Below are 57,350 nucleotides of genomic sequence, written 5' to 3'. Positions count from 1 at the left end.
GCTAGATTCGACGGCGGACCTCGACCCACGGGAGTTGGAATGCTGGCCTGGGTGGCGATCACCGTCGGCGCGATCCTCGCGCTGCTCGGCCTCATCGGCGCGCTCGCGGGCGTCCCGACGCCGGGGGTCGGCGCACGGGTCGAGCCCCGCCTGGACGGGCTGGGTCACCTGCTCCTCGCCGGGTGCCTGCTGGTGAACGGCGGTCGCGACGCCGCGGACTCCGAGAGCGTCGCGATCGGTCTCGTCGGCTCCGCGCTCGGCGTCGCGGGGATCGTCGTCCTCATCCTCACCCGCCGCCGCGCCCCCGCCGCGATCGCCCGCAGCTCCCGCACCCTCTACGGCCGCCGCGACGACACCACCCCGTAGGCCGCTGTGAAAAAAGTGTGACACCCCTTACTGCGGAGTAAGGGGTGTCACCCTTTTTTGACGCCGTGGGGCGGATCAGGCGAGCTGGTCCCGGAGGACGCGCTTGAGGAGCTTGCCCGAGGCGTTGCGGGGGAGGTCGTCGACGAAGTGGACCGACTTCGGGACCTTGTACTTCGCGAGGTTCGCCTTCGCGTGGGCGATCAGGTCGTCCGCGGTGACGGTGGCGTCGGGCTTGCGGACGACGACGGCCGTGACGGCCTCGATCCACTTCTCGTCGGGGGTGCCGATCACGGCGACCTGGGCGACGTCGGGGTGGGTGTAGAGGCAGTCCTCGACCTCGCGGGAGGCGACGAGCACGCCGCCGGTGTTGATGACGTCCTTGATGCGGTCGACGACGGTGATGTACCCCTCCTCGTCGATGCGGACGAGGTCGCCGGAGTGGAACCAGCCGCCCTCGAAGGCCTCGGCGGTCTCCTCGGGCTTGTCCCAGTACCCGAGGCACAGCTGCGGGGAGCGGTAGACGACCTCGCCGACGCCCCCGGGCTCGACGTCGTTGCCGTTGGCGTCGATGACGCGCATGTCGACGAACAGCACCGGACGCCCGCAGGAGTCGGGCCGGTCGGCGTGCTCCTCGGGACGGAGCACCGTGGCGAGCGGGCCGATCTCGGTCTGGCCGAAGCAGTTGTACCAACCGAGGTCGGGCAGCTGCTGCGCGATGCGCTCGCGCACCGGGCCGGGCATGATCGAGGCCCCGTAGTAGGCCTTCTGAAGACTCGTCAGATCACGCTGGGGGAAGTCCGGGTGCTGCGAGAGCGGCACCCACACGGTGGGTGCGAGGAAGAGCGAGGTCACTTTCTTCGACTCGACCAGCTCGAGGATCTTCGGGATGTCCGGCGTCTCCAGCAGGTACGAGCGCGTCCCCATCGCGAGCGCCGGCAGCATGAACACGTGCATCTGGGCCGTGTGGTACAGCGGCATCGCCTGGACGAGGACGTCGCCGGGCTGAATGTCCAGCGCGGTGATCACCGACGCGTAGTGGTGGACGTAGGCGCGGTGGGTCATCATCGCGCCCTTGGGGCGTGAGGTCGTCCCCGACGTGTAGAGCAGCTGCGCGAGGTCGGTGTCGGCGACCTCGACGTCGATGTCCGGCACGGCCCCGTCGCGGACGAGCTCGAGCAGGCAGCCGTCGGAGTCGCGGAGCAGCAGGTGGTCGGGTGCGCCGTCGAGCTTGCCGAGGTTCGGTGCGAGCTTCGGGTCGGTCAGGACGAACGAGGCGCCGGACTGCTGAAGCAGGTAGCCGAGCTCGTCGCCGGTCAGTGCGTAGTTGATCGGGACGTGCACCAGGCCCGCGCGGCAGCAGGCGAGGAAGGCGATCAGGTAGGAGTCGGAGTTCTGCCCGTACGCGGCAATCCGGTCACCCTTGGCGAAACCTCGCTTGAGCAGCAGGTCCGCGGCGCGGCTGACGGCGTCGTCGAGGTCGCGGTAGGTCCACGTCCGGTCCTCGAACACCAGGGCGACCGCGCCCGGCGAACGCAGCGCACTGCGCCGCAGGATGTCGTCGATGGTGCTGGAGCGGGGGTCGCGCATGAGGGCCTCCTTCTCGGCCCTTCGAGCTTATTTCGCTTCGCCGTTCCGGGCGCGGGGACGGCAGGCGAGGACCGCGGCGGCGCCGAGGAAGGTCAGCGCCGTCGTCACGAGCACGACGACGTTCCAGCCGTCCATGATCGCGTCGGCGCCGTCGCCCTGGGCCGCGACGATCGTGGCGACGATCGAGACCCCGACCGACGACCCGACGTAGCGCGCGGTGTTGTTCGCGCCGCTCCCGAGCGACCCCCGGCCGTGGGGGACGGCGGTGACGGCCTCCCGGCCGAGGGCGGAGTTCGCGATGCCGGACCCGATGCCCGCGAGCGCGAGCCCGGCGACCATCAGCCACGGGTTCGTGCCGGCGTCGACGCCGTAGAGCGAGATCATCCCGACGCCGGTCACGACCAGGCCACCGGCCAGGTGCGCGCGGCCGGAGTACGCCGCGAAGTGCCGCGGCACCAGCAGGGCCGTCGCGATGCTCGCGGCCGCCCACACCGCGATCAGCGCTGCCCCGACGATCGGCTCGTCGCCCATGCCCCGCTGGGACATCGTGCACAGGTACGACAGCAGGGAGATGACGCCGAGACCGGTCGTCACCGCGGCCGTAGTCACCGCCTGGAAGCGCGGGTTGCGGAACAACCCCATCGGCAGCATCGGGGCCCGCTGCCGGATCTCGACGAGGACGAACAGGGCCAGCAGCACCAGGCCGCCGCCGATCAGCAGCAGCGTCGGGGGGTCGCCCCAGCCGCTGCGGCCGCGGACCAGTCCGCCGATCAGCGCACCCACGCCGAGGCCGAGCAGCGCCATCCCGGGCAGGTCGATCGGCTTGTGCTCCTCGGCCTTGGACTCGACGAGCAGCGGCCCGGCCGCCACCGCGAGCACCAGCGCCAGGACGCCGCTGAACGCGAACGCCGCGTGCCAGCCGATGGTGGAGTCGAAGGTCGCGCCGAGCAGCGGCCCGGACCCGATCCCGGCGCCGAGCGCCGCGCCCCAGATGCCGCTGGCGCGGGCCCGCTGCGGGCCCTCGGGGAAGGCGTGCGCGATCAGTCCGAGGCTGCAGGCCATGATCGCGGACCCCCCGGCGCCCTGGGCCAGGGCACCCGCGAGGTAGACCCCCGGGTTCGGGGCGAACGCGCACACCGCGCTCGCGACGGCCAGCACGTACGCGCCGCCGATCAGGACCCGCTTGCGCCCGTAGTCGTCGCCGAGGGCGCCGGCCGAGATCAGCGTGGTCGCCATGCCGAGGCTGACGGCGGCGAGCAGCCACGTCTGCGTCCCCGTGCCCGCGTCCAGGCCGGCGGCGATCGAGGGCATGATCCCGAGCGGGACGGTGTAGACGACGAGCGCGAGGAACGTCCCCGCCACCGCGACCGCGAGCGTGCGGCGTTGCTCGACCTCCCGCGGCACCGCCACCGGTGCCGCGAGCACGCGCTCCACCGCCGTCGTCACGTTCGCGCTCCCCATCGCCCGCACCATGCCCGACCGTGCGGTCGGTCATTCCCGGAAAGCATGACTCGAGTTGTGGGGGGCGCTGCAGGTCAGTTGCAGTCGGTGCGGTCGTCCCCGGTCGGGAGCGCAAGCTTGGAGACGAGCGTGTAGGTGCCCGGTGAGGTGACGTCGACGCTGGTCCAGGGCCCGCGCTCGCGGACGCAGCCGGTCTCGCCGCCGGCCCCGGTCAGCGCCAGCAGCGGTGACCAGCGGATCTGCAGGTGGACCGGCCCGGCCTGCGGGGCGACGAAGGTGATCTCGGAGGCGTCCAGCTCGACGAGCTGCGCCCCGCGGACCAGCGGCGCGGCGTCGGTGACCTGGAACAGCTGCCAGGAGGCGTTGCTCCAGACCGGAGTCAGGTACGGCAGACCGGAACGGACGAGATCCGCCTCGGCCTGCGCGGCGTAGTCGAGCGAGCCCTCGCTCGGCAGCGCGACCCAGCGGACCGCGAGCTCGTGCAGCCATGTGCGATACGAGTCGGCGGTCAGCGTGCCGTCGTAGAAGAGCGGGTTGGCGGCGCGGTCGGCCTGGCGGTCCCAGCCGCGCGCGATCGGCACCGTCGGCGCGACGTACGCCGCCGACCAGTGCGACGCCGGGTCGATGATCTCGAGCCGCTGTCCGAGCGCGGCGGGCCCGGCGGCGCGGGCCTGGCGGCCGAGCTCCTCCACGAGCGGCGCGTAGTACGCGGGGCTCGCGGCCGGGCTGCTGGCCTTGGCGAGTTCGAGGGAGAGGTCGACGGTCGGCCAGAGCAGGGCCCCGACGGTCAGCAGCGCGACCCCGGTGCGGCGCAGCGCCACACGACCCACGGCGATCGTCCCGGTCGCGACGACGACCGGACCCGCCGTCAGCCAGACCAGGCGCATCATGTTCGTCCCGACCGCGGTCGGGACCACCGCGAACGCGACGACGGCGAGGCCGAACAGCAGCGCGCCCACGCGAACGGCGCGGTCCTGACAGGCGACGAGCACGCCGGCGATCGCGCACAGTGCCATCGCCACGTGCCACCACGGGAAGGCCATCGGTCCGCTGTTGCGGAAGACCAGGGCGAGGGTCAGGGCGACGCCGACCAGTGCGGCCGAGACGCCGACGGCGGCACGGCGCCGTGAGGTGTCGACGATCGCGACCGTGACCGCGATCAGCCCGAGCCACAGGCCCGCGAGCGGGCTGAGCAGGCAGGCCGCGACGCCGGCGGCGCCGGCCCACCAGGCGCGGCGACGGCGCAGCAGCGCGGCCGCGATGACCGCCGCGGCGAAGCCGAGCGCGAACGTGACGCGCCCGCCGAGCACGTTGAGCAGGACGCCGACCCCGAAGACGGCCGACGCGGCGCGGGGCCGCCGGGTGCCCTCGAAGAGGACCGGTGCAGCGGCGCAGGCGGCGACGCCGGCGAGTGCGGCGGAGAGCCCGACGCCGATCTTCGCCATGACGAACGGGCTGAAGACCGAGTAGCTCGGCTGGACGACGCCACCGAACCAGCCGGTCCACCAGAGATAGGCCCCGTCCTTCGCGGCCTCGGCCCGCGCGGTCTGCGCGGCGAGGTCGGGGACGTTGGGCGGGTCGAGCAGGTACAGCCCGAACAGACCGGCCGCGAGCAGCACGAAGCCGGCTCGCCAGGCGGTCTCGTCCCGGCCGGGGGCGCTGGGGGAGACGCCGGCGAGCTGGACGGGCGTCCGAGCAGCTGTCACCTGTGTCCCGTCCTCGCACCGGGCGCCGGTCGCGGGACCGGCGCATCTCCTGTCGGCCAGCTACCCTGCGCCCGGCAAATCTATCGACTGCGGACGCGTGCGCGGCCGTCCCGGGGGAAGGTCACATGGCTCGCGAGCGAGTTCCCGCCCACAGCCGGGGATCAGGTGACCTGCAGTGACCGCTGGGACGCAAGCGGCCGATGAGGCCGCGGCCCGAGCCGGGGCCGAGCGTCTGCTGGTGGCGCACTGGGACGAGCAGCGCGGGCACACCTACCCCCACCGCAAGACCTATCCGCACCAGTGGCTCTGGGACTCGTGCTTCGCCGCCGTGGCCTGGGTCGCGATCGACCGGCCCGACCGCGGTCTCCGCGAGCTGACCAACGCCCTGTCCGGCCAGCTCGGTGACGGCTTCGTCCCGCACATGCGTTACGCGGGCCCGAGCAAGGGCCGGGGCCCGCGCACCGACGTCTCCTCCTTCACGCAGCCGCCGATCTTCGCCCACACCGCGCGGGTGCTGACCGCGCACGTCGAGGTGCCGGCGGAGGTGCTGGCGCGGGTGGAGCGAGGTCTGGCGTGGCTGTGGGAGAAGCGTCGTACCCCGGACGGGCTGATCCTCCTCACCCACCCGTGGGAGTCCGGCGCCGACGACTCACCGCGCTGGGACAGCTGGGCCGCCGCGTTCCTCCACGCCTCCGACTGGAGCCGCCTGAAGTGGCGGCGCTGGCGCTGGTCGGCGCTCGACCGGCACCTCGTCGAACAGGCTGAGTTCGACGCGGAGGGTGTTTCGATCGGCTCCAAGTCGTTCCTCTGCGCCCCGGCCGCGTTCAACGCGATCTGCGCCCACGCCGCCGCGGAGTACGCCGCCGTCAGCGGCGACGCCGCCTGGGCGGCGCGATCGGCGGAGCTCGCTGAACTGATGGATGATCAGATGTGGAACGAGGAGACGGGTCTCTGGTCGGACGTCGCCGTCGTGGGAGGCGGTCCGAGCGTGCACGTCCCGACCCTCGACGGCGTCCTCGGAGCGCTGGTGACGGCCGACGAGGCGAAAGCCCGGCGCGCGCTGGACCAGCTGGCGGACGACCGTCGTTTCGCCGCCCCCTACGGGCTGAACTTCGTCGCCCGCGAGGCCCGCAGCTACCACCCCGACCAGTACTGGCGCGGCAGCGCCTGGATGCAGATGAACTACCTCGCTCGCCTCGCCGCCCTCCGGTGGGACCGCACCGACCTCGTCACCTCGATCCGGGAGATGTCGATCCGCGGCGCCCTCCGCAGCGGCTACGCCGAGCACTGGAACCCCCAGACCGGCAAGGGCCGCGGCGCGATCCCCCTCACCTGGTCCGCCCTCGTCGCCGCGATGTAGCCACGGCGATGTGGCGGAGACTGTGGTGCGCGAGGAGGTGCGCGAGATGGTGGGTGACCCCGTCGAGGTGAACACCGTGCTCGGTCCGGTGCCGGTGGACGAGCTCGGCATGACGCTCATGCACGAGCACCTGATCTGCGACTGGACCGGCCCGCTCGCGACGCCGGAGGATCCGGCCGAGCGGGCGTTCTTCGGCCGACGGGTCGACGCCTCGATCCACTGGCTGCTGACCGAGAACCCGGGCTGCTGTCTCGACAACGCCCGCCTGGACGACCCGAGCGCCGTCGTGGACGAGTTACGTCTGTTCGCGGAAGCGGGCGGTCGAACCGTCGTGGACTGCACGAACGCCGACATCGGCCGGGACCCGCTCGCGCTGCAGGAGATCGCGAGGGCCGCCGGCCTGAACATCGTGATGGGCTCAGGGTGGTACGTGCACCGGTACCACGACCCGGGAACCGCCTCCGCTGCACCGGACGAGCTCTGCGAGCGCCTGCTGGCCGAGTTCGTCGACGGTGTCGACGGCACCGGGGTCCGGCCCGGAATCATCGGCGAGATCGGCGTTTCTCCCGAGTTCACCGACGCTGAGAAGACCCGCCTGCGTGCCGCCGCGCGTGCGCAGCGGGAGGTGGGCGTCCCGCTGCTGATCCATCTGCCGGGGTGGCAGCGGCGAGCTTTCGAGGTGCTCGACGTCGTGCTCGGTGAGGAGGGTCTCGACCCCCGGGCCGTCGTCCTGTGCCACATGGATCCCTCCGGCGAGGACACCGCTTATCAACGGGACGTGGCCGCCCTGGGGGTGTGGCTCGAGTTCGACATGATCGGGATGCCGAACTACTTCCCCGGGGAGGGGCAGTCGCCGGGGCCCGGTCAGACCGCGGCGGCCATCGCGCGGTTGGTCGACGCGGGCCACGCCTCGCAACTCCTGCTCAGTCACGACGTCGCGCTCAAGAGCCTGTGGACTCGCAACGGAGGGAACGGTATGGGCTACGTGCCCCGACTGTTCCTTCCCCGACTCGAACGGCACGGGGTGCCGGCTGCGGTCACCGCCGAGCTGTTGACCGTGAATCCCCGCCGCCTGTTCGGCGACGCAGGTCAGTCCGCCCGCAGTTCCTCCAGCATCGCGCCGTCGTAGAACCGGCCGGCCTGGTAGACCATCGGTGCGAGTTCGGAGACCTCGGCGTACGTCACGCGTGCGATGAAGACGGTGTGCGTCTTCGCCTGGAAGCGCTCCTTGATCTCCGTCTCGATCGCGCCGGCGGATCCGTCGATGAGCGGGCTGCCGGCCGGCGCCCCGTGCCAGGCGACGCCGGCGAACTTGTCCTGGACCTTGGACGAGAACCGCTCGACGACATGGCGCTGCGTGTTGGCCAGGATGTTGATGCCCAGGTGCCGTGACTCGAACAGCGCCGGGTGGGTCCAGGACGACTTCTGCACGCACACCAGGACCAACGGGGGATCCAGGGACACTGAGGTGTAGGCGTTGGCGGCCAGGCCGCGGGGCCGGCCGTCGGCGGCCCTGGTCGTCACCACGGTCACCCCGGTCACGAACTTCCGGTTGAACTCCTTCAGTGACTCCGCGTCAGGAACGCTCAACCGCTCCGGTGCGCCGGTCCCGGCCGGTCCGATCTCGAAGGCGGAGTGGAGCGTCGGTACTCCGACGTCGGTCAGCAGATCACGGAGATCCCAGGAGACCCGTTCGCGGGCCACGCGGCCGTCACGAAGCAGTCCCTGCACCGAACCACGGGTCTGCACCCTGGTGCCCGTGGCGGGCACGTCGCGCAGGGGGTTGGTGAAGGTCCCGGTCGAGGACCAGAAGACGGCGAAGTCGTCCCCCTCGACGAAGATCTTGTCGACCGTGGTGCGCAGATCGGGAAATGCGGCCCGCACCTCGAGCACTTCCGACTTGAGTTCAGTCACGCCGTTCAGGCCGGGGGATCCGGCCTTTTCCTGGAGATAGTCGGCGTGCACGATCTCGTCGAGAGCGGCGACCTCACCGCGGTTCCACGCGGCGTCCCAGGCTGCACACACGAGCTGTTTGAAGTCGGTCATCGCGTTCCGGCTCCCATCGACGTCGTGACCAAGGAGCTGCTCCGGCGGGGTGGGGGAGCCGGTCGTCGCACCGTACGGCGGCCAGGGGCTCCCGAACAAGCGTTTTTATCGTTTCGACCCCGGGTCGCGCCGTGATTTCCGCTGAACGAGGGGGTTCGGGGGCAAATCCGATCGAATCGTCTCGAGACTGCGCTCAGCTCGGCGCTTACGCGGCGCAGCGCGCGGTCGGCTTTCGGTAGCGAAGTAGAAACGTTCCATCATGACGAATTTCTTGTTGCGCTTCCGTTTCTCGCTCGACGGCTCGTGACCTGGATATGTCTCTGACCTGCAGAAACAGGCGCGGCCTTGCCGTTGAGGCACGGAGGCGCGCCGGGTGCGGCCTGGACAAATCTTCGCGCAACTCTTGACCCGATACGAGCCAGTACAGAAACCTTCCTACTCGTCGCTGGCCAACAGGCCACGGACCGGCTTCGACACCACCGCGTGCAGCCGGGTGGTAAGCCGTCCGGACCTCTGTGGAGGCCCCGGCGAGAAGGCAAAGGAGGAGCGGCGATGAGCCTCGTGTTGTCACAAGTGCTGACCGTCGATAGCCCGCCCCCGGCCACTGGGGGGCCCCCTTATTCGAGCCAGGTATCGCTCTTTTTCTTCAACCTGAACGTGTTCTACGCCTTGGCCACCGTCTGCCTGCTTTTCGTCGTGGGCGCGGTGGGCTTGATCGACGCCGGTCTCGTTCGGCGCAAGAACCTGATGGACACGTGGATCCAGAAACTCGTGGCGTCAATGCTGGCCGCGATCGGTATCACGATCGTCGGCTATGCCATCTGGATTTGGCAGTACTACTCGGCCTTCGGCGTCCCCGACCCGCTGAAGACCGCCCTGGACGACTGGACGCCGTTCGGCCCGGCGCTGACGGAGTACTCGCAGAACCTCGACCCCGCCCACTACATCGAGGCGGACGTCTTCCAGGTCTTCGTGGCGTTCTTCATGGCGTACGTCGCCGTGGGTGGCGCACTGCTCCACTCGGCCGGTCTGGAGCGGGTGAAGGCCGTCCCGATGTACGTCATCGCGTTCGTCTTCGGTGCCCTGGTCTGCCCGTTCGTGCTCTACCTGACCTGGGGTTCGGTGGGTCCGCTCTCGAACAAGGGCGCACACGACTACATCGGTCAGTTCGCGCTCTACATCGTGGTCGGTGTCTGGGCGTTGATCCTCGCCTGGCGTGCCGGCCCGCGTATCGGCGCCTTCGACAAGGACCCCCGCACCGTGGGGCCGGTTCCGCACAACGTGGGTTGGACCGCAGTCGGCGTCGCGATCCTGATGTTCGCGGCTCCGTTCGCGTTCCTCGGATGCGGGTTCTTCGTTCCCGACGTCGGTTACTTCGGCATCTCGCTGAGCAACAGCGGTTTCGGCATCGTGGTCATCAACGTCTTCGCCGCGTACGTCGGTGGAGTCCTGGCCGGCGCCCTGATCTCGTACCGGACGCGTAACCCGATCTTCGTGCTGATCGGTATCCCGGCCGGGTACATCTCCACCGGTACGGCTCTGGACATCGGCCGGCCGTGGGAGATTCTGGTCCTCGCGTTCATCGGTATGTTCGTCGTCTACGGCACGTACCAACTGCTGTACAAGCTGAAGATCGACGACAAGAAGATCGTTCCGCTGGCCCTGGGTGGCGGCTCGTTCGGCGCTCTCGCAGGAGGAATTGTCGGCTCCGGCGACAAGACCGGCGGCTTCTTCGGCATCACGGAGGGCAAGTACGCCTTCCAGCACGCCGAGATCAGCATCGGTATGCAGGCGCTCGCGCTCGTCGTCACGATCGCCATCGCGGGGATCAGCGGCCTGATCCTCATCGTCGGTCTGGAGAAGACGATCGGTCTGCGCGTGAGCGAGGAGGACGAGCTCCGTGGCCTCGACGAGGCCTACTGGGGCACGCCGCCGCCGCCGTACGTCGACGAGATCCTGCTCGAATCCGACGTGGCTCCGACGTCCGGATCGCACCGCGCGGGACGTCGAGCACCGGAGACGGTCTCGTAAGGAACCTCCTGAAGGAGTGTCACCTTCCCACTGTGGCGGTCAGCGCCTGCTGGCCGCCACAGCTGTGTGACGGAAGGTCACAGAACCGTCCTGGCTCCGGACTGCGGTGGACCCTCCGTCCGGAGCCAGGACTCAGAGCTTGGACAGGCGGCTGAGAACCACGTCGCGGAAGCGGTCCCGGTCCAGGTGGGTGGCGACGGCGCGCTCGGGCAGAGCGCCGGCGTTGTCGACCGGCCGGCTGCTGCCGGAGCGGAAGGTGCAGCGGGTGTGGCCCCGGCGTTCGCCGCGAGCGGTGTCGACCTCCACGGTGGCGGGCTGAGTTTTGATCACGGCGTCGTCCAGAAGGGCGGCGACCACCACCACGTCGTGCAGTGGCCAGCCGTCGTCCCGGATGTCCCCGTAGCCGTGGACCATCTGGGTGAGAGCGAGTCCGATCGGAGTGGTGAGGTGGTCGAGGTCGGCGGGCGAGACCGCGGCGAGCAGCGTGATGTCCAGGCCGATCATGGAAATCTCGACGCGGGGTTCGGACAGCACCCGCTGGGCGGCTTCGGGATCGGCCCACACGTTGAACTCGGCCACGGGGGTCACGTTGCCGACGCCGTTGCCGCTTCCTCCCATCATGTAGACGCGGTCGATCGCGTCCAGGTGCTCCGGGTAGCGGTCGAAGAGCAGGGCCAGGTTGGTCAGCGGGGCCAGCGCGACGACCGTGATGCTGTGTGGTGCGGCCTCGGCGAGGATGCCGGCCATGGCCTCGACGGCGTGCGGCCCGTCGTTCGGGGGCGTGAAGTCGGGGACGGGCAGGCCGCCCAACCCGCTGGCGCCGTGAATCTGGCGGACGAACTCGCGGTTCGCGATCAACTCGGGCAGCAGACCGCCCAAGGGTTCCTCGGCGCCGACCGCCACCGGGATGGCCGACCGCTCCAGCATGGAGAGCAGGGTGTGCGCGTTGCGAGTGGAGGTGTCCAGGTCGGCGTTGCCGACCACGGTCGTCAGGGCGAGCACCTCGAGCTCGGGGCTGGCCACGGCGAGGGCGATCGCCCACGCGTCGTCCACCCCTGGGTCGGTGTCGATGATGATGCGGCGAGGCGGGGGTGGCACGATTCCTCCGTATCCGCGTCCAAGAGCGATGAGCCACTTGAAGCGATTCGACTTCTGCGCGTAATACTAGAGGACGGTTTTCCGGCTCCCCCGGGCGCTGGAACCCAAACTAAGCATAATTCGGGGAGTTTTCACCGGAACCGCCGGCGGGCCGTGGCCAAATCGAATCGGTTCTAGTATAGTCCGGCCATGGCTCGCGAGACGGTACCGGTCGTCGGGTGATCCCCGGCGGGCCAGGACGTCGGCGTACCCCGGGCACGGGTCGGGTCCACATTCTTTCGACTGCCGTGACAACGGCTGATGACCTCGGATCAGAAGGCGCGTGATGACTACTAACAAGAGCGGGTTGCGGGCGCTGGTAGTCGGCGAGTCCTGGATCAAGCACACGATCCACATGAAGGGCTTCGACCACTTTCAGAACACCGAGTACGAGGAAGGTGCGGGAGTCTTTCTCCACTGCCTGGAGCGCTCCGGCATCGATGTCACCTACATCCGGGGCCACGAGGTGTCCGGTCGGTTCCCGACGGCTGCCGCCGAACTGGCCCAGTTCGACGTGGTGGTCATCAGCGACATTGGTGCGAACTCGTTCCTGCTGTGTGACGAGACCTTCCTCCATTCCCAGCTCACGGTGAACCGCCTCGAACTGCTGGCCGACTACGTCGAGCAGGGCGGGGGCCTGGTCATGGTCGGGGGGTACCTGAGCTTCTCGGGCATCGAGGGGCGCGCCCGATACGGCCGGTCCCCGTTGGCCCGCGTCCTGCCGGTCGAGATGTTCGACCGCGACGACCGCGTCGAACTGCCCGAGGGGTTTCAGGCCCAGGTCGATCTCCCGGAGCACCCGGCTCTCGGGGGAACGCCGCCGCAGTGGCCGACACTGCTCGGCTACAACCAGTTCGTGGCGAAGCCCGAGGCCACCGTGGTTGCGAGCCGGGGCGACGACCCCATCCTCGTCACCGGGTCCTACGGCGCCGGCAACACGGTCGCGTTCGCGTCGGACCTGGCACCGCACTGGGCCCCTCCGCAGTTCATGAACTGGGAGCACTACCCGCGACTGTGGGAAGCGATCCTCACCTGGGCCGCCGCGGGGCGTTCCGGGCGCGGGTCGACCACCTCGTAAGCGGACTGAACTGTGGCGCCGGCGCCGGGAGGTGACGTGGCAGAGGTCAGCGAGTCTGGCGGTCGGGTCGTCGTCGTGGGGGCGATCAACACCGACATCGTCATCAACGCGCCGCGACTACCGGGTCGTGGTGAGACGGTTGTCGGCGACTCGGTGCAGCGCTTCGGAGGGGGCAAGGGCGCCAACGCGGCGGTTGCTGCAGCGCGGGCCGGTGCTGACGTCCGGTTGATCGGTGCGGTCGGGAAGGACGCCGACGGGGCTCACGCGCTACAAGATCTGACGAGTGATCAGGTCAACGTTGAGGCGGTCAGCCAGTTGGACGGTGTCGCCACGGGTGCGGCGCTGATCGTCGTGGACGCCGACGGCGACAACCAGATCGCCGTGGGTGCCGGCGCCAACGGGCACGTCTGTGCCGAGACCGTGGCGGGTGTACTCGAATCCCTGTTGCCGGTCGCCGGTTGTGTGCTGGTCTCCACGGAGATCCACGGGCCGGCGGCGGCTGCTGCCGTTCGCCGGAGCGTCGACGCGGGGGTCGGCTGTATCCTCAACCCCGCCCCGGTCATCCCAGAGATTCTCGATCTCCGTGGTCCGCACCTGATTCTCACGCCCAACCGGTACGAAGCCATCGACTTCGCAGCCCGGATCACCGGCGAGGCGCAGTCCGATGTGTCCGAGGCCGCGGTCGCGCGGGCGGGTGCGGCGCTGACCGCGCACACCGGCGGCGCGGTCGTGATCACGTTGGGCGGCGACGGGGTTCTGGTGTGCCGCGGCGCGGAGCAGACGAAGGTGCCGGCGCTGCCCGCCACGGTCCGCGACACCACGGGTGCCGGCGACACGTTCAACGGCGTTCTGGCTGCGCGCCTGGCGGCGGGCGACGACCTCCGCACCGCCGTCGTCGCAGCTGTCACTGCTGCCTCGATCTCGGTCGCCTCGGCGGGGGCACGAACCGGGATGCCCACGTGGCGGCAGATCCAGGAGGTCGCCCGGGATCGGGCGGCCGAACTTCTTTCGAGCGGAGTGAATCCATGAGCGCTGTGTCGCAGACGTACGAAGAGGCGAAGGCTGCCCGCAGCCGACTGATCGACCAGTTCCGCAGCGCCTGGGAAGCCGCTGACCTCGACGGGCTGATGGCGCTCATGACGGAGGACGCCGTGTTCCGCGCAGCGATCGGGCCGGAGCCGGGCCAGACCTTCCAGGGGGCGGCCGAGGTCGAACGAGGGTTCCGCTTCTACCTGGCGAAGGCGCCGGGGGGAAACTCCACCACCGAGACGGCGGTGGACCTCATCTCCCCGGACTTCGCCGTGACGAGGTGGCGCACGCGAACCGTCGGCGCCGACGGAACCGTGATCGAGACGGCCTCGTGCGACATCTTCGAGTTCGAAGGGCCGCTGATCCGGTTCAAGGACACCTACCGCAAGGTGAACGCGACGCCCTGACCTGCTGCTGCGGTGCGGTGGATCGGACGCGATGGCCGGTCCACCGCCGGCTCGCCGTGGGCGCAGTCTGCCTCGTCACTGCGTTACGAGGCAGAAATATAGAAAGCATTCGAAGATGCCGTCTGCGGGGCGTTTCCTGCGCCTTTGTAGCTCAGGAGTTTCCTGGAAGCGCAACTATTGACGGCCAACTAGAATCGATACTACCGTCCGGAGAACCCGCAAGGGGGCGTTCAACGCCACCAGGCGTCTCACGAGTTGCGCGCTCGGCTCCGTGAGCCATCGGGGGGCGGCATCACCCGGTGCCAGGCCGCTCGGTCCCCGGCAGTCCCGTACGCACGATCCGGAAATTCTGTTCGAGGAGTCAGGTATGGCGCTCAAGTTCTGGGTGACGACCCCGTTCTTCTACCCCGACATGTCCCGCCCGTGGGCGGAAGTCCTGGACGGCATGATCAAGATCGTCGATGCCGCCGAGGAGCTCGGCTTCGAGGGCATCACGATCAACGAGAACCAGTTCCAGAACTACACGTGCAACCCCTCGGCGATGATGTTCGCGACCGTGGCCGCGCAGCGCACCAAGCGGCTGCGGATCAAGCCGGGCGTCGTCGTCCTGCCGGCCTACAACCCGCTGCTCGTCGCCTCGCAGATGGCGCTGCTGGATCACCTGGCGCCGGGGCGGACGGGCATCGGCGTCGCGCGTGGCGGCAGCCGCTACCAACTGGACCGGCTCGGCGTGAAGCCCGAGGACCAGCGGCCGATGTACGAGGAGTCGCTGGAGATCATCCGGCGGCTGTTGACCGAGGACGAGGTCGAGCACCAGGGGAAGTACTACTCGTTCCCCCGGACGACGTTGGTCCCGAAGCCGATTACGAAGCCGCACCCCGAGCTGTGGATCGCGTCGCAGAGCGCGGCCGGCGTCCGCAAGGTCGCTCAGACCGGCCTGAACCTCGTCACCGCGCCGAACTTCGGAAGTTTCGAGCCGCACGGCGACCTGGAAGTACTGCTCGCTGCCTACGACGACGAGCTCAAGAAGACGGGGCAGCCCCGTGGACAGGTGATGGTGCTCCGCCACACCTCCGTCGGGCGCACCGAGGAAGAGGCACTGGAGTACTTCGACGACCTCGTCAACGAGTACAACCACTACATGGCGCTCGTGAAGGGTGAGGGCACCACCGAGACCCGCGAGGCACGGCTCACCACTCGCGGTGCGGGCTCGAGCCGTGACTACGTGACCAAGGGCTGCATGCGGCCGGAGGAGTACAGCTTCTCCACCGAGGGCCTGTGGGAGAAGTACGACGACCCGGTCTTCACCACGCCTGACCGCATGATCGAGCGGTTCAAGACCTACGAGGAGATGGGCGTCGACCACATCGCCTGCCTCATCGCCGTGGGGCAGCCAATCGAGGCCGTCATCAAGAACATGGAGCTGATGGCCGAAGCGGTACTGCCGGCCTTCCGCTGACGACACCAGCACTGCACCGGTGTGCGTTCGGAGCACACCTTCGACGGCACGGGAGGCGACAGCATTGATTTCCGAGATTCGCGAGTACGTGGCCATGCCAGGGCGGCTGCCGGACGTCATCGCCTTCTTCCACGAGGACGTCATTCCGCTCTTCCACAAGCACGGCATGGAGTTCACGCAGATGGGCGTCACCACGATCGGTGACAACTCCTTCGGCGAGTTCGTCTACACGATGCGGTTCGCCGACCTGGCCGAGATGGAGCAGAAGTGGGGTGCTTTCGTCGCCGACCCCGGCTTCGGCTCGGCGCTGGCGGCGCGTGAGGCGAAAGGCCCGCTGTACCGGGCCATTCGCCGCCGGGTCATCGACAGCGGCCAGTTCGACCACCTCCTCGGTGACCTCACATCAGATTGATTAGTTGAGAGCGTGCCGGCACCTCTGTCGAACCTGAAAGGGAACGGGTAATGCGGTTCAGTCACAACCTGATCGGTAACCAGGACAACTACAAGCACTGCCATTACCCGCTGTACCCGCCGGGAACGGAGTACATCTCCAGCTACATCGAGTCGCGCGGCGGCCCGTTCCCGGCCACCCAGTTCTTCGGGCTGCAGGCGTTCATCCGCGAGTACCTGATGAACCCGATCACGCTCGAGGACATCGACGAGGCCGAGTTCGTGCTGCGGGAGCAGGGCATGCACTTCAACCGGGCGAACTGGCTCGGGATCCTCGAGGACCACGGGGGGTTCCTGCCCGTCGAGATCGAGGCGGTTCCGGAGGGGCTCGTCATCCCGGCGCGGAACGTGCTGGTGCAGATCATCAACACCGACCCGAAGTACTACTGGGCGACCTCGTTCTTCGAGACCGCGCTCCTCCGGTCGGTGTGGTACCCGTCCACGATCGGCACCGTCAGCTGGATGTGCAAGCAGATCCTCAACGAGGCGCTGGCGCGAACCTCGGACGCACCCGAGGGCTACGTGCGCGGCATGTTCGCCGACTACGGAGCGCGTGGTGTCTCCTCGCTGGAGTCGGCCGCCCTCGGTGGCATGGCGCACCTGGTGAACTTCCACCAGGGTGGGACCGTCACCGCGCAGCTGGCGGCCAAGCACTTCTACAACGCGATCGACACGGTCCTCATGTCGGGCCCGAACTCCGAGCACGCCGGCTTCATGGCCTGGGGCAAGGAGAACGAGGCCGCGGCCATCAAGAACATGCTGGACGTCTTCGAGTCGGCGGGCTTCGCCCTGGTTCTCACGGACACGTACGACCACGAGAACTGCGTCAAGAACATCATCGGTCGAGAGCTGAAGAGCCAGATCGAGAGCTTCCCGGGCCTGGTCGGCATCCGGCCGGACTCCGGCGACCTCGTTCAGGTCACCTCTGACACCACGGAGTGGTTGCTCGACATCTTCGGCGGTGAGACCAACTCGAAGGGCTACCGGATCCTGCCCCCGTTCATCCGCGTGGTCCAGGGTGACGGCATGACGTTGGAGACCCTGCCGCAGGCACTGGCCGAGTTGGAGCGTCGCGGTCTGGCCGCCGACAACGTGGTGTTCGCGATGGGTGGCGGTCTCCTGCAGCGCTGGAACCGCGACACGATGAACTTCGGTCAGAAGGCCAGCGCGGTCTGCGTCGACGGGACCTGGCGTGACATCGCGAAGTCGCCGGTGGGCTCGCCCTTCAAGAAGTCCAAGGGTGGCCGGCTCGCCCTGCAGCGTCGCGACGGCGAGTACGTCACCGTCCCGAAGGGCTCGATCCCCGAGTCGGAGAATGTTCTCGAGCCGGTGTACCGCAACGGCAAGCTCCTGCGGATGCACCACTTCGAGGAGGTCCGGGCCAACGCCGAGGTTCCGGTCCCGCGGTCCTACTACGAGGAGTTCGCGGTCAAGGTGCACGCCGAGAAGGCGGGGTAGGAGAGCGTATGAGGGTCCCGCTGGCGCACCCGGACAAGTTCTTCATCGACGGGGCATGGGTCGATCCGTCCACCTCGGACACCATTCAGGTGATCGAGGCGGCGACGGAACAGCCCTTCTACACCGTTGCCGAGGCGCGGGAGACCGATGTCTCCCGCGCCGTCGGGGCGGCCCGTGCCGCGTTCGACGAGGGTCCGTGGCCGCAGATGTCCCACGCGGAGCGTGCGGAGTATCTGCGGGCCATCGCCGCCGCCGTCGACGAGCGTGTCGACGACATGGTGGAGATCTGGCCGCGCGAGTCGGGCATCATCTCGGCCGTCGTGAAGCCGGTGATGACGGAGATTCCGGCGGCCTTCACCTACTACGCCGACCTCGCCGACCGGTTCGCCTTCGAGGAGGCGGTCACCCCGACGGGTTCGGTCGGAACCACCGGGGCGATCGTCGCCGAACCGGTCGGCGTCGTCGGGGCGATCATTCCGTGGAACGCCCCGATGACGTTGATCGCCTTCAAGCTCGCGCCGGCGCTGCTGGCCGGGTGCACGGTGGTCCTCAAGGGGTCGCCGGAGGCGCCGGGGGCTCCGTACGTGATCGCGGAGATCGCCGAGCAGGTCGGCCTCCCGAAGGGCGTGGTCAACGTGATCACCGCCGACCGGGAGGCCTCCGAGGCGCTGGTGCGCGATCACCGGGTCGACAAGATCGCCTTCACGGGCTCGACGGCTGTCGGGCGGCGGATTGCCGCGCTGATGGCCGACCGGATCGGGCGCTACACGCTCGAGCTGGGGGGCAAGTCCCCGGCGATCGTCCTCGACGACATCGATCTCGCCGAGGCGGCGGACGCCCTCGTCGGGGGCACCTGTTTCCTGTCCGGCCAGATCTGTGCGTCGTTGACCCGGGTGATCGTCTCCTCCGGCCGGCACGACGAGATGGTCGAGCTGCTCGCCGAGCGGTTCTCCCGGGTGAAGGTCGGTGACCCCTTCGACCCGAGCGTTCAGATGGGGCCGCTGGCCACCGCGACGCATCGGGACCGGGTCGAGAGCTACATCGCTCTCGGGCGGAGCGAGGGCGCGACGCTGGCGGCCGGCGGCGGCCGGCCGAACGGGCTCGACCGAGGCTGGTTCGTCGAGCCGACGTTGTTCGGCAACGTCGACAACTCCTGGCGGATCGCCCAGGAGGAGATCTTCGGGCCGGTGCTGTGCGTGATCCCCGCCCGGGACGAGCAGGACGCGGTGCGGATCGCCAACGACTCCATTTACGGGCTGAACGCGTCGGTGTTCACTCACGACACCGACCGCGCCCGAGCGATCGGCCGCAAGCTGCGCGCGGGAACGGTCGGGCAGAACGGGAACCGGGCCGATTTCGGCGTCGGGTTCGGCGGTTTCAAGCAGTCCGGATTCGGCCGCGAGGGTGGTGTCGCGGGACTGTACCCGTACCTGGAGAACAAGACGATGATCCTCAACCAGTCACCGAACACGTCCCCTGACCTGCGTTAGGATTCGAGCTCATGCCAAGGGGCCTCCCATGACGGAAGATTCGGCTCGGGGACTCCACGTCTTCGATCTGGACGGGACGTTGCTCCGCAGCGCCGCCACGTTGGAGATCGCCCGCCACCTGGGGCGGGACGAGGTCGGACGGGACATCGAGGAGCGCTGGCTCGCCGGGAAGATCACCGCCACCGCGTTCTGGGAGACCCTGCTCGAGATCTGCAACGCGGCGAGCGAGGCCGACCTCGAGGCGGCGTTCCTCTCCGGTCCGTGGATGGCGGGCATCGCGGAGACCTTCGCCGACATCCGCTCCCGGGGCGAGCGCGTCATCGTGATCTCCCAGTCGCCGCTGTTCTTCGTCCGTGGCCTCGAGCGCTGGGGCGCGCACGAGACATATGGTTCTGCCGTGGAGATCGGCCGACCCGTGACGGACACCGCGACCCTGCTGCCCGAGGCCAAGGTCGAGATTGCCCAGGAGGCGCTCGCCCGCTGGAATCTGACCCCGCGGGAGTGCGTGGCCTACGGCGACTCCACGAGCGACGTGAACCTCTTCGAGTGGTTGCCGAACACGGTCGCGGTCAACGCCAGTCCGGTGCTGGAGGGTCTGGCGGCGGCGCGGTACGTGGGGACGGACATCCGCGAGGCGTACGCCGTCGGACGGCAGTTGCTGAGCAACGCAGGCGCGGGGGGCCGGGGCGGGCAGGAGGGCGCGCAGGTGCCCAGTGGGAACCGGTCGACGTGACCCAGCAGAAGCGCCGACGTCCCACGATGAAGGAGGTCGCCGAGCACGCCCAGGTGTCGTTGAGCACGGTGAGCTACGTGATCAACAACTCCGGGCCGGTGGCCCCGGAACGCCGCAAGCGGGTGCTCGACGCCGTCCGGGCGCTGGAGTACTCACCCAACGAGTCGGCGCGCAACCTCAAACGGCGAAGCCCGTCCACGGTTGGTCTGGTGGTTCCTCAGTTGACCAACCAGTTCTTTGCGCTGGTCGCCGAAGGCGTGGAGAAAGCGGCGTCGGAACGGGACGTCCTGGTGGTTCTCGTCGTGCCGGACGCGGAGCTGCCGGAGGACAAGCAGGCGCAGCTGCTCCGCCGACAGCGCGTTGACGGCGTCATCTACCTGTCGGGAACCGGCTCGATCCCCGCTGCGATCTACGAGATCGCGCGGTACGGCCCGGTGGTGCTGGTCGACGAGGAGATCCCGGGCTCAGGACTGCCGGCGATCGTCTCGGAGTCCCGCAAAGGGGCTCGGGAGGTCGCCGCCCACGTCCTGGAGCAGGGGCACCGACAGATCGCAGTGCTCAGCGGACCGCTCGCGCTGTGGACGGCGCGGCAGCGCCTGGCCGGCTATCGCGAGGCGTTCGCGGGAGCGGGGCTGGACCCGGACTCGGTGCCGGTGCACGAGGGCGACTATGACGAGGCGTCAGGGCGCCAGCTGGCGGCCGAGGTACTTGCCGCCGATCCGCGGCCCACGGCGTTGATCTGTGCCAACGATCTGCTGGCGATCGGTGCGATGGAGTACTGCCGCGAGGCGAAGCTCCGAGTGCCGGAGGACGTGAGCGTCGTCGGGTTCGACGACCTGCCGCTCTCCGCCTACCTCACGCCACGGCTGACGACGGTGCGCCAGCCGGCGCACGACATGGGGTACCGGGCCGCCTCCGCGCTGTTCGACCTGCTGGAGGGCGGCGAGGGGGGCAGGATCGATGAGCTGCCCGTGACTGTGCAGATCAGAGAGTCGGTCAGTCCGCCGCCCGGCTCGGCATAAGGCTTACGCGCCCCACCCCGCAACGGTGTGGCCGATCGAGTGGACTGGTGGGTCCGTCAACTCCCACCGACGAACCGTCAGCGAGGTAGCCGGCGGTCGGCAGCATGCCCTTCCGGAGAGGGAACACAAGCTATGACGCAACTCGAGCAGTTTCGAATGCTCATCGGTGGCGAGCTCGTCGAGGCGGGGTCGGGGCGCACCTTCGAGTCACAGAACCCGTACACCGGCACGGCGTGGGCCTCGATCCCCGACGGCGACACGACCGATGTCGATGCCGCAGTTGCGGCGGCCCGGGCAGCACTCGAGGGCGAATGGGGGCGCACGACCGGCTTCGCGCGGGCGGCCTGTCTTCGTCGCCTGGCCGACCTGGTGACGGAGAACGCCGAATGGCTGGCGCGGCTCGAAGTCATGGACTCGGGCAAGCTGTATCGGGAGATGCTGGGTCAGCTCAACGGCCTGGGAGCGTGGTTCCACTACTACGCCGGACTCGCGCAGACCTTGGAGGGGCGTCAGGTTCCGGCGTCCAACCCCAACTACCTCGTCTACACCCGGAACGAGCCCGTGGGTGTGGTCGCGGCGATCACCCCGTGGAACTCGCCGCTGCTGTTGATGACGTGGAAGCTCGCTCCGGCGCTGGCGGCCGGCTGCACCTTGGTGATCAAGCCGTCCGAGCACGCACCGAGCTCCACCCTGGGATTCGCGACGCTGATCGAACAGGCCGGCATCCCGGCGGGCGTGGTCAATGTCGTCTCGGGGCTGTCCCGTTCCGTCGGTGAGCACCTGGCCGCTCATCCGGGGGTCGACAAGGTCGCCTTCACCGGTTCGACCGAGACCGGACGGGCCGTCGCGAGGACGGCGGCCGATCGTCTGATCCCCGTCACGTTGGAGCTGGGCGGCAAGTCTCCCCAGATCGTCTTCCCGGACGCCGACCTCGCTGCGACGGCGAACGGTCTGGTCGCGGGTGTCTTCGCGGCCACCGGCCAGACCTGCATGGCCGGGTCACGTCTGATCGTCCACGAGTCCGTGCGTGACGAACTGCTCCAGCTGGTCGCCGAGCGGGCGTCCCGAATCAAGCTCGGGGACCCCTTCGCCGATGACACCGAGATGGGTCCGGTTGCGAACGAGCCGCAGTTCCGCAAGGTCGTCGGCTACCTCGAGACCGCCAAGGCCGAGGGTGCGGAGGTCGCCTACGGCGGTGCCGCCGAGGACGCGCTGGGCGGCTACTTCGTGAAGCCGACCGTCCTGAGTGTGAAGCGGACCGACACGGTCTTCCGGGAGGAGGTGTTCGGCCCGGTGCTGTCCGCCGTGACCTTCACGGACGAGGACGAGGCGGTCGCCGTCGCCAACGACACTCCCTACGGGCTCGCTGCCGCGGTGTGGACCAAGGACATCCATCGCGGGCACCGGGTTGCCGCCGCTCTCCGGGCGGGCACCGTGTGGATCAACGCGTATCGCGTCGTGTCGCCGTCGGTGCCGTTCGGTGGGTACAAGCAGTCCGGGCTCGGCCGCGAGAACGGGGCCGAAGCTATCGATCCCTATCTGCAGACCAAGGCGGTCTGGGTCGAGCTGACCGGCGGCACCCGCGACCCCTTCACCCTGGGCTGATCGGTGAGCTGGGGTCGGGTCGTTGTCGATCGAGGACAGGGAGTGTCGTGATGTCCGGTGACGTCGCCGTCGAAGGCGGTCTCCTTTGGGTCGGCCCCGGCCAGACCTACCAGGACGGGCTGGTCTACGTCCGGGACGGAGTCGTCGTCCACGCCGGTCCGGCGCAGCCCGGCATCGTCCCGCCCGGGACCCCTCGCATCAACGCGACCGGCTGCACCGTCCTGCCCGGGCTGATCGACGCCCACGTCCACCTGACGACCAACTCCGACCATCGGAACGTGATCCCGAGCGACACGTACCGAGGTCAGGTGACGCGACCCGCCAAGCTGTTGCACGGTCAGCGCAACGCGTGGCGGGCGCTGGCGGCCGGCTTCACGACGCTCCGGGTCATGGGGCACCGGGGCGTCGGTGAGATCGAACTGCGCGACTTCATCGACTCCGGTCTGGCCGTCGGGCCCCGACTCGTCGTCTCGCCCTGGTGGATCACCATGACCCACGGCCACGGTGACCTCTTCTACCCGCCCTACACGCCTCGCCGGCAGTGGGACACCGCCGACGGGGTTGAGGAATGCCGCAAGCTGGTTCGCCTCCAGGCTCGTGAGGGCGCCGACTTCATCAAGGTCATGGCTAGCGGCGGCATGGCGCGGGGAGAGCAGCCGCACTGGCCGAACTACACCGTCGAGGAACTGACGGCCATCGTCGAGACCGCCCACGACCTGGACCTCCGGGTCGCGGCGCACGCGTTGTCGATCGAAGGCATCCGGCGCTGTCTCGCCGCCGGTGTCGACAGCATCGAGCACGGCTCGTACCTGGACCGGGACGCGGCCGCCGAGATGGCTGCCCGCGGGACCTTCCTGGTGCCGACCATGGCCTTCAACGACTGGTGTCAGCAGGAGGGTCTGCTCCGCGGTCTGACCGAGCAGGGTGTCGCCGACCTCAGCGACGCCCACGACCGCACCCTGGAGGCGTTCGCGTTCGCGCGCGAGGCCGGGGTCCGGGTCGTGATGGGGACGGACTCCTCGGGCACGCTGTGCCCGTTCGGCGCGCACGCCCGCGAACTCGAGTTGTACGTCAAGCACGGGATGACCGTCGACGAGGCGCTGGCGACCGCGACCGTCAACGCCGCGGAGCTGCTCGACCGGCCCGACCTCGGTGCGCTGCGGGCCGGTGCCGCCGGTGACATCGTCGTCGTCGAGGGCGACGTGCTCGCCGACATCACCCGCTTGGGGCAGAGAGAGAACATCCAGCACGTCGTGCGGGCCGGACAGGACCTCAGTGCACACCTGCGCACCGGGCTGGATGTCCTCGACCTCTGACGGTCGCGTCCACTGTTTCTGGCGGAACCTCAGATCGCTCCGGCCGAGCGGAGCTCCTCGATGGACTCTGGGGAGTAACCCAGAGAACCCAGGATCGCGTCAGTGTGCGCGCCGAGGGCCGGCACGGCGTCCATGCGCGGCTCGATCCCTCCCAGCGACGCGGGCGGCTTCAGCGCACGGATCTCGCCACCGGGGCTGTCGACCGTCACCCAGCGATCCCGGGATGCCAGTGCCGGATGCTCCAGGAACTCGTTGACGGTGTTGACGCGGGCGTTGGCGATCCGTGCGGAGTCGAGCAGGCGAAGAGCCTCGTCCGTGGACAGTTGCCCGATTCGCTTGCCGATCAGGGCGTTCAGCTTCTCCCGGTGGTCACACCGGGCCGAGTTGATGGCGAACTCGGGATTAGAGGCCAGACCGGGGTCCTCCATCACCACTCGGCAGAACTCGCGCCATTCCTCCTGGCTCTGCACGGCAAGCATGATGATGTCGCCGCTGGAACTGGCGTAGGGGCCGTACGGGGAGATCGTGGCGTGCTCGGCCCCGACCCGGCGCGGAGGTTCGCCACTGTACATCGTGTAGTAGGCGGGACTGCCCATCCACTCGGCGAGCGACTCGAACAGCGAGACCTCGACCGGCGCGACGACACCCGTGTTCGCCCGGTGCAGCAGCGCCGTCAGGATGCCGGTGTAGGCGTACATGCCCGCGGAGATGTCGGCGACGGAGATGCCGACCCGGGCGACGCTGTCGGGTTGGCCGGTGATCGACACCAGCCCGGCCTCCGACTGGACGAGGAGGTCGTAGGCCTTGCGGTGCGCCCAGACGCCGGTCGTTCCGTACCCGGAGATCGTGGCGTGGATGAGCCGGGGGTACTTCTCGGCGAGCGTGGGTGCGTCCAGGCCGAGGCGCCCGATCGCACCGGGGCCGAGGTTGCTGAGGAAGACGTCGGCGCCGGAGAGAAGTTGGTGGAGAATCGTGAGGCCCTCCGGCCGCTTGAAGTCCAGGGTCAGCGACTCCTTGGACCGGTTGAGCCAGATGAAGTAGCTGGACTCGCCGTGCACCCGCTCGTCGTAGCTTCGCGCGAAGTCGCCGACGCCCGGCCGCTCGATCTTGATCACCCGTGCGCCCAGATCCGCGAGTTGTCGCGTCGCGAAGGGGGCGGCCACGGCCTGCTCGATGCTGACCACGGTGACGCCGTCGAGGGGGAGCACCTGCACCTCCGGGTTCGGGACCGGGCGGCGCCGGCTGGTCAGCCGACGCGCTGCGCGTCCATAGAATCGTGTCAAGTACGAGACGGCTTGGAGCTTGGACGCTCCAGCCCACCGCGCGTGGTTAGAACGGATTCATACGCGCGTGCGCTGTGGTTTCACGCACTATAACCGCTCCTCCGGGGCGTAATCCCCCGCTCTTGACATGAAAAGTAGAATCGTTAATAGTCTCCGGCCTTTGCGTGCCAAGGTCGGTGCCTGATCGCTGGGACCCCAGTCGGGAAGCTGACACGGAAGCCGAGGATGCGATGAGTTCGTTTGCGCCGGAGATCCTGCATCCGAACGCGGGGGCGCCGTGGAGTTTGAACCGGCGGCTGATGCTGTTCAGTGGGCGGGCGAATCCGGCGCTGGCCGGGCAGATCGGGGCGCACATCGGCCTGGCGCCGAGCCGGGTGAAGTTGAAGACCTTCTCCAGTGGAGAGGTCTACTGCCGTTACGAGGAGTCGATCCGCGGCGCGGACGTCTTTCTCATCCAGCCGATGTGCCGCAATGACGAGACGGGCCTGAGTGCCAACGACGCCCTGCTCGAGCTGATGGTGATGATCGACGCGGCGGTCGGGGCCAGTGCGCACCGGGTGATCGCCGTGACGCCCTGGTACGGATACTCGCGTCAGGACAAGAAGAGCGCACCGCGGGAGCCGATCTCGGCGCGGATGGTGGCGCGCATGCTCGAGTCCGCCGGTGTCGACCGCGTTCTCGCCATGGATCTGCATGCCGGGCAGATCCAAGGAATGTTCCAGGTGCCGTTCGATCACATGACGGCGATGATGGTGCTGGCCGAGCACTTCAACCAGCTCGCCGCCGATCACACCGCGACCGGTGTCCGGCCCGAGGACTACGTCGTGGTCGCCCCGGATGCCGGGCGGGTGAAGCTGGCGAAGAAGTTCGCGGACCTGCTGCGCGCCGATCTGGCGATCCTGGACAAGGAGCGGCCGGCCCAGCAGGTTGCCGAGATCGGTGCGGTCATCGGGGACGTGCAGGGCAAGGTGGCGCTGATCGTCGACGACATCATCGACACCGCGGGCACGTTACGAGCAGCCGCCGAGACCGTGATGAACGCCGGCGCCGGCCGGGTGTGGGCGGCCGCGACGCACGCCGTGCTCAGTGGAAACGCCTACGAGAACCTCCAGGCCGCGCCATTGGAGGAGATCGTGGTCACCGACACGATCCCCCTGGCCCCCGGGGCACCGGAGAAGATCCGCGTGGTGTCGTGCGCCGGGATCCTCGGTGACACGATCCAGCGGATCTATCAGTGTGATTCCGTCAGCGAAGTGTTCGGCGGTCACAACCAGGTGTTCTGAATCAGACTCCTCCACGCGTAATCGCATCCCGCGGAGTGACCCGATGGCTCGAATCTGCGTCTTCTGCTCGTCGAGCGAGACGATCGCCGCCCACTACGTCGCGCTGGGGACCGAGGTGGGGGAGGCCATTGCCGCGCGCGGGCACTCGCTCGTCTCCGGCGGCGGATCAGTGTCGACCATGGGAACGCTGGCCCGGGCGGCGCGGGCCGGCGGCGCGCACACGACCGGTGTGATCCCGGAGGCGCTCATCGACTGGGAGGGCGCCGATCACGAGGCGGACGAACTGATCGTCACGCCCGACGTGCGTTCCCGCAAAGGGGAGATGGACGCCCGCTCCGACGCCTTTCTCGTGCTGCCCGGGGGGATCGGGACGCTCGAGGAGTTGCTGGAGATCTGGGTCTCGCGCGTGCTCGCCATGCACCACCGGCCCGTGGTCGTCCTCGATCCCGACGGGCTGTACGCCCCGTTGCGCGACCAGGTGCGGCTCCTGCTGGAGCGCGGCTTCCTGAGAACCGAGGCGGCCGAGGTCCTGCAGTGGGCCACCACTGCCGAGGAGGCGTTCGACCGGATCGAGGCCGAACTGGCCGCCGGCCCCGAGAACCCGCCGCCGGCTGCAGGGGAGTTGCTCGAAGCAGAGCCCTGATCCCGCCGGCAGAGCCGCCGAGACAGGTGTCCGACGTCTCGGTGGTTCAGTCGTGCGCGAAGTCAGGGCGGGCGTAAAACGCCCAAATTAGAACGGTTTCGAAAAGCGGCACAGCGCAGCAACCCAACGTTAACGCGCGAGGTGACCGGAACTCTTGACGCGCGAAGTAGAACCGTTAATAGTTCAGCGTTATCGCGGTCGCGGCGTCAGCCGGGACCACCTCGATGAGGAGGCGCGGGATCCCGTCAGCCGGCGGCTGGCGTCATCGGAGCGCTTCATTCCCACTGGTTCGATTTCTGGTTCGACACGTGGGGTTGCTCGCCGGAAATAAACGTTTCTTATCAGGAAGGCGCAACCGATGTCGCTGGGTGACCCGTTCGACAACCTGATCATCAACACGGACAACTACAAGCACTGTCACTACCCCCTGTACCCGCCGGGGACGGAGTACGTCTCCTCGTACGTCGAATCCCGTGGCGGACTCTTCCCCGTGACGATGTTCGTGGGGCTGCAGGCCTACCTGCGTGACTACCTCATGCGCCCGGTCACGTTGGAGGACGTGGACGAGGCCGAGTACCTGATGCGCGAACAGGGCATGCACTTCAACCGCGAGAACTGGATGGGCATCATCAACGACCACGGCGGTTACCTGCCGGTCGAGATCGAGGCCGTCCCCGAAGGTCTGGTCGTGCCGTCTCGCAACGTGCTCGTCCAGCTGATCAACACCGACCCGAAGTACTACTGGGTCACCAGCTTCTTCGAGACCGCGTTCCTCCGGGCCATCTGGTACCCGACCACGGTCGGAACCCTGTCGTGGCTGTCGAAGCAGGTCATCCGGATCGCGCTGGAGCGCACCTCCGACAACGTCGGCATTCTTCGCCACATGCTGCACGACTACGGCGCACGTGGCGTCAGCTCGCAGCAGTCCGCGGCCCTCGGCGGCCTGGCCCACCTGGTCAACTTCAGCCAGAGCGACACCACGCCGGGCATCCTCGCCGCCAAGCGCTGGTACAACGCGGTGGCTCCCTCCAACTCCGGCCCGAACTCCGAGCACGCCGGCTTCACCGCGTGGGGTCGCGACTACGAGGTCGACGCCATCCGGAACATGCTGGAGACCTACCGCGACCACGGCGTCGCGCTCGTCCTGACCGACTCCTACGACCACGAGAACTGCGTCAAGAACATTCTCGGTGGCGAACTCAAGGAGCTCGTCCAGAACTTCCCCGGCCTGGTCGGGGCGCGTCCGGACTCCGGCGACATCGTGCAGGTCACCGCCGATACCACCGAGTGGCTGATGGACGCCTTCGGGTACGAGGTCAACAGCAAGGGCTTCAAGGTGCTGCCCCCGTTCATCCGCGTGGTGCAGGGCGACGGCGTGAACATGCACTCCCTCAAGGCGGTGTTCATCGAGATGGAGCGCCGCGGCCTCTCCGCCGAGAACGCGGTGTTCGGCATGGGTGGCGGTCTGCTGCAGCACGTGAACCGCGACACGAACAACTTCGGCATGAAGGCCAACGCGGTCATGGTGAACGGCGAGTGGCGCAACATCGCCAAGACGCCGACGGGCGCCGACTTCAAGGTTTCGAAGGCGGGTCGCCTGGCCCTGATCATGGAGGACGGCGAGTACCGCACGGTCCCGCGCGACTCGGTGTCGCCGGAGCAGAACCTGCTGAAGCCGGTGTTCCGCAACGGCAAGCTGCTCAAGAAGTGGGACTTCTCGGAGCTGATCGCCAACAGCGAGGCGCCGGTTCCCGAGGCCTGGTACGCGGACTGGGTGTCCGAGCTGCACGCCGGCCCGAGCAAGACCCCGGTGGGGGCCGGGGTCTGAGCCGGCGCGGCCTGCCGGTTCCGCGCCGAGCGCACGCGGCCCGGGTGTCGACACCGGCACCCGGGCCGCGGCCTTTTCACGTGCGGGGGTGGCAGATGGACCGACGGACGCAGATCAACGAATCGAGGAAGCACGCGACGTGAGCAAGCTGCACGTGTTCGACATGGACGGCACGATTCTCTCCGGCTCGGCCTGCATGGAACTCTGCCGTCAGCTGGGCCGGCTCGACGAGGTCATCGAGGTGGAGGAGGCGTGGGGCCGCGGGGAGGTCGACCACGTCGGTTTCTACGAGTTGCTCATCGAGATGTGGGAGCCCCTGACGGACCTCGACGTCGAGAGCGCGTTCGAGGCGAGTCAGTGGCTGGACGGACTACCCGAGGTGTTGGCCGACATCCGGGAGCGCGGCGAATACAGCGCGCTGGTCACGATGTCACCGCAGTTCTTCGCCGACCTCGTCGTCGCGCGGTGGGGCGTGACCACGGCGCACGGTGCCACGGTTCGAGCTCGGGAGCCGGTCGTCGCCGAGGCGGTGCTCTTTCCCGAGGACAAGCCGCGGATCGTGGACGAGCTCCTGACCCGCTACGGTCTGTCGATCGAGGACTGCGTCGGCTACGGCGACTCGTCCTCGGACGTTCCCCTGTTCCAGCGGCTGCGGCACAGCGTCGCCGTGAATGCGAACGAGAAGCTGCGGGCCCTGGCTGCCGCCGAGTACGACGGATCGGACCTGCGTGAGGTCTACGCGATCGGCCGGTCGTTGCTCGACGGTTCGGGTTGAGTCAGCAGCGGCGATCCCCCTCACCTGGTCCGCCCTCGTCGCGGAGATGTAGCCGACGCGCATCCCCTGGGGTACGCGCGAAAGAGGTACGTCGTGAAGAAAGGGTGACACCCCTTACTGCGCAGTAAGGGGTGTCACCCTTTCTTCACAGCGACAGGCGGAGCCGTCAGCAGTCGTCGGCAGTCGTCAGCAGTCGTCAGCAGTCGTCAGCAGTCGTCAGCAGCGGTCAGCAGCCGTCGGGAGCGGTCAGCAGCGGCGGGGCTTCGGGTCGGAGCCGGGGCCGGGGGAGCAGGAGTCGCGGCCGGGGCCACCGTTGAGGGTGTCGCGGCCCTTGTTGCCGTAGAGCTTGTCCCGGCCGGTACTGCCGATCAGGGTGTCGTTCCCGTCGCCACCGACGAGGACGTCGTTGCCCTTTCCGCCGTAGAGCTTGTCGTTGCCCGGACCGCCGCACAGGATGTCGTTGCCACCGCGGCCGCGGATGATGTCGTTGCCCGGACCGCCGAAGAAGATCTCCTTCTTCGAGGTGCCGTTCAGGCGGTCGTTGCCACGGGTGCCGAAGACCGCGAAGTACCCGGCGGGGATGCCGGCGCCGGGCTTGCACGCGCGCGGGCCGGCCGGGGTCGGCTTGGCGCTGCCGCAGACGTAGTTGTGGTCGAGGTTGTTGGACACGTACTGCGTGAGGGAGGTCGAGTTGCCCGTGAAGGTCAGCGAGCAGCGCGAGGCGGCGTTCTTCGCCGTCGCGCCGGCGACCCAGACCGGGGCGGACTCCATCGAGTACTGCGCGGTGAACCGGCCCGCCCACTCGCTGCGGTAGCCCGCGGCCGTCGTCCGGGTGAAGCCGCCGGTGATGTCGGGCCAGTGCTTCAGGGTCGAGTAGAGGCCGACCTGGGAGACGCCGTTCGCCCGGAGGTGGTCGAACATCCCCTGCAGTGCGGCGGTGTTGGCGACGCCGTTGCCGTCCCAGCTGTTGGCCTTCTCGACGTCCAGCCACCACGTCGTCTTCTTCGTGACCCCGGCCTCGGCCGCGACGGACAGCGCCGACTCGGCCGCGCGGCGGCCGTAGATGTACGCGCACCCGGCGTCCGACGCCGAGGAGGACGTGACGCAGCGCGCGCCGCCCTCCTTCGCCCCGGACTTCGGCCAGTACGTGCTCTTGCTCCCCGGGTTGCCGGTGTTGACGTAGACCATCGCGGGGTACGGCAGGCTCTTCGCCCACGAGTACTGCTCGGCGAGGCACGGGTTGCGCGAGAACGTCCGGCCGCCGTTGACGCCGACGATGCCGAACGCGCCGACGGGCAGCTTCTTGCCGCACTGCGGGTACGACACGTCATGGCCGATCGAGCCGGCGGGTGCGAACCGTGGCGCCGCGTCCGCCGCGCCGACCCAGGTGAGGGTGCCGAGGGCGACGCCGAGGGCAAGCAGCACCCGCACCGCCCGCATGAAACCCCTCCCACACACAACTGGCCCGCCCCGGACCGATGACTTACCCCGGTCTCCGCCGTCTACCCGTACGACGACCTACTTCGCGGGACGAGTTCCCGGAGGTCGGTGACGACTCGGGGACAAGGAGACGGCAATGGCACTCGACAACGCAAATCCGGAGCTGACGACGGGGTCGGCCACGCGACGGGCCCAGACGGAGGAGATGGGCCGGGACGCGATCCTGGTCGTCGCCCGGATCGGTCTCGCGGTCCTGATGTTCTGGCACGTGAAGGTGACGTGGGACTACCTCGACGGGGTCGGCGGCACGGTCCGCGCGTTCGACGCGATGGGCATCCCGTTCCCCGAGCTCTCCGCCCGGTTCAACCTGGCCCTGGAGTCCGTGGGCGCCCTCGCGCTGCTGCTCGGCGTCGGGGTCCGTACGGTCGGGGCGCTGATGGCGCTGAACATGGGCGGAGCCTGGTACTACGTCCACACCAGCGCGCTGTACTCGATGGACGGCAACGGTCCGGAGTGCGTGCTCGCGATCGGACTGCTCAGCCTGATGTTCGTCGTCACCGGCCCCGGCCGCGCGGCGCTGGAGAGCGTGCCGGGACGGCGCCGGTCCTGAATACTGGAGCCTCGGGACCTCGAGGACGAGGAGACGTCGTGGGGCACTGGTCGATCCTGTCGAGCCTGGACCAGATGGAAGGCCGTACCTACGTGGTGCCGATGCCGTTCCGCGAGGCGATCAGCGCCACCGGGTACGCCCTGCAGGCGCCGGGCCGCGTCGTCGTCGAGTGGTCCCCGGAGGGCGGGTACGTCGCCCGCACGATCAAGCACACGCCGGGCTGGGCCTTCCTGCTCCCGATCCTGCTGCCGTTCGTCCGCCGGACGAAGACCGCGCACCTGGAGTTCGCCGAGGTCGAGGGCGGGACGGCGGTCACCATCCACGGCGCCGTCGACACCAAGGCCGCGATGCGGTTGCGCGCGATCACCACCGTCGTTCCCGTGCCCGCCTGACGTCGCGTCAGGACCGAACTCAGAACTCCTGAAACAGCATCAGCGCGCCGATCCCGATCACCAGCGTCAGGGCCACGTTCTTCGTCCGCCACGCGACGAGGGCGGCGAGCAGGCCGGCGGCGAGGCGGGGTTGCCACAGGTCGATCTCCCCGTGCGGCCGGACCAGGGCGGGGATCACCAGCGCCGCGAGTGCCGCCGGGGGGATCTGACGCAGGATGCGCTGCGCCCACGGCGGGACCTCGCTCAACCGGTGGGCGAGCGCGAGGAACGACGCGCGCATCGCGAACGTCCCGATGCCGGCGAGCACGATGGCCGCCCAGGTGCGGCTCATCCGAGGTCCTCCAGCGGCTCGGGTGGACCGCTCGGGGCCCGGCGGTGCAGGACGATCTCGGTGACGACGCCGCCGACGATGCCCGCGACTGCGCCGCAGACGATTGACAGCGACCCGGCGCCCATCTCCACCGTGGCGACCGTGGCCGCGCCGCCGACCACGGCGGACACCGCGGCCGGCCGCGAGTTGATCGCCGGGATCAGCAGGACGAGGAAGACCAGCGGCACCGCGAAGTCGAGCGGGAGCTCGTCGGGCAGGGTCTCGCCGAGGAGCGCGCCGGCCAGGGTGGCGAGCTGCCAGGCCGACCACAGCAGCAGCCCACCCCCGATGAAGAACCACGCGCGGCCCTTGGGGTCGCCCTTGCCCTCCGCCCATCGGGTGACGCAGAGCGCGTAGTTCTGGTCGACCATCAGGTAGGACGCGCCCATCCGCTTCCGGAACGACTCGTGCGCGAGGTACGGCGCGAGCGAGGCGGAGTACAGCAGCATCCGCAGGTTGATCGTCCACGCGACGACGGCCGCGAGCAGAGCCGAGCCGTCCCGGGAGAGCACGTCGATCGCGGCGAGCTGCGAAGCCCCCGCGAACAGGATGATCGAGAACCCGAGCGCGGCCTCCCAGTCCATCCCGACCGCGGCCGGCGTGGTGCCGGCGACGAGCCCGAACGGAATGACGCCGATGAGCATCGGGGCCATCGCCGCCGCCCCGGCCCGCATCTCGGCTCTCGCTCTCGCGCCCCCCACGGTCTGCACCGTACGTTGGGGCCCGACGGCCCCGCGAGGAAGGTGACGGCATGCGCTACCAGCTCGGTTCCGACCAGATTCCGCAGGCGTGGTTCAACGTGGCCCCCCACCTGCCGGAGCCGTTGGCGCCGCCGCTGCACCCCGGTACGGGGGAGCCCGTCGGGCCGGACGACCTGGCCCCGCTGTTCCCGATGGCGCTGATCGGCCAGGAGGTCTCCGCCGAGGAGTGGATCCCGATCCCGGCCGAGGTGCTCGACGTCCTGTCCCTGTGGCGGCCCACGCCGCTGGTCCGCGCGACCCGGCTCGAGCAGGCCCTCGGCACCCCGGCCCGGATCTACTACAAGGACGAGTCGGTCTCGCCGGCCGGCTCGCACAAGCCGAACACGGCCGTGCCGCAGGCGTTCTACAACAAGGCTGAGGGCATCTCCCGGATCGCGACCGAGACCGGCGCCGGTCAGTGGGGGAGCGCGGTCTCCTTCGCCTCGCAGCTCTACGGGCTCGAGTGCCAGGTCTACATGGTCGCGGCCAGCTACCGGCAGAAGCCGTACCGCCGCGTGATGATGGAGACCTGGGGCGGGCAGGTCGTCCCGTCGCCGTCGAACCTCACCGAGTTCGGCCGCCAACTGCTCAAGGAGAACCCGGAGCACACCGGCTCGCTCGGCATCGCGATCTCCGAGGCGGTCGAGGACGCCGTCGGCCGCGCCGACACCCACTACGCGCTCGGTTCGGTGCTCAACCACGTCCTGCTGCACCAGACGGTCATCGGCCTGGAGGCCAAGCGTCAGCTCGCCGAGGCCGGGGAGGGTCTGCCGGACGTGGTCATCGGCTCCTGCGGCGGCGGCTCGAACCTCGGCGGCATCGCGCTGCCGTTCGTCCCCGACCGCAACGAGGGCGTGCGCCTGGTCGCGGTCGAACCGGCGTCGTGCCCGACCCTGACCAAGGGCACCTACGAGTACGACTTCGGTGACGTCGCCGGCATGACGCCGAAGCTGCTCATGCACACCCTCGGCCACGACTTCATCCCGCCGCCCATCCACGCCGGTGGTCTGCGGTACCACGGGGACTCGCCGATCATCTGCAACCTCGTCCACGCCGGATGGATGGAAGCGGTCGCCTACCCGCAGGGCAAGGTCTTCGAGGCCGCGGTGCAGTTCGCCCGGACGCAGGGCTCGATCCCCGCCCCGGAGACCTCGCACGCCATCCGCGCCGCGATCGACGAGGCCCTCGCCGCCAAGGAGTCCGGTGAGGAGAAGGTCATCCTCTTCAGCTACTCCGGCCACGGCCTGCTCGACCTCGCCGCCTACGACGACTACCTCAACGGAAGGTTGATCGACGCCTGATGTTCGGACGCCGGGAGTGGCTCGCACTCGTCGTACTCGTCATCCCGGCCTTCATCGTCGGCATCGACATGACGGTGCTTCACCTGGCCGTTGCTCCGATGTCGGAGGACCTGGAGCCGACCAGTTCCGAACTGCTCTGGATCGTCGACTCCTACGGCTTCATGGTCGCGGGCTTCCTCATCACGATGGGGACCATCGGTGACCGGATGGGCCGCCGGCGACTGTGGCTGATCGGCACCACGGCCTTCTGTCTGCTCTCCGTCGCGGCGTTCCTGGCCGAGACCGCCGAGGCGCTGATCGCCGCACGGGCCCTGCTCGGCATCGCCGGCGCGGCGCTGTCACCGTCGACCGTTTCGCTGATCCGCACGCTCTTTTCCGACGAGAAGCAGCGCCTGGCCGCGATCTCGGTCTGGGCGGCGGCGTGGTTCGGCGGCATGGCGCTCGGCCCGGTGGTGGGCGGCGGGGTCATCGAGTGGCTCGGCTGGCAGTGGGTGTTCCTGATCGCCGTGCCGTTCATGGTCCCCGCCCTGATCCTCGGCCCGATCCTGCTGCCGGAGGCCAAGGACACTGAGGCCGGCCGGATCGACCTCGCCTCCGTCGCGCTCTCGATCGCCGGCGTCATCGGCGTCATCTGGGGCCTGAAGCACATCGCCGAGAAGGGCGTGGACGGCCAGGCGATCGGTGCGATCCTGCTCGGCCTCGCGCTCGTGGCGCTGTTCATCCGGCGGCAGACGCGCCTGACGGACCCGCTGCTCGACCTCGCGCTGCTGAAGAACCCGCGCGTGAGCGGTGCGCTGAGCACCCAGACGATCATCGTGCTCGCGCTGGGCGGGACGCAGTTCTTCATCGGCCAGCACCTGCAACTGGTGCTCGGGTACTCGGCGCTGGAGGCCGGCGCCTGGCTGCTGGTCCCGACGCTCGCCGGGATCGTCGCGACGATGGCTGGGCCCGAGCTGGCGAAGAAGGTGCACCCCGCGCACCTCATCGGGGGCGGGTGCGCCATCGCCGCGGTCGGGATGGTGCTGCTGACGAGCCCCGGCAACGACCGGCTCACCGTGGTGCTGCTCGGGTACGGCCTGCTCTGGCTCGGGGCCGGCCCGATGTTCGCGCTCTGCGCCGACCTGATTCTCGGCTCCGCACCGGAGGAGCGCGCGGGCGGCGCCGGTGCCCTGTCCGAGACCGGCAACGAGTTCGGTCTCGCGCTCGGCATCGGTCTCGTCGGAACGGCGGGCATCGCGTTGTACCGGCGTCAGATCGACATGCCCGCCGGGATGAGCGAGGAGCAGGAGGACGCGGCCCGCGAGAGCCTCGGCAGCGCGTTGAACACCGCCGCCGAGCTACCCGCGGACGTCGGAGCGCAGCTGCTCGAGAGCGGTCGACAGGCCTTCATCGACGGAGTGACCCTGTCGGCCGGCCTGGGCGCGGCGCTGTGCCTGATCGGCGCCGTGCTGGGGACGTTCCTGTTGAGCTCGGTCGATCTCGCGGGCCACGCCCACGGCGGCTCAGGTCCCGTGGAGAGCTCAGGTGCCGTAGAGGGTGTGCCAGATGACGGCGACGAGGCTGTCGTAGATGCGGTCGAGCTGGGCGGCGTTCGCGTCGGAGGTGAGCTGGACGATGCCGCGCTCGACCATCCAGGTGAGCCAGCCGGCGGTCTCCATGGGATGTAGGTCCGGGCGGACCGAGCCGGCCTGCTGGCCCGCGCGGATGTGCTCGGCCAGGCCCCGCTGGGCGAGGGCGTAGACCTCGCCGAAGTGGTCGCGGGCGCGCTTGTCGTAGGTGGAGACCTCGAGGACCGCGGAGAGCAGCTGGGTGTGCGGGAGGTAGGCGTCGAACGTCGTGCGCACCGCCGCCGCGACCTGCTCCCGTGAGGCGCCCGGCGGAAGGCCCCAGATGTTCTGCGCCTCGGCGATGATCTCGGCCATCGCGCGATCGCCCAGGGCGACGATGAGGTCGACCTTGTCGTCGAAGTACCGGTAGAAGGTCGAGCGGGACATCTCGCCGGCCTCGATGATCTGCTCGACGCTCAGGTCCAGGTAGCTGTCCTGCTCACGGAGCAGGCCCTCCACCACGCCCAGCATCCGGGCGACGACCTTGTCGTGCCGCCGCGCGCGGCGAGCTTCGAGGACCGCGGGGTCGACGCGTCGCGGTTCGGACTCGGGGCTCGCCATGGTCACCCAGCGTACGGAGGGTTCGGGCGATTGACACGCTCAGTCTGAAATGAAACAGTGAGTCCGATTTTGCAGTCAACTTTCAGAAGAGGGCGGTTCGCATGATCGCGGCGATCCCGCAGCACCCGACCGACGAGATGCCCCTGACGCCGGAGGTCCTGTTCACGATCTTCCTCGGCATCCCGGTCGTGCTCCTGCTGGCGTACGGGCTCCGGCACGTGGTGAAGCACCGGCAGCCGCTGCTGCTCGTGTGCCTGCTCGGCGGGCTCATCGCGTGCATCTGGGAGCCGATCGTCGACACGATGGGCCTCTGCTACATCAAGTTCGGCGCGGCCATGCACACGTACACGCTGATGGATCGTGAGATGCCGCTGTTCATCCCGTTCGTCTACACGTGGTACGTCGGCGGTCTCGCCTACATCGCCTACCGGCTCTACTCCGCCGGCATCACCAAGCGCGGGATGTTCGCCCTCTACCTGACCGACGTCTTCGTCAACATCTTCCTGGAGAGCCCCGGCGTCCTCATGGGCGCGTACAAGTACTACGGCCCGCAGCCGCTGGACTTCTGGGGTCTCCCGCTGTGGTGGACGCTGATGAACCCGCTGATGCCGATGCTCGCCGGCGCGGTCATCTACAAGCTGAAGCCGCATCTGACGGGGTGGCGGATTCTCGGTGTCGTCCCGATCATCCCCATGGCCGACGGTGTCGTGAACGCCGGCATCGGCTGGCCGATGTGGATCACCCTCAACCAGGACGGCATGAACCGCTTCGGCACCCACATCGCCGCCGCGGTCACCTTCTCCCTCGCCCTCTACGTGGTCTGGATGCTCTCCCTCCTCGTCGCCAAGCCCGAGGACCAGGTCCGCGACATCTCCCGCGGCCAGCTCCTCAAGGAGGCCATGGAGGGCGACGAGCCCGAGTCCGCCGCCTCCGCCGCGGCGGCCGGCACCGGCTCCACCCGGGAGCCCGCGCTCACCTGACCTGGCTGCACATAGGCCCGCCCCCGGGAAGGGGGCGGGCCTGGTGTTCTCTGAGCTGACTCTGAGGGCCCGCTCACGAGGAATCAGGCGGTGCGGTGGCGCCGGCGGCGGTGGCCGGTCGGGCGGAACGGGCTCGCGAGGGCGGCCGCCCACTGCCGGACCCGGCCGAGCCGGCGGCTCGCCCTGGACCTCCGCTCGTGGTGCCCGAGTCGGCCGAGGGCGTTCTCGACGTTGAGCAGGGCGTCGACCTGGGCCGCGTTCGGGACCCCGAAATCGGTGAACGCGAGATAGTCGTGGGCCATCCGCAGGATCTCCCGGCGGGCCGGGCCGGTCCCGGTGAGGAGCTTCCGGATCGTCGCCTCGGCGGGGGCGCCGTCGACGGAGGAGTGCACCGCCTCCCAGGCCAGGGCGTAGCCCCGCAGGACGACGGACCACTCGCTCTGTCGACCGAAGACCGTGGGCGGCCGGGGCGGCGCGCTCGGGTCGACGGTCCGCTCCGTGGTCCGGATCAGGTTGTGGTCGACGCTGGTGGTCATCGCTTCCTCCCCTGTCTCGTCTTCGTTGTGGGAGGAACGTCAACGGGTGCCGCGGTATTCCTTTGACCGAAGCAATCTGATTGGTAGTCAGGTTTGCGTGCCGGTCGTGATCGCGATCATGTGACGCCGGTCATTCGCGATATCCCGAGGGGAAGGCAATGCGCCGCGCGCCTGACCCGTGGAGGCCCCGGGGTCCGCGGCGAGAGGCTCGGGGCCCCGACCCGTCGGCGGCGCGCCCGAGGTGACGGGTCGAGGCCCCGGGGCCGGGGCACCCGACCCCGGAGACGGCGGAGGCCCCCTCCGGGCGGAGAGGGCCTCTGACCTGCAATTTCTCTGTCGGGGTGGCGGGATTTGAACCCACGACCTCTTCGTCCCGAACGCGGATGCAACGCGTTATCCGCTGTCGGCCGGAGCCGGATCCTGCCGCTGAGCTCGGCGTTCGTGTCGGCTGGTGTCGAAGGTTGGCACCGGTTGCTGAGTGTTCTGATGCCTTTTCGATGACTCGAGACGTCGTGGAGGTTGCCGTCTCGGCGGGCCCCGCCGAGGTCACTGACGACGTGGGTCAGGGAAGCCGAGACTGAGGTAGCCGGGGGCGCGCTTCGCCAAAGCGGCGGCGAGAACGGGGACGTTCGCGTCGTGGTAGTCGTGGACTTCGGCGGTGACCTTGCCGGGGTGGGCGCGTAGGACTCGTCCGGCGTACTGCACCAACCTGCCCTTGAAGGAGACCGGCCCGGCGAGGAAGAGCGTGTCGAGGGCGGGGCAGTCGAATCCTTCGCCGACGAAGCTTCCGGTGGCGACGGCGAGAAGGGGCTGTCCGTCTTCCTGGAGCTGCAATCGCTTCATCGCAGCGGCTCGTGCTTTCGCTCCCATCCCGCCTTTGAGAACGACCGCGTCATGGCCGGCGGCCTTGAGTAGTTCGGCCAAGTGGTCGACGTGTCCAGTGCGTTGGGCGAGCACGAGGCAGTTGCGGTCGCGGGCCAACGCTTCGCAGACGTCCAAGATGATCTGGGTGTTTCGTGACTCGTCCTCAGCCAGGGCGCGATGGACGCCAGCGATGGCGCCGGGGACGGAGAAGTCGATCGGCGACTCGCATGCGAAGTCTGTCGGGTGGACCACCAGGACGGGTTCGGGTCTGTTGGCGGCTGAGCTCTCCAGTGTCCCGCTTTCGGCAGGACCGAACTCATGCCGGACGGGACCGAGTTGGAAAGCGATGAGGTCGTTGAGTTGGTCGCGCCGGTATGGCGTCGCGGTGAGGCCGAGCCAGCGCCGGGCCGGGATGGTGCGAACGGCTGCCTCGAAGGCCGCAGCGGGGATGTGGTGGCATTCGTCGACGACGACCAGGCCGTATCCGGCGAGCTTGTCGTCGAGATCGTCGCGTCGCGCGAGGGTCTGAAGTGTCGCGACGTCGACGATGCCGCTGAGCTTCGAACGGCCTCCGCCGAGCTGGCCGGGCTTCACTCCGAGGAGCGACTGGATCTGGCTGCGCCATTGGTCCGCGAGGGTCTTGCGGTCCACGAGCACCAGGGTGGAGACGGCGTGCTCGGCAATGGCTGCGCAGGCCATGACGGTTTTGCCCGAGCCCGGTGGGGCGACGAGCACTCCGAGATCGTGCGGGAGCGCATTCTCAACGGCAACACGTTGCGCCGAGGTCAGTTCGACGGTGAGCGTGACGTCGCTCTGGGTCCCGCCGGAACGCTGGTCGTCGATCTCGACCTTGCTGCCAGGTTCGTCGATGACGCGGGCGACGGTGTCGAGGAGGCCGCGTGGCAGGACCAGCTGGCCGTCGAGGGTCTCGTCGAAGGACTGGATGAAGCGCGGGATGTTCCACGTCGACTGCCGACGGCGCTGCCGGTCGTGGAAGTCTGGGTTCGACATTGACGCGGCGTGCTTGAGGGTCGAGTACTGAGCCGGCGTCAGTTCCTTACTCGGCAGACGAACACCGCCATCCAGGGTGAGGTGCACACGCGTCGACGCCCGCGGCTGGGTTTTCGTTGCTGCTGTCGTGTAGAGCCGCTGAACCTTGACGCCGACCGTCGGTTCGCGAAGTCGACCAGCGATCGCCGTGACCTGTTTCGGTTTCAGGCGGTCGAGAGTCGACAAGTACTCCCACTGATCGTCGTACGGCTCCAGCGTGGCCAGGTCGAGAAACACGGTGGTGCCGTGCTCTCGTCGGCTGACCCCATGCAAGGGCGCGGCGATCAGATTGCCGAAACGTCCGACCGGCACCGTGTCCTGCGACGGGAAGAGGCGGTCGTAGCAACCGAGGTCCATGCGGCCGCGAAGGGCGATCGCTTCCCGGATGAGCCCAGTGCCGAGTTGGCGGGCCGTGGCCGCTGGGACCGGACCTGTGAAGAAGATCCACACATGCGCACCGACCCCCGAGCGCGAGACCTCCAGTGCAGCCGGTGCTCCGAGTGCGCGTGCTGCCTTGAGGTACGCGAGGGCATCCAGCATCGCGGCCGCCCCGTCGAAGTCCGCCGCGAGCCAGCACGTCTCATCGCCCGACAGCATCGGATACAGGCCGATGTGCAGTGAGCCGCGCAGATGGGCGGCCACGACGTCGGGCGTCAAGGGGAGGTAGCGCGGATTATCTTTCTTGCCCTTGCTCCAGCCTCCCTCGACTGCGGGCATCCAGCCAGACTTGCCGAGGCGTTCGTTCTCCCATCGGATGGAGTACACGTCGCGGCGGGCTCCGAACAGCGCGGAGTAGAACGCGACTTTGGCCTCCGGTGATGAACTCGCGGTCACCGGTCCGGGTGTTCGGTCGAACCACGCCGTCTGCGTTCCTGCCGCGGCGTCGGCCTCGAGCTTGGTAAGGCGCAGCAGCTTCTTCAGCCGCTCGTTCTCCTGTCGGAGTTCGGCCAGCTGGCGAAGGAGTGCGTCCTCGCTCATCGTGCTGCAGGCCCGCTCACGTCAGGTCCACCGTTCGCCACAACCGGTCGACCGGCATGACGTGAATGCGATCCTCCGCGGTGTAGGACCGTGTGCCGGTACTGAAGGCGACGCCGGCGACGAAACGACTGCCCAATGCCTCCCGCAGCTTCCGCAGCCCCCTGAGGTCGTTCTCGATGACCCGTTCGCCTGACTTCACCTCGAAGGCGAGTACGTCCCCGTCGTCGAATTCGATGACGAAGTCGACCTCGTCCTTGTCATGGGTGCGCCAGTGGCCGGTACTGACCGGCTCGTCGATCCACGAGACGTGCTTGCGGAGCTCGCCCACCACGAACGTCTCGAGGAGATGTCCGAACTCGGTTAGCACGGTCGGGTCGAGCCGAGCCATCTTGGCCGGAGTGATCCGGAGGAGGCGTGCGGCGAGACCGGAGTCCACGACGTGAATCTTGGGCTTCGACGTCGCGCGAGCCCGAAGTGTCGTCCCCCATGCGGGAAGACGCACGACGAGGAACAGGTCCTCCAACAACCTCAAGTGTTCTTCGGCTGTCTTGCGATCGACGCCGAGGCTGTCGCTGAGCTTGGAGAGATTGAGCACCTGTGCCGTCTGCCCCGCGAGGCGATCGAGAAGGTCGGCTACGAGCTGGCGTTGGCGGATGCGCTGGAGTTCCGTTGCATCTCTGAGGATCGAGTCGCGGACGTAGTTGTCGAACCAACGATTGCGGTCAGTATCCCGACGGACGACTGCGAGCGGGAACCCGCCGGCAGTGATGCGCTCGATGTATTCACCGCGCGTCGTCGACGAGCTCGGGTGAACCGCAAGCGTCCTGACCGGGTCCGCTCGGAGTGACTCGATGAGGTTCTCGTGAGCGCCGTGCAGCTCGCCCTGAGACAGCGGCCAGATGTTGATGCGATGGATCCGGCCGGTCAGCGATTGTGCGGTGGACGGCAGCGCGTCCTGCCGCGTTGACCCGGTGAGGACAGCGGTTCCCGCCAACGTCGGTGGCTGATTGAGACGTGCCTTGATCGCATCGAGGATCTCCGGGGCGTGCTGATACTCGTCGACGCACAGCGGTGTCTGACCGGAAGCGGTGAGCGTGGGATTGGCCTGGACGGCGTCGCGGACAGCGACGTCGTCGAGGTCAATCACTGGAACGTCTCGGCTCGCCGCGAACGTTCGGAGCACCGTCGACTTGCCCACCGAGCGCGGACCGTGGAGCGCGATGACGGGCTCAACCGCCGCAAGCGCGACGAGGAGCGGCGTGACGCGCCTCGGATGCAGGTGCGGAGTCACCGGTTCCATACCCCGAACCTACCAAAAACCGAGGGGGTCCTCCTCCCAAAAACCGAGGGGCTCCAGCTCCTAAAATCCGAGGGGCCACGGAGCCAACGACTTCTTCGTCCCGAACGCGGATACAAGGCATCGGCGGGTACCGGCAGGTGCCGGATCATGGCGCTGAGCAGGGCGTTCGTGTTGACCGGTGCCGGACGATGCCGACTGGTGTCGGACCGCTTGATGTCTTTTTGATGCGTCCAAGCCGCGACAGACTTACTCTAAATACTTTAGAGTAAGTCCATGTCTACAGTGGTGGTCGAGCAGGCGTTGGCCCAGCCAGTCTCGGATCGCGGGCGGGCGCTGCTCCAAGCGCGCGAGGATCAATGGTTCGAGCGCAAGAGCGCGCGGGTGACGGCACGAGACCTCGCCGACGCGATGATCGCGTTCGCGAACGCCGAGGGCGGGATCATCGTCGTCGGCTTGTGGAACGGGACTGTCGAAGGCATCGGGGGTGCGGCGCCCAAGAGCTTGTCCGCCTGGCAACAGGCAGCCTTGGATTTCACGACTCCTGCCGTGCCGTGCCGTTCCCGGCTGGTGGACTGCATCGACGATGCGGGGGTTGCGAATCGACTGGTGGTCTTCGATGTCGAGACCAGCCAACAGGTGCACGCGAATCGCCGGGACGAGGTCTATCTCCGGGTGGGGGACGAGACTCGGAGGCTTACCTTTGCGCAGCGTCAGGAGCTGCTCTACGACAAGGGTCAATCGACCTACGAGAGCACGCTCGTCCGCGATTCGGAGCCGGCCGATCTTGACGATGCACTCCTGGCCTCTTATGCCGCCGCGGTCAATCACCCTGACCCGCTTCGCCTGCTCTCCGCTCGGGGTCTCACCGACCGGGCCGGCCGGCTGACCGCAGCCGCGGTTCTGCTCTTCGCCCAGGAGCCGCAGCGCTGGTTTCCGGAGGCCGGTGTTCGTGTGCTGCGCTACCGCGGCACCGAGCGGGGCACCGGGGCGCGCCAACAGCTTTTGCACGACCGCCGCATCGGTGGTCCGATCCCCCAGCAGTTGGCCGTTGCGCGTGCCGAGATCTTGGAGCATCTCCCGACCCGCCGAGCGCTCGGGCGAAGCGGCAAGTTCGAGAAGGTCGGGCTCGTGCCTGAAGACGCTTGGCTCGAAGCCGTGGTCAATGCCGCTGTGCACCGCAGTTACAGCATCTCGGGGGACCACATCCGCGTCGAGATTTTCGACGACCGCATCGAGGTCGAAAGCCCCGGTCGGTTTCCCGGGATTGCCGACACCTCCGATCCCCTGCACATCACCCGGTTCGCCCGCAATCCGCGCATCGCCCGCGTCTGCGCCGACCTCAGCTTTGGTCAGGAACTGGGCGAGGGTGTCCGGCGGATGTTCGAGGAGATGCGCTTGGCCGGGCTGGCCGACCCGGAGTACGTCCAAACCGCCGGCAGTGTCCGACTCACCCTGTCCTCGACCCCGGTCGATCGCGAACTCGAGTCGAGACTTCCGCCGGGCTCGCGAGGCGTGGTCCGCATGATTCGCGAGGCCGGGCGCATCAGCACCGGCGAGCTCGCCGAAGCGACCGGCCGCTCGCGTCCAGTGGTAATCCGCCAGCTCGCCGCGCTGCGCGACGCCGGAGTCATCCGTTGGGTGGGAAACAGCCCGAAGGATCCCCGCGCCTACTGGACGCTACATTCCGAATAGACCAAGTCTCTAAACGCTCGAAAGATGGTCTGACCTGCAGCTTTCCTCCTGCTCTGATACCTACTCTCAACGCAGCGGGACAAGCTCGCGATCTCTGGCATGTTGCAGCAGCGCCCAACCCGAGCGGGGAAGGCACAGACCCCACCTGCAGGCAGGCCCAACCCTAGGGACCGGGTGACCGGGTGATCCCCGACTATGTGACGGGACGTCAGATTCCGTGCTCTGGGTTGTAAGCACGCTTCGCCCTGTGCGAAGAGGTCACCGACGACCTCGGCCTCGTTGACAAGTGCGTTCGGAGCATGCACGACGCAAACGTGCAGGTCAGCGGCTTGCGCGACCATCAAGATCGCGACCGGCGCGGGCCTCGAGCAGGCGCTGAGCCGCTTCCTTCTGATGCCTTTCTGATGCCTCTTGATGCTTTTCTGGTGCCGCAGGACAAGTTCGAGGCCCCCTCCCGAATCGGGAAAGGGCCTCTGACCTGCGGTTTTGCGAGTCGGGGTGGCGGGATTTGAACCCACGACCTCTTCGTCCCGAACGAAGCGCGCTACCAAGCTGCGCTACACCCCGAATTCGTGCCAGGCGAGTGTATCTGGCCCGGACCGATGCTTCGAACCGGGGAGCGGGGCTGGGGTCAGGCGTCGCGGGCGACGAGGGTGAGGAGGGTGGCCTCGGGGCGGCAGCAGAACCGGATCGGGAAGAACGGGGAGGTCCCGAGGCCGGCGGAGACGTGGAGCCAGGGGGCGGAGGGGTTGCGCCAGGACGGGTAGCGGGACAGGCCACGGGCGCGGGAGCGGTCGAGGTCGCAGTTGGTCACGAGCGCGCCGAGGCCGGGGACCCGGAGCTGGCCGCCGTGGGTGTGGCCGGCGATCAGGAGCTGGTGGCCGTCGGCGGTCATCGCGTCCAGGACGCGCCGGTACGGGGCGTGGACGACGCCCACCGACAGGTCCACGGCCGGGTCGGCGGGACCGGAGACGGCGTTGTAGCGGTCCCGGTTCACGTGCGGGTCGTCGACGCCGACGACGTCGAGCACGCGCCCGTCGAGCTTGAGCCGGGTCCGGGCGTTGCCGAGGTACTCCCACCCCGCGGCCGAGAGGGCGTCGCGGAGCTCGCCGTGGGGGAGGTCGATCGGGCGGGGCATCGGCTTCGACCGCCGCTCCCACAGGTACTTCGCCGGGTTCTTGAGCTTCGGCGAGTAGTAGTCGTTCGAGCCGAACACGAACAACCCGGGCCGCTCCAGCAGCGGGCCGAGGGCGTCGAGGACGTGCGGCACCGACTCCGGGTGGGCGAGGTTGTCGCCGGTGTCGACGACCAGATCGGGCTCCAGCGCGGCCAGCGAACGCACCCAGGCCTTCTTGCGGGCCTGGTCCGGGGTCATGTGAAGGTCGGAGACCTGCAGGACGCGCAGGGGGCGCTGACCGGGCGGGAGCACGGGCACCGTGACCCGCCGCAGCGTGAAGGCCCGCACCTCGTAGCCGGCGCCGTAGGCCAGGCACGCGGTGCCCAGCGCAGCCGTTCCGGCGATCGCGGTGGCGATCGGACGGCGCGAGGCGGCGGCGAGTACGCCGGAGGGGAGCACGTCTTCCATGGTGCGGCACGCAACGACGAAGGCGCCACCCGGGCCGGGTGACGCCTTCGTCTGCTGCTGGTCAGGTGCTCAGTTCTGCTCGCGAACCGGGTTCGCCGGCTGGTTCTGCGCCGGCTGGTTCTGCGGCTGGTTCTGGTTGTTCTGGTTCTGCTTGTTGTTGTTCTTGTTGTTGTTCCGGTTCGTGTTGTTGTTCGGCTTGGCCGCGGGGATCGGGTCGCCGGCCTTCGGGGTGTTCAGGTCGCCCGACTTGTAGGTCATGCGACCCGGACCGACCTCGCCGGGGCCCTTCGTGCCGCGCAGCCACTTGTTGGACGGCGGGTGGAAGTTCAGCTTCGGCAGACCCTTGTGCGCCGGGATCATCATGTCCCGCCAGATCGGCCCCGGAACGCGGCTGCCGGAGACGGCCGCGCGGTAGAAGCCACCGATGTTGATGTCGTCCATGATGAAGCCGTAGTCGTCGGGGTTACCGACCCACACGGCCGTCGACATCTGCATCGTCATTCCGGCGTACCAGACCGCGATCTGGTTGTTGGTCGTCCCGGTCTTGCCACCCGCGGCGCGGTCCGAGTTCGGGTCGCCCTGGATGCACTCCACCGGGTTCTTCAACAGGCACGGGTTGTTGTCCGACAGGCGCATCCGGAAGCCGTAGCCGCCCTTCTCCATGACGGAGCGGAGCATGTCCACGACGACGTCCGCGACCTCGGGCTTGATCGTCTGCTGGCAGTTGGCCGACGGCACCGGCAGTGCCTTGCCGTCACGGCCGGCGATGGACTCGATGGCGATCGGGTCGCAGCGCTTGCCGCGGGCCGCGAACGTCGCGTACGAGTTCGCGAGCGTCAGCGGCGAGATCTCGTTGATGCCCAGGGTGTAGGGCAGGAACTCGAACTGCGGCTGGCCGTCGGCGCGGTGGATGCCCGCCGCCTCCGCCATCTTCACGACGTCGCAGAGGCCGACCTTGACCTCGAGCGACGCGTAGTAGGTGTTGACCGAGCGACGCAGCGCCTCGCGCTGAGTGATCTTGCCGAAGACACCGTCGGTGTCCTCGTCGGTGAAGTTCTTCGGCGCCCACCCGTCGGCCGGGACGCGCTTGCCGTCGCACCGCATCTGGTGCGGGAAGCCGCCCTTGCGGAACGGGGAGTCGATCTTGTACTCGGTGCCGTAGCCCTCGGCGATCGCGGCCGCGGACGTGAACACCTTGTGCGTCGAGCCGTTCTGGAACCCGCGCGAGCCGCCGTACTTGTAGTCGGTCGCGTAGTTGATGACGGTCTTGCCCTTACCGGTGCCGTACTCGCGGCTGATCGCCATCGCGAGGATCTTGCCGGTGCCCGGCTCGACGGTCGCCAGCGCCGAGGCCACCTTGTCCGTCGGGTTCGTGTGGAACTTCATCGACGTGTCGGCGGCCTTCTGCGCCTGCATGTTCAGCGTCGTACGGATCGTCAGACCACCACGGGACAGGACGTCCGACCGGTCACGCTCGGTCTCACCGAAGATCGGGTCGTTGAGGATGACCTTGGTGATGTAGTCGCAGAAGAACGGCACGGGCGAACGGGTGCAGCCGTTGAAGGTCGGCGACACACGCAGTCCGAGGTCCTCGGCCTTCGCCTTCACCATCTGGTCGGTCGTGATGAATCCGACGTCGCGCATACGGGTCAGGACGACGTCCCGACGGGTCTTCGCGGCCTCGGGGTACTGGGTCGCGTCGTAGCGACCCGGGCTCTGCACCGCGCCGGCCAGCATGGCGGCCTCGGTGAGCGTCAGGTTGTTCGAGCTCTTGGAGAAGTAGCGACGCGCGGCCGCCTCGATGCCGTAGGCGCCGGATCCGTAGTAGGAGATGTTGAGGTAGTTCTCCAGGATCTGGTCCTTGGTCATGCGCTTCTCGATCTCCAGGGCGTACTTCAGCTCCTGGACCTTGCGCTTGATCGTGGGGGCGCGCGCCGCGGCGATCTTGTCCGGGTCGCCGTCGGAGAGCTGGATCAGCAGGTTCTTGACGTACTGCTGCGTCAGCGTCGAACCACCCTGACGGCCACCGCCGTCGGAGTTGTTGACGAGCGCGCGCAGCGTGCCCTTGGGGTCGACGCCGCCGTGCTCGTAGAAGCGCGAGTCCTCGATCGCGAGGATCGCCTTGACCATGATCGGCGCGACCTTGGCCAGCGGGACGGCGACGCGGTTCTCGTCGTAGAACGTGGCGATGCGCGTGCCGTCCGCGGCCAGGACGACCGACGCCTGCGCCGGCGGCCGCGTCTCGATGTCGGACGGCAGCTCCTGGAAGTCCTCGGCGAGTTTCTTCGCCGCGACGGCGCCGGTCCCGACCAGCGGCAGCAGCATGCCGGCGACCATCGCGCCGGCGAGCACACATGCCCCGAGGAAGCCGGCGATGTACGCCGACTTCGCTTCTTCCTTCGGCGCACCCCACGTACCGAGAGCCGGTGTGATGACTACCGGCGTGTCGGCCTTGTTCTTACGCCGCCCCCACGGAAACTTCATGCGCGTAAGCGTACGGCGAAGAAGATCCGGATCCAGCTACTTCATGTAACCGTTAGCTGTGACTACTCGGGCGGACTACGCGAATCCGTAACGGCTCCCCCATGCGCCCGTCTACGGCGCTTGAGAAAGCAATGACATTCGCGCCGGGCGAATCGGACATACCGCCCAAGTCGGACCTTTCTGCTGCGTAAATCCGCGGGAACCAGGGCTGGGTGACCCGCGTCCAAGGCTGCACGAACGACTCGTGCCCAGTGGCCCTTCCGGACTATGCGACGTTGGTCCGAACGGGGTCTGTTGGACACGGACCGTAATCTGAGACGGTCACGTTCGGCGCAACGCGACTGGGGCCCGTCCGGTCGTGATCGCCAGGGGGAAGGACGTGCGGAACATGTGGGACAACGAGTGGGCCCAGCGGGCCCGGTGCAAGCAGTCCGCTCCGGACGAGCTGTTCGTGCAGGGTGCGGCGCAGAATCGCGCCAAGGCCGTGTGCATGGGCTGCCCGGTGCGGACCGAGTGCCTGGCCGACGCTCTCGACAACCGTGTCGAGTTCGGCGTCTGGGGGGGAATGACGGAGCGTGAGCGCCGGGCGCTGCTGCGCCGCCGGCCGAACGTGACCTCGTGGCGTGGTCTGCTCGAGGCCGCCCGCGACGAGGCGCTCTCCGGTCACCCGGTCAAGCTGCCCGAGGCGATCTGACGGCAAGGCCCGCGACTGTTCAGTCGCAGAGATTTATCCGAAAGCGCACAACTGCCGGCAATTCCCGCCGAGAAGAACTGGCAGAAGTGCGCTTTCGGCGTTTAACCGACCGATAACGGCGACGGTTACCCGGCGACGGACAAATCGGTGCCGATCGAGCGCAGGGCGTCGAGGTCGTGCACGTCGCCGGGCAGGGCCTGGACGGTGCCGACCGCGACGCCCGGGTGGGCGCCGGTGAACCGCGCCGTCAACCGGTGCTCCCGGGCGATCACATTCATCCGATCGGCGTGCAGGCGCAGCAGGCCGGCGGCGATCCGGCTCGGGTCGTCGTCGCCCTCGGCGCCGGCACTCTCGGTCCCGTTCAGGTCCTCCGCCGCCGCGATGCACCGGGACGCGGTCAGGGACTCGGCCGCCGAGCGGTGCACCCGGTTCAGGACGAGGCCGGCGAGCGGCATGCGTTCCTCGGACAGCCGCTCCACGAAGTAGGACGCCTCGCGCAGGGCGTCCGGCTCCGGGGCGGCGACGACAATGAAGCGCGTCTCCGGGTTCTTCAGCAGCTTGTAGGTGGCGTCGGCGCGCTCGCGGAACCCGCCGAACATCGTGTCGAGCGCGGTGATGAACGCCGAGACGTCCTTGAGGAGCTGGGCGCCGAGGACCTTCGTGATCACGTTCGTGACGATGTTGAACCCGGCCGTCACCATCTTGAACATCCCGCGGCCGCCGGCCTTGGCGGGCGCGGCGAGGATCCGGATGACCCGGCCGTCGAGGAAGCTGCCCAGCCGCTTCGGGGCGTCGAGGAAGTCCAGCGCCGACCGGCTCGGCGGGGTGTCGACGACGATCAGGTCCCACGCCGTGTTCCGGCGCAGCTGACCGAGCTTCTCCATCGCCATGTACTCCTGCGTCCCGGCCATCGAGGAGGAGAGCGACTGGTAGAAGGGGTTGTCGAGGATCTGCTGGGCGCGTTCGCTGTCCGAGTGGTCGAGGACGATCTCGTCGAACGTCCGCTTCATGTCGAGCATCATCGCTTCGAGCGACCCGCCCGCCGAGGTGTCGATCCCCTCCACCACGCGCGGGGTGTTGTCGAGCTCGGTCAGGCCCATCGACTGCGCGAGGCGCCGGGCCGGGTCGATCGTCAGGACGACGACGTCCCGGCCGCGCTCGGCCGCGCGCACCGCGAGGGACGCGGCGGTCGTGGTCTTGCCGACGCCGCCGGACCCGCAGCAGACCAGGATGCGGACCTCGCGGTCGTCGAGCAGGGCGTCGATGTCAAGCGTCGGCGCGGTCATGCGGTCCCCCCGGAGGCGGGCGCGTCCGCCCGCCGAACGCCCTGCTCCCGCAGCAGCGTCGCCAGGTCGTACAGCGCGGACAGGTCGATGCCTTCGACGAGGGAGGGCAGTTCGAGCACCGGCTGCCCGGTCGCGACGAGGTCGGCGCGCTCGGTGGTCTCCAGCGCGACGCGCTCGGCGTGCTCGGCGGCCTCGGACAGCAACGCGTCCAGCAGGGCGTCCTCGGCGGAGACGCCGACCTTGCGCAGCGCCGCCCCGATCGACGCGCGGTCGAGCGTGCCGGCGCGGGCGGCCTCCAGCGCGGCCGGCGGCAGGGCGGGGGAGCGGACCATGTTGACCAGCACCGACCCGACCGGCAGGCCGATCCCGGAGATCTCGGTGATGCCGTCGAGGGTCTCCTGAACCGGCATCTCCTCCAGCACCGTCACGAAGTGGACGGCGGTCCGCGGGGAGCGCAGCAGCCGCATGATCGACTCGGCCTGGTTGTGCACCGGGCCACCCTTGGCCAGCCCGGCGACCTCGGTGTTGATGTTGAGGAACTTGCCGATGCGGCCCGTCGGCGGCGCGTCCATGACGACGGCGTCGTACTCCTGGCGCCCCCCGCGCCGCGGGCCGACCGCCTCGTAGGCCTTGCCGGTGAGCAGGACGTCCCGCAGGCCCGGCGCGATCGTCGTCACGAAGTCGACGAAGCCCAGGCGGCGCAGACCCCGGCCGGCGCGGCCGAGCTTGTAGAACATCTCGAGGTACTCGAGCAGCGCCTCTTCGGGGTCGATCGGCAGCGCGTAGACCTCACCGCCGTTCGGTGCGACCGCGATCCGGGTCTCCGCGTACGGCAGGGGCGGGGTGTCGAAGAGCTGGGCGATCCCGCCGCGGCCCTCGACCTCGACCAGCAGGGTCCGGCCGCCCTCGGCGGCCAGGGCCATCGCGAGCGCGGCGGCGACCGTGGTCTTCCCCGTGCCGCCCTTGCCGGTCACGACGTGGAGTTCCACCCCCGCCCACGGCGAGGGTGCAGCGGACGGCTGGGGCACCCCAAAAGCGTAGACAACGCCCGGGACCTGCGCCGCCCCCAGGCGGGTCGGCCCCATCACACCCCGGGCCTAGGCTTGCCGCCATGCAGACCTGGGAGTACATGACCGCGCCGCTGCTCATCCACGCGACGAAGCAGATTCTCGACAACTTCGGGGCCGAGGGCTGGGAACTGGTCCAGGTCGTCCCGGGCCCGAACGCCGAGCAGCTCGTCGCCTACTTCAAGCGGCCCCTGTCGGCGGGGAAGTCGTGAGCGCGCGGCTGGAGAAGCTGCGCGAGCTCGGGCTCGCGCTGCCGGAGGTCGCCAAGCCGCTCGCCGCGTACGTCCCGGCCGTGCGGACCGGCAACCTCGTCTACGTCTCCGGCCAGCTCCCGATCGCCGACGGCAAGCTGCTGATGACCGGGAAGGTCGGCGCGGAGGTCTCGGTCGAGCAGGCGCACGGACTCGCCCAGCGGGCCGCGCTGAACGCGATCGCGGCCGCGGCCGCCGAGGCCGACGGGATCGACCGGATCACCCGCATCGTCAAGGTCACCGGCTTCGTCGCCTGCGGCCCGGAGTTCTCCGCGCACCCGCAGGTGGTCAACGGTGCCAGTGAGCTGTTCGGCCAGGTCTTCGGCGACGCGGGCGCCCACGCACGCGCGGCCGTCGGGGTGCCCTCGCTGCCCCTGGATGCCCCGGTCGAGATCGAGATCGTCGCCGAAGTCGGGTGATGTCCGGCTTGGGCCGGTAGCTCTCCGCCGAACGGTGGATGCGTCGGGCGACCCTTCCGAGGGGCGGAACCACCCCCCGACGGGTGGCGTCATACCTGGGCACTGAAGACACCCAGGGCGTCGGCAACGGCGTCGCTGCATGCCCGATTGGCCAGGTTTCGCCCTATGTCGCTGACTGCGGATCAGGACCGTCGCGGGATGCCGCGGATCTCCCGGCTGTTCCGCAACCCGGTGATCCCGGAGCAGGAGACGCCGACGGGCGCGCGCGGGGTCGAGGACGACTTCCCGGGCGTCGACATCCATGAGGCGCACGACTTCTTCCGCCAGTACTACGCGGAGAACCCGGACGCCCCGGGCTCGCTGCACCGGCGGATGGTCGAGGTCGCCGACGAGCTGAACCGCTACGGCACCTACGCCCACACCGAGGACGAGCTCGCCTTCGGTGCGCGGGTGGCCTGGCGCAACAGCAGTCGCTGCATCGGCCGCCTCTACTGGAAGAGCCTCGTCGTCCGGGACCGGCGCGACGTCACCGACCCGTACGAGGTCTTCTCCGAGTGCATCGAGCACCTGCAGCTCGCGACCAACGGCGGCAAGATCCGCCCGACGATCACGATCTTCGCCCCACCCGCCCCGGGCCGGCGCGGCGTCCGCATCCGCAACGACCAGATGATCCGGTACGCCGGTTACCGCGCCGTCGACGGTTCGGTCATCGGTGACCCGGCCCAGGTCGAGTTCACGCGCGCCGTCGAGCGCTTCGGCTGGCTCGGTGAGGGCAGCGCGTTCGACATCCTGCCGCTGGTGATCGACGGCCCGACCGGCCCGCCGCACGTCTTCGAGATCCCGCGCGACGCGATCCTCGAGGTGCCGATCGAGCACCCGCAGCACGCGTGGTTCGCCGAGCTCGGGCTGCGCTGGCACGCCGTCCCGGCGATCTCGAACATGGACCTGCGGATCGGTGGCATCACCTACACCGCCGCGCCGTTCAACGGCTGGTACCTCGGGACCGAGATCGGGTCACGGAACTTCGGCGACACCGACCGGTACGACCTGCTGCCGGGCATCGCCCGCCGCCTCGGCCTCGACACCTCGACCGAGCGGACGCTGTGGAAGGACCGCGCGCTGCTCGAGCTCAACGTCGCGGTGCTGCACAGCTTCACGATGGCCGACGTGACGATCACCGACCACCACACCGAGTCCGAGCGCTTCCTCATGCACCTCGAGCGTGAGGAGAAGGCCGGTCGCTCGGTGCCCGGTGACTGGTCCTGGCTCGTGCCGCCGATGTCGGGCTCCGCGACCGGGGTCTTCCACCGGTACTACGACACGACCGAGCGGACACCGGCCTTCGTGCCGCGGGGTGCGGGGTGCCCCGTCGCCCGGCAGACCGAGGCCCGGCGCCTCGCCGCCGAGCAGGGCGTCTGCCCGATCACCGGCCACGGCCCGGCGGCCTGATCGGCCCCGCGTAACATCTCGGGATGACCGTCGTCCCGCCTGAGTTCCGCGCTCTCCTCGGGACCCGCAAGTTGCCGCTCAAGCGGGTCGCCCAGGTCGAGGACCTGTGGGAGGGCCGCACCGAGATGGCCCCGGCCCGCGACGCCGCGACCGTTCTCCTGCTGCGGGACACGGCCGCCGGCGTGGAGGTCTACGTCCTGCGTCGGCAGGCGACGATGGCGTTCGCGTCGGGCCAGTACGTGTTCCCCGGCGGCTCGGTGGACGAACGGGACGAGTCCATCGACGTCGAGTGGATCGGCCCCGACCCGAGCCACTGGGGCAAGCTGTTCGCCGCCCCGGAGCCGCTCGCGCGGGCCCTGGTCTGTGCCGCGATCCGGGAGACGTTCGAGGAGTCCGGTGTCCTGCTCGCCGGGCCCGACGCCGAAACCGTCGTCGCCGACACCTCGGGCCCGGACTGGGAGGCCGACCGCGTCGCGCTGATCAACCGCGAGCTGTCGTTCTCGGACTTCCTGTCCCGACGCGGTCTCGTCGTCCGCGCGGACCTCGTCGTGCCGTGGGCGCACTGGGTGACGCCGGTGTTCGAGCCGCGCCGGTTCGACACGCGCTTCTTCGTCGCCGCGCTGCCGGCCGGGCAGGTGACACGCGAGTTCAACGAGGAGGCCGACCAGGTCGAGTGGGTCCGCCCCGACGCCGCGATCGAGCGGTGGAAGGAGGGCGACATGTCGATCATGCCGCCGACGCTGATCAGCCTCGCCGAGATCGGCCGCTACGCCACCGTCGCCGACGCGATGGCCGCGGCGGCCGACCGCGAGATCGCGCCGTTGGTGCCCCACGCCGTGATCCGGGACGACGAGCTGTTCATGGTCCTGCCCGGTGACGCCGACTACGTCTCTCCCCTGGACTGAGCTCGTGACCGACCCGTTCGCCACCCCCTGGACCGGCGGTGTCCTCTCGCCCCGCGCCCGCTGCGTGCTCGCCCCGAACCCGGGCCCGATGACGCTGGAGGGCACCAACACCTGGGTGCTCGCCGAGCCCGGCTCCCGCGCCAGCGTCGTCGTCGACCCCGGTCCGGCCGACGAGGCGCACCTCGCCGCGGTGCTCGCAGCCGCGACCGAGGGCGGCCGGTCGGTCGCCGCCGTCCTCGCGACGCACCGTCATCACGACCACGTCGAGGGGGCGGTGATGTTCGCCCGGATGGCCGAAGCGCCGGTCCGCGCCGCCGACCCCGACGTCCGGTTCGGGGACGGCGTCACCTCCCTCGCGGAGGGCGACGTGATTCAGGTCGACGGCCTCGAGATCCGGGTGCTCCACACGCCCGGCCACACCTCGGACTCCATGACGTTCCTGCTCCCGGCGGACCGCGCCATCCTCACCGGCGACATGGTCCTCGGCCGAGGCCCGACGGTCGTCATCCCGCCCGACGGCGTCCTCCGGGACTACTTCGCCTCGCTGGAGCGTTTCGCCGCCCTCGCGGGGGATGCCGTCGACACCGTCTACCCCGGCCACGGCCCGGTCCTCCCCGACGCCGTCGCCGCGATCGACTACTACCTGACGCACCGTCGGCAACGGCTCGAACAGGTCCGCGCCGCCGTCGACGCCGGGGACGTGACCCCGCGTCAGGTGGTCGAGCGCGTGTACGCGGACGTCGACCGGAGCCTCTGGCCCGCCGCCGAGTGGTCGGTCAAGGCGCAGCTGATCTTCCTCGGCGTCCCCGTCGAGGACCCCGACGCCGTCCCCCCGAACCCCTACGCGGACGGCCGCTGACCCCGGCCGGTGGAAAAGAAAGGGTGACACCCCTTACTCCGCAGTAAGGGGTGTCACCCTTTTTTGACAGGGGCGCCGCGGGTCCGCGGGTCAGCGGGCGCGGCGGCTCAGGCGCTCGAGGTCGAGCAGGACGACCGCGCGGGCCTCGAGGCGGATCCAGCCGCGGCCGGCGAAGTCGGCCAGGGCCTTGTTCACGGTCTCGCGGGAGGCGCCGACGAGCTGGGCCAGCTCCTCCTGGGTGAGGTCGTGGCCGACGTGGACGCCGTCGTCGGACTGGACGCCGAAGCGGCTCGACAGGTCGAGCAGCGCCTTGGCGACGCGGCCGGGGACGTCGGAGAAGACCAGGTCGCCGATGACCTCGTTCGTGCGGCGCAGCCGCGACGAGATCTGCTTGAGCAGCGACAGCGCCACCTCGGGACGGCCGGAGACCCACGTCGTGAGCTCGGTGTGCCCCAGCGCGAAGATCTGGGTGTCGGTGACCGCGGTGGCGGTGGCCGTCCGGGGGCCCGGGTCGAACAGCGAGAGCTCGCCGAACATCTCACCCGGGCCGAGGATCGCCAGCAGGTTCTCGCGGCCGTCACTCGACGTGCGGCCCAGCTTCACCTTGCCGTCGGCGACCACGTAGAGCTTGTCGCCGGCGTCCCCTTCGCGGAACAGCACCTGGCCGCGACCGAGGTTGATCTCCGCCATCGAACGACGCAGTGCCCCGGCGGCCTCGTCGTCGAGGGCCGAGAACAGCGGCGCCTTACGAATCATGTCGTCCACGGCACGCCTCCTCTTCCTCCCGCAGCGTAGTGGCAAACGGGGTTGTTCTCGCAGGTGGGCGGCTCGGTGATCCGGTGTCAGTATCCGGAACTACCCTGACGAGGTGCCACGAAAGTTCGCCGGCGAGTCGCCGCTCGCCCTCACCCGCCGTGCCCGGCGGATCTCGCGTGTGCTCACCGAGACCTACCCGGACGCGCACTGCGAGCTCGACTTCACCACTCCGCTCGAACTCCTCGTGGCCACGATCCTGTCCGCTCAAACCACCGACGTCCGGGTCAACCTGGTGACGCCGGTGCTGTTCGCCAAGTACCGGACCGCTGCGGACTACGCCGCCGCCGACCGCGCCGAGATGGAGTCGATCGTCGCCTCGACCGGGTTCTTCCGGGCGAAGACGAACTCGGTGATGGGCATGGCACAGGCCCTGTGCGACCGCTTCGGTGGCGAGGTGCCGAACCGGCTCGAGGACCTCGTGACCCTGCCCGGCGTCGGCCGCAAGACCGCCAACGTCGTGCTCGGCAACGCGTTCGGGGTCCCCGGCATCACCGTCGACACCCACTTCGGCCGGCTCTCGCGCCGCTTCGGGTTCACGACCGAGGACGACCCGGTCAAGGTCGAGCACGAGGTCGGCGCGCTGATCCCGAAGAAGGACTGGACGGACTTCTCCCAGCGGATGATCTGGCACGGCCGTCGGATCTGCCACGCCAAGAAACCGGCCTGCGGGGCCTGCCCGGCGGCGGCCCTGTGCCCGGCCTTCGGCGAGGGCGAGACCGATCCGGAGAAGGCGGCCAAGCTCGTCCGGACCTCGGGCCCCCGATGAGGCGCGCGCTCGCGGCGGCCCTGACGGCGCCGCTGCTGCTCGCCGCGTGCGGCGACGAGGACGCCGGAACGGGTGCGAGCGGCCCCCGGGGGGCCGACGCCCCCGTCCTGACCTGCGAGGGCCTCGACAAGGCCGTCCCGGGGGCCCCGGCGGCCGCCGCGTCGCCGTCGGGGAGCCCGACCGCGCTGCCGAATCTGACCCTCGACTGCCTCGGCGGCGGCGAGCCGGTCAAGCTGCGGTCCCTGCGCGGGCCGATGGTGATCAACGTGTGGGCGAGCTGGTGCAAGCCGTGCCTGGCCGAGCTGCCGTACCTCACCGAGGCCCACGCCGAGCTGACGGAACGGGTCCGGTTCCTCGGGGTCGCGGTGCAGGACGCGGACACCCCGTCCCGCGAGTGGCTCTCGTACCACGGAGTGCCGTGGCCGTCACTGGCCGACCGTAAAGGTTCGGTTCGCGGCCCGCTGCGGATTCCCGGCCCGCCGGTCACCCTCTTCGTCAACTCCGAGGGGAGAATTGCCGCGGTCCACTATGGTGCGTTCACGAGCGCACGCGCCGTCCGGGACGCGGTCGCGGAGCACCTCCAGGTCTCCTGAGGGAGCGGGGTCCGAGGGGACGTGGGTGAACAGGGTCGAGCTGCCGCAGTGGTTGGCTCCCCTCGTCGACCTCGCCGGGACGATCCAGCCTGCTGATTTCGGCCCCCTCCTGCCGGCGCAGCCGTCCTCCGGCGAGCGCGCCTCGGCCGTCCTCCTACTCTTCTGGGAGGACACCTCCCAGGGCGTTCCCGGGGACATCCGC

51 protein-coding genes, 1 tRNA gene and 1 pseudogene (1 of these 53 cut by a window edge) are annotated in these 57,350 nt (G+C 69.1%); 34 read left to right on the top strand and 19 right to left on the bottom strand.

The genetic code is table 11. The features are described 5' to 3' along the window. Positions 1-39: 39 nt before the first annotated feature. The gene (locus ABD401_RS00570) at positions 40-366 is read left to right on the top strand and encodes a hypothetical protein (RefSeq protein ID WP_344600468.1); all 327 of its coding nucleotides are present in this window, start codon (positions 40-42) and stop codon (positions 364-366) included. A gap of 75 nt (positions 367-441) precedes the next feature. Here ABD401_RS00570 and ABD401_RS00565 read toward each other — a convergent pair whose 3' ends face one another. The 3 genes from ABD401_RS00565 to ABD401_RS00555 form a co-directional block, all read right to left on the bottom strand. Then, positions 442-1,953 carry a fatty acyl-CoA synthetase gene (locus ABD401_RS00565; protein WP_344600466.1) on the bottom strand — a complete coding sequence of 504 codons (1,512 nt, stop codon included), beginning with the start codon at positions 1,951-1,953 and terminating at the stop codon, positions 442-444. Positions 1,954-1,980: 27 nt separating this feature from the next. Then, a complete protein-coding gene (locus ABD401_RS00560; RefSeq protein WP_344600464.1) occupies positions 1,981-3,414 on the bottom strand; it encodes an MFS transporter in 1,434 nt (477 codons plus the stop codon). Positions 3,415-3,488: 74 nt separating this feature from the next. Beyond that, complete coding sequence (locus ABD401_RS00555) at positions 3,489-5,120, bottom strand: hypothetical protein (protein ID WP_344600462.1); 1,632 nt, start codon at positions 5,118-5,120, stop codon at positions 3,489-3,491. Positions 5,121-5,295: 175 nt separating this feature from the next. Between ABD401_RS00555 and ABD401_RS00550 the strand changes: the two genes are divergently transcribed. Beyond that, positions 5,296-6,480, top strand: coding sequence for an MGH1-like glycoside hydrolase domain-containing protein (locus ABD401_RS00550; RefSeq protein WP_344600460.1), 1,185 nt, complete (start codon positions 5,296-5,298; stop codon positions 6,478-6,480). Positions 6,481-6,526: 46 nt separating this feature from the next. Continuing rightward, complete coding sequence (locus tag ABD401_RS00545) at positions 6,527-7,609, top strand: phosphotriesterase family protein (protein ID WP_344600489.1); 1,083 nt, start codon at positions 6,527-6,529, stop codon at positions 7,607-7,609. Here ABD401_RS00545 and ABD401_RS00540 read toward each other — a convergent pair. Beyond that, positions 7,570-8,526, bottom strand: a complete 957-nt coding sequence (locus tag ABD401_RS00540; RefSeq protein ID WP_344600458.1) for a flavin reductase — start codon at positions 8,524-8,526, stop codon at positions 7,570-7,572. The genes ABD401_RS00545 and ABD401_RS00540 overlap by 40 nt on opposite strands. A 657-nt stretch (positions 8,527-9,183) precedes the next feature. Here ABD401_RS00540 and ABD401_RS00535 point away from each other — a divergent pair. Beyond that, positions 9,184-10,557, top strand: a complete 1,374-nt coding sequence (locus ABD401_RS00535; RefSeq protein WP_344600456.1) for an ammonium transporter — start codon at positions 9,184-9,186, stop codon at positions 10,555-10,557. A gap of 132 nt (positions 10,558-10,689) precedes the next feature. Here the strand turns inward: ABD401_RS00535 and ABD401_RS00530 are convergent, their stop codons facing one another. Then, positions 10,690-11,655, bottom strand: a complete 966-nt coding sequence (locus tag ABD401_RS00530; protein WP_344600454.1) for a nucleoside hydrolase — start codon at positions 11,653-11,655, stop codon at positions 10,690-10,692. 325 nt (positions 11,656-11,980) lie between these two features. Between ABD401_RS00530 and ABD401_RS00525 the strand changes: the two genes are divergently transcribed. The 11 genes from ABD401_RS00525 to ABD401_RS00475 all read left to right on the top strand — a co-directional run bounded on the left by ABD401_RS00525 (position 11,981) and on the right by ABD401_RS00475 (position 23,741). Beyond that, on the top strand, positions 11,981-12,772 hold the full coding sequence (locus tag ABD401_RS00525) for a glutamine amidotransferase (protein WP_344600452.1): 792 nt from the start codon (positions 11,981-11,983) through the stop codon (positions 12,770-12,772). Positions 12,773-12,808: 36 nt separating this feature from the next. Then, positions 12,809-13,801, top strand: coding sequence for a PfkB family carbohydrate kinase (locus ABD401_RS00520; RefSeq protein ID WP_344600450.1), 993 nt, complete (start codon positions 12,809-12,811; stop codon positions 13,799-13,801). After that, positions 13,798-14,208 (top strand): nuclear transport factor 2 family protein, encoded by a 411-nt coding sequence (locus tag ABD401_RS00515; RefSeq protein WP_344600448.1) that lies wholly within the window; start codon positions 13,798-13,800, stop codon positions 14,206-14,208. Before ABD401_RS00520 ends, ABD401_RS00515 begins: the two co-directional genes overlap by 4 nt. A 367-nt stretch (positions 14,209-14,575) precedes the next feature. Continuing rightward, positions 14,576-15,667, top strand: a complete 1,092-nt coding sequence (locus ABD401_RS00510; RefSeq protein WP_344600447.1) for an LLM class flavin-dependent oxidoreductase — start codon at positions 14,576-14,578, stop codon at positions 15,665-15,667. A 19-nt stretch (positions 15,668-15,686) separates the two neighbouring features. Continuing rightward, the gene (locus ABD401_RS00505; RefSeq protein WP_344600446.1) at positions 15,687-16,079 is read left to right on the top strand and encodes an NIPSNAP family protein; all 393 of its coding nucleotides are present in this window, start codon (positions 15,687-15,689) and stop codon (positions 16,077-16,079) included. A gap of 50 nt (positions 16,080-16,129) precedes the next feature. Then, positions 16,130-17,575, top strand: coding sequence for a nicotinate phosphoribosyltransferase (locus tag ABD401_RS00500; protein ID WP_344600444.1), 1,446 nt, complete (start codon positions 16,130-16,132; stop codon positions 17,573-17,575). 8 nt (positions 17,576-17,583) lie between these two features. After that, positions 17,584-19,065, top strand: a complete 1,482-nt coding sequence (locus ABD401_RS00495) for an aldehyde dehydrogenase (protein ID WP_344600442.1) — start codon at positions 17,584-17,586, stop codon at positions 19,063-19,065. A 28-nt stretch (positions 19,066-19,093) separates the two neighbouring features. Beyond that, positions 19,094-19,798, top strand: coding sequence for an HAD family hydrolase (locus ABD401_RS00490; protein WP_344600440.1), 705 nt, complete (start codon positions 19,094-19,096; stop codon positions 19,796-19,798). A gap of 26 nt (positions 19,799-19,824) precedes the next feature. Continuing rightward, positions 19,825-20,820 carry a LacI family DNA-binding transcriptional regulator gene (locus tag ABD401_RS00485; protein WP_344600438.1) on the top strand — a complete coding sequence of 332 codons (996 nt, stop codon included), beginning with the start codon at positions 19,825-19,827 and terminating at the stop codon, positions 20,818-20,820. Between the two features lie 132 nt (positions 20,821-20,952). After that, positions 20,953-22,425, top strand: coding sequence for an aldehyde dehydrogenase (locus tag ABD401_RS00480; RefSeq protein ID WP_344600436.1), 1,473 nt, complete (start codon positions 20,953-20,955; stop codon positions 22,423-22,425). A gap of 50 nt (positions 22,426-22,475) precedes the next feature. After that, entirely contained in the window at positions 22,476-23,741 is a 1,266-nt protein-coding gene (locus ABD401_RS00475) for an amidohydrolase family protein (protein ID WP_344600434.1), read from the top strand. A gap of 29 nt (positions 23,742-23,770) precedes the next feature. On the opposite strand, the gene ABD401_RS00470 is transcribed toward ABD401_RS00475, so the two are convergent. Beyond that, positions 23,771-24,955, bottom strand: a complete 1,185-nt coding sequence (locus ABD401_RS00470) for a CaiB/BaiF CoA transferase family protein (protein WP_344600432.1) — start codon at positions 24,953-24,955, stop codon at positions 23,771-23,773. A gap of 299 nt (positions 24,956-25,254) precedes the next feature. Between ABD401_RS00470 and ABD401_RS00465 the strand changes: the two genes are divergently transcribed. The 4 genes from ABD401_RS00465 to ABD401_RS00450 all read left to right on the top strand — a co-directional run bounded on the left by ABD401_RS00465 (position 25,255) and on the right by ABD401_RS00450 (position 29,553). After that, positions 25,255-26,307 (top strand): ribose-phosphate diphosphokinase, encoded by a 1,053-nt coding sequence (locus tag ABD401_RS00465; protein WP_344600430.1) that lies wholly within the window; start codon positions 25,255-25,257, stop codon positions 26,305-26,307. A 43-nt stretch (positions 26,308-26,350) separates the two neighbouring features. Next, complete coding sequence (locus ABD401_RS00460; protein ID WP_344600428.1) at positions 26,351-26,950, top strand: LOG family protein; 600 nt, start codon at positions 26,351-26,353, stop codon at positions 26,948-26,950. Between the two features lie 358 nt (positions 26,951-27,308). Next, positions 27,309-28,778: a nicotinate phosphoribosyltransferase gene (locus ABD401_RS00455; RefSeq protein ID WP_344600425.1), complete on the top strand. Its 1,470-nt coding sequence runs from the start codon at positions 27,309-27,311 to the stop codon at positions 28,776-28,778. 139 nt (positions 28,779-28,917) lie between these two features. Continuing rightward, positions 28,918-29,553, top strand: a complete 636-nt coding sequence (locus ABD401_RS00450) for an HAD family hydrolase (protein ID WP_344600423.1) — start codon at positions 28,918-28,920, stop codon at positions 29,551-29,553. Positions 29,554-29,799: 246 nt separating this feature from the next. Here the strand turns inward: ABD401_RS00450 and ABD401_RS00445 are convergent, their stop codons facing one another. Next, complete coding sequence (locus ABD401_RS00445) at positions 29,800-30,993, bottom strand: hypothetical protein (protein ID WP_344600421.1); 1,194 nt, start codon at positions 30,991-30,993, stop codon at positions 29,800-29,802. A gap of 136 nt (positions 30,994-31,129) precedes the next feature. Here ABD401_RS00445 and ABD401_RS00440 point away from each other — a divergent pair, with 136 nt between their 5' ends. Continuing rightward, positions 31,130-31,603, top strand: coding sequence for a DoxX family protein (locus ABD401_RS00440; RefSeq protein WP_344600419.1), 474 nt, complete (start codon positions 31,130-31,132; stop codon positions 31,601-31,603). A 38-nt stretch (positions 31,604-31,641) separates the two neighbouring features. Then, positions 31,642-31,995, top strand: coding sequence for a hypothetical protein (locus ABD401_RS00435; RefSeq protein ID WP_344600417.1), 354 nt, complete (start codon positions 31,642-31,644; stop codon positions 31,993-31,995). 19 nt (positions 31,996-32,014) lie between these two features. Here ABD401_RS00435 and ABD401_RS00430 read toward each other — a convergent pair whose 3' ends face one another. Beyond that, positions 32,015-32,326 (bottom strand): AzlD domain-containing protein, encoded by a 312-nt coding sequence (locus ABD401_RS00430; protein WP_344600415.1) that lies wholly within the window; start codon positions 32,324-32,326, stop codon positions 32,015-32,017. After that, positions 32,323-33,066, bottom strand: coding sequence for an AzlC family ABC transporter permease (locus ABD401_RS00425; protein WP_344600413.1), 744 nt, complete (start codon positions 33,064-33,066; stop codon positions 32,323-32,325). The genes ABD401_RS00430 and ABD401_RS00425 overlap by 4 nt, the downstream gene beginning before the upstream one ends. A 50-nt stretch (positions 33,067-33,116) precedes the next feature. Here ABD401_RS00425 and ABD401_RS00420 point away from each other — a divergent pair, with 50 nt between their 5' ends. Then, complete coding sequence (locus tag ABD401_RS00420) at positions 33,117-34,406, top strand: TrpB-like pyridoxal phosphate-dependent enzyme (RefSeq protein WP_344600411.1); 1,290 nt, start codon at positions 33,117-33,119, stop codon at positions 34,404-34,406. Then, positions 34,406-36,073, top strand: coding sequence for an MFS transporter (locus ABD401_RS00415; protein ID WP_344600409.1), 1,668 nt, complete (start codon positions 34,406-34,408; stop codon positions 36,071-36,073). Before ABD401_RS00420 ends, ABD401_RS00415 begins: the two co-directional genes overlap by 1 nt. Here ABD401_RS00415 and ABD401_RS25150 read toward each other — a convergent pair. Further along, a pseudogene (locus ABD401_RS25150) lies at positions 35,993-36,484 on the bottom strand (TetR/AcrR family transcriptional regulator); the annotation flags it as partial. The gene ABD401_RS00415 and the pseudogene ABD401_RS25150 sit on opposite strands and share 81 nt — an antisense overlap. A 191-nt stretch (positions 36,485-36,675) precedes the next feature. Between ABD401_RS25150 and ABD401_RS00405 the strand changes: the two are divergent. Further along, positions 36,676-37,554, top strand: coding sequence for a hypothetical protein (locus ABD401_RS00405; protein WP_344600407.1), 879 nt, complete (start codon positions 36,676-36,678; stop codon positions 37,552-37,554). Positions 37,555-37,637: 83 nt separating this feature from the next. Here ABD401_RS00405 and ABD401_RS00400 read toward each other — a convergent pair whose 3' ends face one another. From ABD401_RS00400 to ABD401_RS00390, 3 genes are all read right to left on the bottom strand, one after another. Next, positions 37,638-38,090, bottom strand: coding sequence for a hypothetical protein (locus ABD401_RS00400; RefSeq protein WP_344600405.1), 453 nt, complete (start codon positions 38,088-38,090; stop codon positions 37,638-37,640). Between the two features lie 546 nt (positions 38,091-38,636). Further along, positions 38,637-40,982, bottom strand: coding sequence for a TOTE conflict system archaeo-eukaryotic primase domain-containing protein (locus ABD401_RS00395; protein WP_344600403.1), 2,346 nt, complete (start codon positions 40,980-40,982; stop codon positions 38,637-38,639). 16 nt (positions 40,983-40,998) lie between these two features. Beyond that, positions 40,999-42,282 (bottom strand): ATP-binding protein, encoded by a 1,284-nt coding sequence (locus ABD401_RS00390; protein ID WP_344600401.1) that lies wholly within the window; start codon positions 42,280-42,282, stop codon positions 40,999-41,001. Positions 42,283-42,555: 273 nt separating this feature from the next. On the opposite strand from ABD401_RS00390, the gene ABD401_RS00385 reads away from it, so the two are divergent. Then, positions 42,556-43,974 (top strand): ATP-binding protein, encoded by a 1,419-nt coding sequence (locus ABD401_RS00385; RefSeq protein ID WP_344600399.1) that lies wholly within the window; start codon positions 42,556-42,558, stop codon positions 43,972-43,974. A 493-nt stretch (positions 43,975-44,467) separates the two neighbouring features. Here ABD401_RS00385 and ABD401_RS00380 read toward each other — a convergent pair. The 3 genes from ABD401_RS00380 to ABD401_RS00370 all read right to left on the bottom strand — a co-directional run bounded on the left by ABD401_RS00380 (position 44,468) and on the right by ABD401_RS00370 (position 48,043). Continuing rightward, positions 44,468-44,541 (bottom strand) — tRNA-Pro (locus ABD401_RS00380). A gap of 64 nt (positions 44,542-44,605) precedes the next feature. After that, the gene (locus ABD401_RS00375) at positions 44,606-45,550 is read right to left on the bottom strand and encodes a metallophosphoesterase (RefSeq protein WP_425566028.1); all 945 of its coding nucleotides are present in this window, start codon (positions 45,548-45,550) and stop codon (positions 44,606-44,608) included. Positions 45,551-45,628: 78 nt separating this feature from the next. Further along, the gene (locus tag ABD401_RS00370; RefSeq protein WP_344600395.1) at positions 45,629-48,043 is read right to left on the bottom strand and encodes a transglycosylase domain-containing protein; all 2,415 of its coding nucleotides are present in this window, start codon (positions 48,041-48,043) and stop codon (positions 45,629-45,631) included. Between the two features lie 388 nt (positions 48,044-48,431). On the opposite strand from ABD401_RS00370, the gene ABD401_RS00365 reads away from it, so the two are divergent. After that, entirely contained in the window at positions 48,432-48,737 is a 306-nt protein-coding gene (locus ABD401_RS00365) for a WhiB family transcriptional regulator (protein ID WP_019873980.1), read from the top strand. A 125-nt stretch (positions 48,738-48,862) separates the two neighbouring features. On the opposite strand, the gene bagB is transcribed toward ABD401_RS00365, so the two are convergent. Then, positions 48,863-50,023 carry an ATPase BagB gene (gene bagB / locus ABD401_RS00360; protein WP_344600392.1) on the bottom strand — a complete coding sequence of 387 codons (1,161 nt, stop codon included), beginning with the start codon at positions 50,021-50,023 and terminating at the stop codon, positions 48,863-48,865. Beyond that, on the bottom strand, positions 50,020-51,051 hold the full coding sequence (gene bagA / locus ABD401_RS00355) for an ATPase BagA (protein WP_344600390.1): 1,032 nt from the start codon (positions 51,049-51,051) through the stop codon (positions 50,020-50,022). Before bagA ends, bagB begins: the two co-directional genes overlap by 4 nt. An 83-nt stretch (positions 51,052-51,134) precedes the next feature. Here bagA and sp36 point away from each other — a divergent pair, with 83 nt between their 5' ends. The 5 genes from sp36 (at position 51,135) to ABD401_RS00330 (ending at position 54,973) form a co-directional block, all read left to right on the top strand. Further along, the gene (gene sp36, locus ABD401_RS00350) at positions 51,135-51,302 is read left to right on the top strand and encodes a Sp36 family protein (RefSeq protein ID WP_344600388.1); all 168 of its coding nucleotides are present in this window, start codon (positions 51,135-51,137) and stop codon (positions 51,300-51,302) included. Then, positions 51,299-51,760, top strand: a complete 462-nt coding sequence (locus tag ABD401_RS00345) for a RidA family protein (protein WP_344600386.1) — start codon at positions 51,299-51,301, stop codon at positions 51,758-51,760. The genes sp36 and ABD401_RS00345 overlap by 4 nt, the downstream gene beginning before the upstream one ends. Positions 51,761-51,958: 198 nt before the next feature. Beyond that, positions 51,959-53,209 carry a nitric oxide synthase oxygenase gene (locus ABD401_RS00340; protein WP_425566027.1) on the top strand — a complete coding sequence of 417 codons (1,251 nt, stop codon included), beginning with the start codon at positions 51,959-51,961 and terminating at the stop codon, positions 53,207-53,209. A gap of 23 nt (positions 53,210-53,232) precedes the next feature. Further along, positions 53,233-54,114, top strand: a complete 882-nt coding sequence (locus ABD401_RS00335; protein ID WP_344600382.1) for an NUDIX hydrolase — start codon at positions 53,233-53,235, stop codon at positions 54,112-54,114. Between the two features lie 4 nt (positions 54,115-54,118). Beyond that, positions 54,119-54,973 carry an MBL fold metallo-hydrolase gene (locus ABD401_RS00330; RefSeq protein WP_344600380.1) on the top strand — a complete coding sequence of 285 codons (855 nt, stop codon included), beginning with the start codon at positions 54,119-54,121 and terminating at the stop codon, positions 54,971-54,973. Between the two features lie 90 nt (positions 54,974-55,063). Here the strand turns inward: ABD401_RS00330 and ABD401_RS00325 are convergent, their stop codons facing one another. Continuing rightward, complete coding sequence (locus ABD401_RS00325) at positions 55,064-55,738, bottom strand: cyclic nucleotide-binding domain-containing protein (protein WP_019873972.1); 675 nt, start codon at positions 55,736-55,738, stop codon at positions 55,064-55,066. Positions 55,739-55,841: 103 nt separating this feature from the next. Between ABD401_RS00325 and nth the strand changes: the two genes are divergently transcribed. The 3 genes in view from nth to ABD401_RS00310 are tightly spaced (at most 25 nt apart) and all read left to right on the top strand, a layout consistent with a single transcriptional unit that may run on beyond the window. After that, a complete protein-coding gene (nth, locus tag ABD401_RS00320) occupies positions 55,842-56,555 on the top strand; it encodes an endonuclease III (protein WP_344600377.1) in 714 nt (237 codons plus the stop codon). Then, a complete protein-coding gene (locus ABD401_RS00315; protein WP_344600375.1) occupies positions 56,552-57,148 on the top strand; it encodes a TlpA family protein disulfide reductase in 597 nt (198 codons plus the stop codon). Before nth ends, ABD401_RS00315 begins: the two co-directional genes overlap by 4 nt. 25 nt (positions 57,149-57,173) lie before the next feature. Beyond that, positions 57,174-57,350: the start of an NUDIX hydrolase gene (locus ABD401_RS00310; protein WP_344600373.1), read on the top strand. The gene runs 474 nt beyond the window's last position; only the first 177 of its 651 coding nucleotides appear in the window; it begins with the start codon at positions 57,174-57,176; the stop codon falls past the right edge of the window.

Origin of the sequence: Sporichthya brevicatena, assembly GCF_039525035.1 — a bacterium.
Lineage (GTDB): Bacteria > Actinomycetota > Actinomycetes > Sporichthyales > Sporichthyaceae > Sporichthya > Sporichthya brevicatena.
This window is presented reverse-complemented; position numbering and strand designations above follow the sequence as displayed.

Coding starts and splice junctions, on each gene's coding strand:
- ABD401_RS00385 (WP_344600399.1), top strand. CDS start 42,556: ATGTCTACAGTGGTGGTCGAGCAGGCGTTGGCCCAGCCAGTCTCGGAT.
- ABD401_RS00395 (WP_344600403.1), bottom strand. CDS start 40,982: ATGAGCGAGGACGCACTCCTTCGCCAGCTGGCCGAACTCCGACAGGAG.
- ABD401_RS00365 (WP_019873980.1), top strand. CDS start 48,432: ATGTGGGACAACGAGTGGGCCCAGCGGGCCCGGTGCAAGCAGTCCGCT.
- ABD401_RS00540 (WP_344600458.1), bottom strand. CDS start 8,526: ATGACCGACTTCAAACAGCTCGTGTGTGCAGCCTGGGACGCCGCGTGG.
- ABD401_RS00440 (WP_344600419.1), top strand. CDS start 31,130: ATGGCACTCGACAACGCAAATCCGGAGCTGACGACGGGGTCGGCCACG.
- ABD401_RS00370 (WP_344600395.1), bottom strand. CDS start 48,043: ATGAAGTTTCCGTGGGGGCGGCGTAAGAACAAGGCCGACACGCCGGTA.
- ABD401_RS00430 (WP_344600415.1), bottom strand. CDS start 32,326: ATGAGCCGCACCTGGGCGGCCATCGTGCTCGCCGGCATCGGGACGTTC.
- ABD401_RS00500 (WP_344600444.1), top strand. CDS start 16,130: ATGCGGTTCAGTCACAACCTGATCGGTAACCAGGACAACTACAAGCAC.
- ABD401_RS00465 (WP_344600430.1), top strand. CDS start 25,255: ATGAGTTCGTTTGCGCCGGAGATCCTGCATCCGAACGCGGGGGCGCCG.
- ABD401_RS00455 (WP_344600425.1), top strand. CDS start 27,309: ATGTCGCTGGGTGACCCGTTCGACAACCTGATCATCAACACGGACAAC.
- ABD401_RS00460 (WP_344600428.1), top strand. CDS start 26,351: ATGGCTCGAATCTGCGTCTTCTGCTCGTCGAGCGAGACGATCGCCGCC.
- ABD401_RS00475 (WP_344600434.1), top strand. CDS start 22,476: ATGTCCGGTGACGTCGCCGTCGAAGGCGGTCTCCTTTGGGTCGGCCCC.
- ABD401_RS00510 (WP_344600447.1), top strand. CDS start 14,576: ATGGCGCTCAAGTTCTGGGTGACGACCCCGTTCTTCTACCCCGACATG.
- ABD401_RS00545 (WP_344600489.1), top strand. CDS start 6,527: ATGGTGGGTGACCCCGTCGAGGTGAACACCGTGCTCGGTCCGGTGCCG.
- ABD401_RS00420 (WP_344600411.1), top strand. CDS start 33,117: ATGCGCTACCAGCTCGGTTCCGACCAGATTCCGCAGGCGTGGTTCAAC.
- ABD401_RS00515 (WP_344600448.1), top strand. CDS start 13,798: ATGAGCGCTGTGTCGCAGACGTACGAAGAGGCGAAGGCTGCCCGCAGC.
- ABD401_RS00315 (WP_344600375.1), top strand. CDS start 56,552: ATGAGGCGCGCGCTCGCGGCGGCCCTGACGGCGCCGCTGCTGCTCGCC.
- ABD401_RS00560 (WP_344600464.1), bottom strand. CDS start 3,414: ATGGGGAGCGCGAACGTGACGACGGCGGTGGAGCGCGTGCTCGCGGCA.
- ABD401_RS00335 (WP_344600382.1), top strand. CDS start 53,233: ATGACCGTCGTCCCGCCTGAGTTCCGCGCTCTCCTCGGGACCCGCAAG.
- ABD401_RS00415 (WP_344600409.1), top strand. CDS start 34,406: ATGTTCGGACGCCGGGAGTGGCTCGCACTCGTCGTACTCGTCATCCCG.
- ABD401_RS00445 (WP_344600421.1), bottom strand. CDS start 30,993: ATGCGGGCGGTGCGGGTGCTGCTTGCCCTCGGCGTCGCCCTCGGCACC.
- ABD401_RS00390 (WP_344600401.1), bottom strand. CDS start 42,282: ATGGAACCGGTGACTCCGCACCTGCATCCGAGGCGCGTCACGCCGCTC.
- ABD401_RS00340 (WP_425566027.1), top strand. CDS start 51,959: ATGCCGCGGATCTCCCGGCTGTTCCGCAACCCGGTGATCCCGGAGCAG.
- ABD401_RS00495 (WP_344600442.1), top strand. CDS start 17,584: ATGAGGGTCCCGCTGGCGCACCCGGACAAGTTCTTCATCGACGGGGCA.
- ABD401_RS00490 (WP_344600440.1), top strand. CDS start 19,094: ATGACGGAAGATTCGGCTCGGGGACTCCACGTCTTCGATCTGGACGGG.
- sp36 (WP_344600388.1), top strand. CDS start 51,135: ATGCAGACCTGGGAGTACATGACCGCGCCGCTGCTCATCCACGCGACG.
- bagB (WP_344600392.1), bottom strand. CDS start 50,023: ATGACCGCGCCGACGCTTGACATCGACGCCCTGCTCGACGACCGCGAG.
- ABD401_RS00405 (WP_344600407.1), top strand. CDS start 36,676: ATGATCGCGGCGATCCCGCAGCACCCGACCGACGAGATGCCCCTGACG.
- ABD401_RS00485 (WP_344600438.1), top strand. CDS start 19,825: ATGAAGGAGGTCGCCGAGCACGCCCAGGTGTCGTTGAGCACGGTGAGC.
- ABD401_RS00400 (WP_344600405.1), bottom strand. CDS start 38,090: ATGACCACCAGCGTCGACCACAACCTGATCCGGACCACGGAGCGGACC.
- ABD401_RS00570 (WP_344600468.1), top strand. CDS start 40: ATGCTGGCCTGGGTGGCGATCACCGTCGGCGCGATCCTCGCGCTGCTC.
- ABD401_RS00525 (WP_344600452.1), top strand. CDS start 11,981: ATGACTACTAACAAGAGCGGGTTGCGGGCGCTGGTAGTCGGCGAGTCC.
- ABD401_RS00565 (WP_344600466.1), bottom strand. CDS start 1,953: ATGCGCGACCCCCGCTCCAGCACCATCGACGACATCCTGCGGCGCAGT.
- ABD401_RS00480 (WP_344600436.1), top strand. CDS start 20,953: ATGACGCAACTCGAGCAGTTTCGAATGCTCATCGGTGGCGAGCTCGTC.